The organism is Nocardioides sp. Z35_8 (assembly GCF_059621125.1).
In genome coordinates, this window is the sequence record NZ_JCAQIE010000003.1 from 226,392 (window position 1) to 284,062 (window position 57,671).

The 57,671-nt window shown below is 72.5% G+C and carries 44 protein-coding genes (2 of these 44 cut by a window edge); 17 read left to right on the top strand and 27 right to left on the bottom strand.

Features of this window, described 5'->3' with window-relative positions; all coding sequences use genetic code 11:
- Together AC54T2_RS15550 and AC54T2_RS15555 are read right to left on the bottom strand one after the other, a co-directional pair.
- Window positions 1-206: the 5' portion of a helix-turn-helix domain-containing protein gene (locus AC54T2_RS15550; protein ID WP_186341943.1), read on the bottom strand. It extends 91 nt beyond the left edge of the window; only the first 206 of its 297 coding nucleotides appear in the window; it begins with the start codon at window positions 204-206; its stop codon lies beyond the left edge, outside the window.
- A gap of 103 nt (window positions 207-309) precedes the next feature.
- Window positions 310-798, bottom strand: a complete 489-nt coding sequence (locus AC54T2_RS15555; RefSeq protein WP_186341942.1) for a CinA family protein — start codon at window positions 796-798, stop codon at window positions 310-312.
- Window positions 799-816: 18 nt separating this feature from the next.
- Between AC54T2_RS15555 and AC54T2_RS15560 the strand changes: the two genes are divergently transcribed.
- The gene (locus tag AC54T2_RS15560; RefSeq protein WP_496666619.1) at window positions 817-2,583 is read left to right on the top strand and encodes a glycoside hydrolase family 15 protein; all 1,767 of its coding nucleotides are present in this window, start codon (window positions 817-819) and stop codon (window positions 2,581-2,583) included.
- Between the two features lie 36 nt (window positions 2,584-2,619).
- On the opposite strand, the gene AC54T2_RS15565 is transcribed toward AC54T2_RS15560, so the two are convergent.
- The 4 genes from AC54T2_RS15565 to rimO form a co-directional block, all read right to left on the bottom strand.
- A complete protein-coding gene (locus tag AC54T2_RS15565) occupies window positions 2,620-4,950 on the bottom strand; it encodes a bifunctional metallophosphatase/5'-nucleotidase (RefSeq protein WP_496666620.1) in 2,331 nt (776 codons plus the stop codon).
- Window positions 4,951-5,117: 167 nt separating this feature from the next.
- Window positions 5,118-10,436 (bottom strand): ExeM/NucH family extracellular endonuclease, encoded by a 5,319-nt coding sequence (locus AC54T2_RS15570; protein WP_496666621.1) that lies wholly within the window; start codon window positions 10,434-10,436, stop codon window positions 5,118-5,120.
- 141 nt (window positions 10,437-10,577) lie between these two features.
- Window positions 10,578-11,201, bottom strand: coding sequence for a CDP-diacylglycerol--glycerol-3-phosphate 3-phosphatidyltransferase (gene pgsA / locus AC54T2_RS15575; protein ID WP_186341938.1), 624 nt, complete (start codon window positions 11,199-11,201; stop codon window positions 10,578-10,580).
- Entirely contained in the window at window positions 11,198-12,649 is a 1,452-nt protein-coding gene (rimO, locus tag AC54T2_RS15580) for a 30S ribosomal protein S12 methylthiotransferase RimO (RefSeq protein ID WP_496666713.1), read from the bottom strand. The genes pgsA and rimO overlap by 4 nt, the downstream gene beginning before the upstream one ends.
- 206 nt (window positions 12,650-12,855) lie before the next feature.
- Between rimO and AC54T2_RS15585 the strand changes: the two genes are divergently transcribed.
- On the top strand, window positions 12,856-13,107 hold the full coding sequence (locus AC54T2_RS15585; RefSeq protein ID WP_186341936.1) for a hypothetical protein: 252 nt from the start codon (window positions 12,856-12,858) through the stop codon (window positions 13,105-13,107).
- Window positions 13,108-13,112: 5 nt separating this feature from the next.
- Here AC54T2_RS15585 and AC54T2_RS15590 read toward each other — a convergent pair whose 3' ends face one another.
- Together AC54T2_RS15590 and AC54T2_RS15595 are read right to left on the bottom strand one after the other, a co-directional pair.
- A complete protein-coding gene (locus AC54T2_RS15590) occupies window positions 13,113-14,831 on the bottom strand; it encodes a helix-turn-helix domain-containing protein (protein ID WP_496666622.1) in 1,719 nt (572 codons plus the stop codon).
- Window positions 14,831-17,470, bottom strand: coding sequence for an FtsK/SpoIIIE family DNA translocase (locus AC54T2_RS15595; protein WP_496666623.1), 2,640 nt, complete (start codon window positions 17,468-17,470; stop codon window positions 14,831-14,833). Before AC54T2_RS15595 ends, AC54T2_RS15590 begins: the two co-directional genes overlap by 1 nt.
- 220 nt (window positions 17,471-17,690) lie before the next feature.
- Here AC54T2_RS15595 and AC54T2_RS15600 point away from each other — a divergent pair, with 220 nt between their 5' ends.
- Window positions 17,691-21,113: a M4 family metallopeptidase gene (locus tag AC54T2_RS15600; RefSeq protein WP_489976144.1), complete on the top strand. Its 3,423-nt coding sequence runs from the start codon at window positions 17,691-17,693 to the stop codon at window positions 21,111-21,113.
- A gap of 83 nt (window positions 21,114-21,196) precedes the next feature.
- Here AC54T2_RS15600 and AC54T2_RS15605 read toward each other — a convergent pair whose 3' ends face one another.
- Both AC54T2_RS15605 and AC54T2_RS15610 read right to left on the bottom strand, forming a co-directional pair.
- The gene (locus AC54T2_RS15605) at window positions 21,197-22,066 is read right to left on the bottom strand and encodes a M56 family metallopeptidase (protein ID WP_186341933.1); all 870 of its coding nucleotides are present in this window, start codon (window positions 22,064-22,066) and stop codon (window positions 21,197-21,199) included.
- A gap of 12 nt (window positions 22,067-22,078) precedes the next feature.
- Window positions 22,079-22,474 (bottom strand): BlaI/MecI/CopY family transcriptional regulator, encoded by a 396-nt coding sequence (locus tag AC54T2_RS15610; protein WP_496666624.1) that lies wholly within the window; start codon window positions 22,472-22,474, stop codon window positions 22,079-22,081.
- 90 nt (window positions 22,475-22,564) lie between these two features.
- Here AC54T2_RS15610 and AC54T2_RS15615 point away from each other — a divergent pair, with 90 nt between their 5' ends.
- From AC54T2_RS15615 to cydD, 3 genes are read left to right on the top strand one after another with little or no spacing between them, the layout of a single operon-like run.
- Window positions 22,565-24,013, top strand: a complete 1,449-nt coding sequence (locus tag AC54T2_RS15615; protein ID WP_186341931.1) for a cytochrome ubiquinol oxidase subunit I — start codon at window positions 22,565-22,567, stop codon at window positions 24,011-24,013.
- A gap of 33 nt (window positions 24,014-24,046) precedes the next feature.
- Complete coding sequence (gene cydB, locus AC54T2_RS15620; protein WP_496666625.1) at window positions 24,047-25,066, top strand: cytochrome d ubiquinol oxidase subunit II; 1,020 nt, start codon at window positions 24,047-24,049, stop codon at window positions 25,064-25,066.
- Window positions 25,063-28,446, top strand: coding sequence for a thiol reductant ABC exporter subunit CydD (gene cydD, locus AC54T2_RS15625; protein ID WP_496666626.1), 3,384 nt, complete (start codon window positions 25,063-25,065; stop codon window positions 28,444-28,446). The genes cydB and cydD overlap by 4 nt, the downstream gene beginning before the upstream one ends.
- Here the strand turns inward: cydD and AC54T2_RS15630 are convergent.
- The 3 genes from AC54T2_RS15630 to dapA all read right to left on the bottom strand — a co-directional run bounded on the left by AC54T2_RS15630 (window position 28,406) and on the right by dapA (window position 32,874).
- Entirely contained in the window at window positions 28,406-30,187 is a 1,782-nt protein-coding gene (locus AC54T2_RS15630) for an ATP-binding protein (protein WP_496666627.1), read from the bottom strand. The two genes, cydD and AC54T2_RS15630, sit on opposite strands and share 41 nt — an antisense overlap.
- Window positions 30,188-30,271: 84 nt before the next feature.
- Window positions 30,272-31,957, bottom strand: a complete 1,686-nt coding sequence (locus AC54T2_RS15635) for a ribonuclease J (RefSeq protein ID WP_496666628.1) — start codon at window positions 31,955-31,957, stop codon at window positions 30,272-30,274.
- Window positions 31,958-31,983: 26 nt separating this feature from the next.
- Window positions 31,984-32,874, bottom strand: coding sequence for a 4-hydroxy-tetrahydrodipicolinate synthase (gene dapA / locus AC54T2_RS15640; RefSeq protein ID WP_186341926.1), 891 nt, complete (start codon window positions 32,872-32,874; stop codon window positions 31,984-31,986).
- Between the two features lie 84 nt (window positions 32,875-32,958).
- Here dapA and AC54T2_RS15645 point away from each other — a divergent pair, with 84 nt between their 5' ends.
- Window positions 32,959-33,291, top strand: a complete 333-nt coding sequence (locus AC54T2_RS15645; RefSeq protein ID WP_496666629.1) for a TfoX/Sxy family protein — start codon at window positions 32,959-32,961, stop codon at window positions 33,289-33,291.
- Between the two features lie 13 nt (window positions 33,292-33,304).
- Here AC54T2_RS15645 and AC54T2_RS15650 read toward each other — a convergent pair whose 3' ends face one another.
- From AC54T2_RS15650 to gcvT, 9 genes are all read right to left on the bottom strand, one after another.
- Window positions 33,305-33,715: an NUDIX hydrolase gene (locus tag AC54T2_RS15650; protein WP_186341924.1), complete on the bottom strand. Its 411-nt coding sequence runs from the start codon at window positions 33,713-33,715 to the stop codon at window positions 33,305-33,307.
- Between the two features lie 261 nt (window positions 33,716-33,976).
- Window positions 33,977-34,339: a GntR family transcriptional regulator gene (locus AC54T2_RS15655; protein ID WP_496666630.1), complete on the bottom strand. Its 363-nt coding sequence runs from the start codon at window positions 34,337-34,339 to the stop codon at window positions 33,977-33,979.
- Window positions 34,336-34,851 (bottom strand): dihydrofolate reductase, encoded by a 516-nt coding sequence (locus AC54T2_RS15660; protein WP_496666631.1) that lies wholly within the window; start codon window positions 34,849-34,851, stop codon window positions 34,336-34,338. Before AC54T2_RS15660 ends, AC54T2_RS15655 begins: the two co-directional genes overlap by 4 nt.
- Window positions 34,848-35,657 carry a thymidylate synthase gene (locus AC54T2_RS15665; protein WP_489976147.1) on the bottom strand — a complete coding sequence of 270 codons (810 nt, stop codon included), beginning with the start codon at window positions 35,655-35,657 and terminating at the stop codon, window positions 34,848-34,850. Before AC54T2_RS15665 ends, AC54T2_RS15660 begins: the two co-directional genes overlap by 4 nt.
- A gap of 22 nt (window positions 35,658-35,679) precedes the next feature.
- On the bottom strand, window positions 35,680-36,657 hold the full coding sequence (locus tag AC54T2_RS15670; RefSeq protein WP_496666632.1) for a zinc-binding dehydrogenase: 978 nt from the start codon (window positions 36,655-36,657) through the stop codon (window positions 35,680-35,682).
- A 116-nt stretch (window positions 36,658-36,773) separates the two neighbouring features.
- Window positions 36,774-37,538 (bottom strand): class I SAM-dependent methyltransferase, encoded by a 765-nt coding sequence (locus AC54T2_RS15675; protein WP_496666633.1) that lies wholly within the window; start codon window positions 37,536-37,538, stop codon window positions 36,774-36,776.
- Window positions 37,539-37,562: 24 nt separating this feature from the next.
- Complete coding sequence (locus AC54T2_RS15680; protein ID WP_489976150.1) at window positions 37,563-38,426, bottom strand: hypothetical protein; 864 nt, start codon at window positions 38,424-38,426, stop codon at window positions 37,563-37,565.
- 91 nt (window positions 38,427-38,517) lie between these two features.
- Complete coding sequence (locus AC54T2_RS15685; protein ID WP_186341918.1) at window positions 38,518-38,769, bottom strand: hypothetical protein; 252 nt, start codon at window positions 38,767-38,769, stop codon at window positions 38,518-38,520.
- A gap of 1 nt (window position 38,770) precedes the next feature.
- A complete protein-coding gene (gene gcvT, locus AC54T2_RS15690) occupies window positions 38,771-39,880 on the bottom strand; it encodes a glycine cleavage system aminomethyltransferase GcvT (RefSeq protein WP_496666634.1) in 1,110 nt (369 codons plus the stop codon).
- 54 nt (window positions 39,881-39,934) lie between these two features.
- On the opposite strand from gcvT, the gene AC54T2_RS15695 reads away from it, so the two are divergent.
- Window positions 39,935-41,452, top strand: a complete 1,518-nt coding sequence (locus tag AC54T2_RS15695) for a leucyl aminopeptidase (protein ID WP_186341916.1) — start codon at window positions 39,935-39,937, stop codon at window positions 41,450-41,452.
- On the opposite strand, the gene AC54T2_RS15700 is transcribed toward AC54T2_RS15695, so the two are convergent.
- Window positions 41,449-41,808, bottom strand: a complete 360-nt coding sequence (locus AC54T2_RS15700; RefSeq protein ID WP_241005385.1) for a hypothetical protein — start codon at window positions 41,806-41,808, stop codon at window positions 41,449-41,451. The two genes, AC54T2_RS15695 and AC54T2_RS15700, sit on opposite strands and share 4 nt — an antisense overlap.
- Before the next feature lie 148 nt (window positions 41,809-41,956).
- On the opposite strand from AC54T2_RS15700, the gene lpdA reads away from it, so the two are divergent.
- From lpdA to AC54T2_RS15720, 4 genes are all read left to right on the top strand, one after another.
- Window positions 41,957-43,345, top strand: coding sequence for a dihydrolipoyl dehydrogenase (lpdA, locus tag AC54T2_RS15705; protein ID WP_496666635.1), 1,389 nt, complete (start codon window positions 41,957-41,959; stop codon window positions 43,343-43,345).
- 47 nt (window positions 43,346-43,392) lie between these two features.
- Window positions 43,393-45,390, top strand: a complete 1,998-nt coding sequence (gene sucB, locus AC54T2_RS15710) for a 2-oxoglutarate dehydrogenase, E2 component, dihydrolipoamide succinyltransferase (protein WP_496666636.1) — start codon at window positions 43,393-43,395, stop codon at window positions 45,388-45,390.
- A gap of 156 nt (window positions 45,391-45,546) precedes the next feature.
- On the top strand, window positions 45,547-49,056 hold the full coding sequence (locus tag AC54T2_RS15715) for an ATP-binding cassette domain-containing protein (RefSeq protein ID WP_496666637.1): 3,510 nt from the start codon (window positions 45,547-45,549) through the stop codon (window positions 49,054-49,056).
- A gap of 114 nt (window positions 49,057-49,170) precedes the next feature.
- The gene (locus tag AC54T2_RS15720) at window positions 49,171-50,061 is read left to right on the top strand and encodes a TIGR01777 family oxidoreductase (protein WP_496666638.1); all 891 of its coding nucleotides are present in this window, start codon (window positions 49,171-49,173) and stop codon (window positions 50,059-50,061) included.
- Here the strand turns inward: AC54T2_RS15720 and AC54T2_RS15725 are convergent.
- Entirely contained in the window at window positions 50,007-50,606 is a 600-nt protein-coding gene (locus AC54T2_RS15725; RefSeq protein ID WP_496666639.1) for a hypothetical protein, read from the bottom strand. The genes AC54T2_RS15720 and AC54T2_RS15725 overlap by 55 nt on opposite strands.
- Before the next feature lie 94 nt (window positions 50,607-50,700).
- Here AC54T2_RS15725 and lipB point away from each other — a divergent pair, with 94 nt between their 5' ends.
- The 4 genes from lipB (at window position 50,701) to AC54T2_RS15745 (ending at window position 54,093) form a co-directional block, all read left to right on the top strand.
- Window positions 50,701-51,450 carry a lipoyl(octanoyl) transferase LipB gene (gene lipB, locus AC54T2_RS15730; protein ID WP_186341911.1) on the top strand — a complete coding sequence of 250 codons (750 nt, stop codon included), beginning with the start codon at window positions 50,701-50,703 and terminating at the stop codon, window positions 51,448-51,450.
- A gap of 90 nt (window positions 51,451-51,540) precedes the next feature.
- Window positions 51,541-52,482, top strand: a complete 942-nt coding sequence (gene lipA, locus AC54T2_RS15735; protein WP_186341910.1) for a lipoyl synthase — start codon at window positions 51,541-51,543, stop codon at window positions 52,480-52,482.
- A 73-nt stretch (window positions 52,483-52,555) separates the two neighbouring features.
- The gene (locus AC54T2_RS15740; RefSeq protein WP_496666640.1) at window positions 52,556-53,263 is read left to right on the top strand and encodes a DUF4191 domain-containing protein; all 708 of its coding nucleotides are present in this window, start codon (window positions 52,556-52,558) and stop codon (window positions 53,261-53,263) included.
- Between the two features lie 11 nt (window positions 53,264-53,274).
- Entirely contained in the window at window positions 53,275-54,093 is an 819-nt protein-coding gene (locus tag AC54T2_RS15745; RefSeq protein WP_496666641.1) for an inositol monophosphatase family protein, read from the top strand.
- Window positions 54,094-54,124: 31 nt separating this feature from the next.
- On the opposite strand, the gene AC54T2_RS15750 is transcribed toward AC54T2_RS15745, so the two are convergent.
- Window positions 54,125-54,508: an RDD family protein gene (locus AC54T2_RS15750; RefSeq protein ID WP_186341907.1), complete on the bottom strand. Its 384-nt coding sequence runs from the start codon at window positions 54,506-54,508 to the stop codon at window positions 54,125-54,127.
- Window positions 54,509-54,685: 177 nt separating this feature from the next.
- On the opposite strand from AC54T2_RS15750, the gene glnA reads away from it, so the two are divergent.
- The gene (gene glnA / locus AC54T2_RS15755) at window positions 54,686-56,116 is read left to right on the top strand and encodes a type I glutamate--ammonia ligase (protein ID WP_186341906.1); all 1,431 of its coding nucleotides are present in this window, start codon (window positions 54,686-54,688) and stop codon (window positions 56,114-56,116) included.
- Window positions 56,117-56,353: 237 nt separating this feature from the next.
- Here the strand turns inward: glnA and AC54T2_RS15760 are convergent, their stop codons facing one another.
- Both AC54T2_RS15760 and AC54T2_RS15765 read right to left on the bottom strand, forming a co-directional pair.
- Window positions 56,354-56,542 carry a hypothetical protein gene (locus AC54T2_RS15760; protein ID WP_496666642.1) on the bottom strand — a complete coding sequence of 63 codons (189 nt, stop codon included), beginning with the start codon at window positions 56,540-56,542 and terminating at the stop codon, window positions 56,354-56,356.
- A gap of 107 nt (window positions 56,543-56,649) precedes the next feature.
- On the bottom strand, window positions 56,650-57,671 hold the 3' portion of the coding sequence (locus AC54T2_RS15765) for an ATP-dependent nuclease (RefSeq protein ID WP_496666643.1). 478 nt of this gene lie beyond the right edge of the window; only the last 1,022 of its 1,500 coding nucleotides appear in the window; the start codon falls outside the window, past its right edge; it ends in the stop codon at window positions 56,650-56,652.

Sequence of the window (57,671 nt, forward strand, 5' to 3'; positions counted from 1 at the left end):
TCGCGCAGCACGTCCGACAGCGGCAGGTCCATCGCCTGGCACAGCGACGCCAGGAGCTCGGACGACGCCTCCTTCTGGCCCCGCTCGATCTCGGAGATGTAGCCCAGGCTGACGCGAGCCTCGGCCGACAGCTCCCGCAGGGTCATCCCGCGCTGCATCCGCGCACGCCGGAGCACGTCGCCGAGCAGTCGTCGGAAGAGCACCATGCGTGAGTCCTTGCTCTCGGAGTTGCGTGGGTGAGGAAGTCTCTGCCCCAACGCTACCCGAGGGCCCCTTCTTCCCGACCGGTTACCCGCACTTCGACGCCGATCAGGACCTCAGCTGGTCCGCCAGGAGCGCCAGGACCGCGTCGCACGTGGCCTCGCGGATCGCCGCCCGGTCGCCGTCGAGGCCCAGCAGGCGCGCCGTCGACCCGTCCGGACCGGCCACCGCCACCCAGACCGTCCCGACCGGCCGGCCCTCCTGCTCGTCGGGCCCGGCGACCCCGGTGGTGGCCAGGCCCCACGTGGTCGCGAGGCGGTCGCGCACGCCGCTCGCCATCGCGAGCGCGCACTCCTGGGACACCACGCCGTGCTCCTCGACCACCGCGGCGGGGATGCCGAGCGTCGCGACCTTGACCCTCGTGGCGTACGACACCACTCCCCCGACGAAGCCGCGTGACGCGCCCGGCACGTCCGTCAGCCGCGCCGCCAGCAGCCCGCCGGTCAGCGACTCGGCCGTCGCGAGGGTCTCGTCGCGCCGCGCCAGGGACGCCAGGACGCGCGCGGCGGTGTCGCCTGCCCGATCCCCTGACCACATGTCGGCGAGACTAGCCGCATGGCACTTCCCATCGAGGACTACGCACTCATCGGCGACCGCGGCACGGCCGCTCTGGTGGGCAAGGACGGCTCGATCGACTGGCTCTGCCTGCCGCGCTTCGACTCCCCCGCGTGCTTCGCGGCGCTGCTGGGCACCGAGGACAACGGCCGGTGGCTGCTGGCTCCGGCCGACGAGGTCGTCGCCACCAGCAGGCGCTACGTCGACGGCACCGCGGTGCTCGAGACGACGTTCACCACCGCGGACGGCGAGGTGGTGCTGCTCGACGCGATGCCGGCCCGCGACGGCCGCGCGGACGTCGTACGCCGCCTGACGTGCACCCGCGGCACGGTGCGGATCCGCCACGACTGGGTGGTGCGCACCGATTACGGCCAGGTGCGGCCGTGGGTGAGCCGCGAGAGCGCGCACGGCAGTGAGCTGGTGGTGGCGGTCGCGGGTCCCGACAAGCTCGTCCTCCGGGGGCCCCACCTGCCCCGGGGCCACGACGGCCACCACAGCGACGAGTTCGACCTCTCGGCCGGCGACGAGGTGACGTTCTCCACCACCTGGGTGCACTCGTGGAACGACGTGCCCGAGCCCCTGGACTTCGATCGGCGCATCGCCGCCACGATCGCCGACCAGCGTGCCTGGTCCGACCACGCGCCCGGCGACGTCGCGCACGCCGACCTGGTGCAGCGCAGCCTGCTCACGCTGCTGCTCATGACGCACGACGAGACGGGCGGGATCGTCGCCGCCCCGACCACCTCGCTCCCCGAGCACTTCGGCGGCGAGCGCAACTGGGACTACCGCTTCTGCTGGTTGCGCGACGCGGCCCTCACCCTGGAGTCGCTGCTCGGGGCCGGATACCCCGACGAGGCGCTCCAGTGGCGTGACTGGCTGCTGCGGGCAGTGGCCGGCGACCCGGCCGACCTGCAGATCATGTATGCCGTCGACGGCGGCCGCCAGCTGCCCGAGCGCGAGGTGCCGCACCTGCCGGGGTATGCCGACAGCAGGCCCGTGCGGATCGGCAACGGCGCCGTCTCGCAGCGGCAGAACGACGTGCTGGGCGAGGTGATGATCGCGCTCGAGCTGGCCCGCGAGGCCGGCCTGCACGAGACGCCCAACTCGTGGGCGCTGCAGCGCGCCCTCGTCGACGAGCTCGCCGAGCACTGGGACGAGCCCGACAACGGCCTGTGGGAGATCCGCGGGCCGCAGCGCCACTTCACCCACTCGCGCGTCATGGTCTGGGTCGCGTTCGACCGCGCGGTGCGGGCGATCGAGCGGCACGGCCTCGACGGCCCGCTGGAGCGGTGGCGCGAGCTGCGCGACCGGGTGCGCGAGGAGGTGCTCGACAAGGGCTTCGACCACCAGCGCGGCACCTTCACCCAGCACTACGACACCACCGAGGTGGACGCGTCGCTGCTCACGATCCCGCTCGTCGGCTTCCTGCCCGGTGACGACCCCCGCGTGCTGGGCACGATCGGCGCGGTGCGCGCCGACCTGTCGGTCGACGGCCTCCTCCTGCGCTACCGCACCGAGACGGGGGTCGACGGGATCCCCGGCGACGAGAACCCGTTCCTCGCCTGCTCGTTCTGGCTGGTCTCCGCGCTCGCGGCCGCCGGGCGCCGCGACGAGGCGCACGCGCTGATGGATCGCCTCTGCGCACTGGCCAACGACGTGGGCCTGCTCTCGGAGGAGTACGACGTCGGCCACCGCCGGATGGCGGGCAACTTCCCGCAGGCCTTCAGCCACCTGACCCTCGTGCAAGCGGCCCTCGCCCTGCGCTGAGCAGGACGAGGGCCGCGAGCCGGGACAGGTGGACCGTCAGCTGCGACGGACCTTGACCGTGACGACCTCCCGGGCGCCGCGGACCTTGCGGCTCCCGGCGTACTTCACCACGATCTTCTTCGTGCCGGCCTTGGCGAACCGGTCGAGGCGGACGAACGCCTTGCCCTTCTTGAGCTTGACCGTGTACTTCTTGCCGCCGGCCTTGACCACGACCTTGCCGGTGACGCCGGCGATGCCGAGCGAGGAGGCCTTGATCTTGAGCCGGGTGCGGGTCTCGCCGCGGACGACGCGTCCGGGCTTGGTGCGGACCTTGAGCGCGCCCTTGGCCTTGCGGACGTCGATCGGCAGCGAGAACGACGTGCCGGTGGTCGGCCCGGTGAAGGTGATCAGCTGCTTGCCGGTCTTGACCTTGCCCTTGAGCTTCACCGAGACCGCGGCGGTGCCGTAGTCGTCGTAGACGGCGGTGCCGAGGGTGTTGTTGACGGCCTGCGCGTCGAGCGCCTTGTCGCCGACCTTGACGTCGAGCTTGGCGTCCTTGGGGTCGGTGGGACCGGTCATCGCCAGCGACGACAGCGCGAGCTCCACCTTCTGGCCGAGCCGGTAGAAGCGCGGGGCGCCTGCCGGCCAGGTGACGTTGACGTGCTGCTGGTTGGTGTTCACGGCCAGCGGGGCCTTGGCGGCGAACTGGGCCATGTAGTCGACCATGGCCTGCAGGTCGACCTTGCCGGTGTCGCGCTTGGCCGTGGCCTGGTTGAAGGCGCGGAAGTTGTCGCCACCGCCCGCGAGGAACGAGTTGGCCGTCACCGAGTACTGCGTGGCGGGCTCGATCAGCTTGCCGTCGAGCCACATGCCGGTGACGCGGTCACCCTCGGCACGGGTGGGGTCGTAGGTGGCGAAGAAGCCCTTCGACACGCCCAGGCGCAGGAACGGCCGGGTCGGGACCGGGCCACCCGGGTTGGTCTGCCACTGCTGCTCGAGCAGCGTCTTGATCTGCGCGCCCGTCATCTTCATGTTGACCAGCGTGTTGGCGAACGACTGGACGTTGGCCGCCTGCTTGTAGGTCAGCTTGGCGGGGAAGCCGCCGGCCACGCCGCGCATGTCGTCGCGCAGGCCGCCGGGGTTCATGAACGCGATCTGCGCCGCTCCCGCCTCGGGCGTGGACGTGGCCCAGCGCTGGACCTCGGCGACCAGGTTGCTGAGGGTGGACTCGCCGCCCCGGTTCTCGGTGCCGCTCGCCAGGCGTGCCCGGTCGAACGCCCCCGCGACGGAGCCGAGCTCGGCGGCGCCGAGCACGTTGCCACGGGCGACGGCGGCGTCGACGGTCTGCTTGACCTCGGCCTTCAGGTCGATCGCGGCCTGCGCGGTGAGCGCGAGCGTGCCGGCTGCGACGACCTCCTGGCTCACGACGCTGACCGCGTCGGTGTCGGGGTCGACGCTGAAGACCAGCTTGTTGAGGTTGGTGCCGTACTGACCGGCCGAGACGACCGGGCGACCGTTGATCGTGTGGTTGTAGGCCAGGTGCGTGTGACCGGAGATGATCGCGCTGACGTCGTTGTCGACCCCGTTGACGATCCGGCCGAACGCGTTGTCGTTGCTCTGGGCGTCGGCCAGCTTGGTCGTCGGAGCGCCCTCGTGGACGAGCAGGATGACGAGGTCGGCGCCGTCCGCCTTGAGCGCGTCGGCCGCGGCGTTGGTCTCGGCGATGATGCTGCTCACCTTGACGTCGGCGATGCCGGTGGGGCTCACGAGCGAGGACAGCTCCTCGGTGACGCCGCCGATGAAGCCGACCTTCACGCCGCCGACGGTCGTGGTCCAGGTGCCGCCGTCGGAGGCGTCGGCCGGGTCGGGCGTACGCGCGGTGATGTCGGGCAGCGCGTAGGAGCTGTCGGACTTCTTGCGGACGTTGGCGGCGATGTACTGCCACGTCGCCCCGCCGTAGGGGTTGCCGGTGGCGTCGAAGGGCGCCATCACGCGGTTGACGAGGTCGGCGTAGCCGCCGTCGAACTCGTGGTTGCCCGCCGCGGACACGTCGAGGCCGGCCGCGTTGAGGGCGTCGAGGGTGGGCTTGTCCTTCTGGATGAAGGAGTCGAAGGTCGAGGCGCCGATGAGGTCTCCGCCGGCGGCGAAGACGGTCGGGCCCGAGTGGTCGGCCTCGAGCTGGGCGACGGCGCCGGCGAACTGGGCGGCACCCGCCTCGGCGCCGTTGGCGAGCAGTCGACCGTGGAAGTCGTTGGTGGCGAGGATCTGGACGTCCGTCGGCACGGCGTTGGCCGGGGCGGCGGTGGCGACGACCGCGAGCGGTGCTGCGAGCAGCGCCGTCAGGGATGTCGCGAGGGCGAATCTGCGACCGGTTCGTGATGCTGGCACGAGTGGGTGGCCTTTCATCAGGGTGGGTGGGGGCACACCCTAACCCGCTCGCACGGCGGCTGACCGGCGAAGAACGAACCCGCTGTGGACATCTCCCGGCCCGGGCACGACAGCGGCCCCCGGCCTGCCGTAGCAGGGCGGGGGCCGCCGGTGGCCGAGGTGTCAGGTCAGCGCCTGATCCTCACCTTGACCACCGTCTTGTCGCGCTTGACCGTGTCGTCACCGAGGTAACGCACGACCACCTTCTTGGTGCCGGGACGGTTGAAGGCGGGGAGCTTGACCATGGCCTTGCCGTCCTTGACCTTGAACCGGAACACCTTCTTCGAGCCCTTGACGTTGACCTTGATCCAGCCGGTGGCCCTCTCGTCGCCGGCCTTGACCCGCACGGTGAACCGCACCTTCTTGCCGACCGTGCCCTTGGCGTCGCGCACCTTGAGGGTCGGGTCCACCTTCGTCGGCTCCGTGGTCGTCGGGACCGGTGCGTCCTTGGCGGTCACCGTGACGGTCACGGTGCCCTTCGAGGACGCGTGACGGTCGTCGCCGGTGTAGCCGATCGGCAGCCGGTGCACGCCGACCGGCAGGGCGCCGGCGGCGATCGCGATCGAGGCCTTCCCACCGACCAGCGTGGCGTCCAGCGTCATCTGCCCGAGGCCGAGGACGACCTGGCCGGTGGCGCTGCTGGGCGTGACCGCGACAGGGATCGATCCCGCGGAGCCGTCCTTGATGGTCACGTCGGTGGCCACCACGGTCGTCTCGATGCAGTCGACCTCGATCGGAACGAGCACAGTCGTGCCGGTCTTGTCACCGGTCAACGTCAACGTCTCGCCACTCGCGCAGTCGGGCAGCACGACGTCGACCGAGGCAGTGCCGGTCTCGTCGAAGCCCGGCAGCGCCGCCTGGACGGCCGTGGTCACCGGCGTCGTGCCGAGGACCTGGTCGCCGAGCGCGATCTCGAGCTCGGTGTCGGTCAGGTCGCCCGGACCGCTCATCGAGAGCGAGGACACGCTGAACTCGACGTCGTCGCCCGGAGCGTACGACGCCGGCGCCTGCGCCGGGAACGTGACGTTGACAGCGCGCTGCGAGTAGTCCACCGGCAAGGGCTGGTCGCCCGCGTCGGTGTCGGCGAACTCGGCCATGTACTCGACCATCGCGGCCAGGTCCACCTTGCCGGTGTCCTGCTTGCCCGTCGCCTGGTTGAACGCGCCGAAGTTGTCGCCGCCTCCTGCCAGGAACGAGTTGGCCGTCACCGAGTACGACGTGGTCGCATCGACCGGCTCACCGTCGAGCCACATGGCCGTGATGCGGGATCCCGCGGGCTTCGTGGCGTCGTAGGTGTAGGTGAAGCCCTCGGAGACGCCGAGTCGCAGGAACGGCCGGCTCGCGCCGGTCGGCTGCCACTGCTGCTCGAGGACGTCCTTGATCTGGGCACCGGTCATGTCCATGTTCACCAGGGTGTTGGCGAACGACTGGACGTTGGCCGCCTGGCGATAGGTCAGCGTGCGCGGGAATTCGCCCGACACGCCGACCATGTCGTCACGCATGCCGCCAGGGTTCATGAACGCGATCTGTGCGCCTCCCACTGTGGCGGGCGTCGCCCAGCGCTGCACCTCGGCCACCAGGTTGCCCAGGGTGGACTCGTTGCCGCGGTTCTCGGTCGTGCCGTTGGCCAGCTTGGACCGGTAGAACGGGCCGTTGATCTTGCCCAGCTCCTCCGCGCCGAGGGTGTCGGCCGCGTCGACGGCCGCGTCGACGATCGCCTTGGTCGGGGCATCGACGGGGTAGAGAGCCGCACCCGTGCCGTTCTCCAGGTCGAGCAGGGTCTGCGTCACGGCCTCCACCTCGCCGGTGGCGGGGTCGACCTCGAACAGCAGCTGGTTGAGGCGCGTGCCGTACTGACCGGCGGAGACCACCGGCCGCTCGGTCACCTCGCGGTCCGCCCAGCCCGCAACCGGGAAGGAGCAGTTGTAGGCGAGGTGGGTGTGGCCCGAGACGATGGCGTCGACGTTGTCGTTGACGCTGGTGATGATCGAGCCGAAGTCCGAGGCCGGGTCGTCGTCCATGGTGGCGCACGCGGTGCTCGGAGCACCCTCGTGGACCAGCAGGACGATCACGTCGACGCCGTCGGCCCGCAGGGCGTCGGCCTCGCGGTTGGTGGCGGTGACGATGTCCTCGATCTCGACGCCCTCGATGCCGGCCGGGGAGACCAGCTCGTCGAGGTGCTCGGTGACCGCGCCGATGAAGCCGACCTGGACGCCGTCCATCTCCTTGACGAACGTCGGCTCGAGCAGGTCCTCGGCGGCAGCGCCGGGCTTGTCGACGTTGGCGCCGATGTACTCCCAGTCGGCGAGCGGGATCACCCGGTCGACGAGGTCGGCGTAGCCGGCGTCGAACTCGTGGTTGCCGACCGCGGAGACCTCGAGGCCCGCCTCGTTGAGCGCGTCGATCGTCGGGACGTCCTTCTGGATGAAGGACTCGAACGTCGAGGCGCCGATGAGGTCACCGGCCGCGGCGAACACCGTGTTGGGCCGCTGCCCCCGCAGCTGCTTCACGGCACCGGACAGCACCGCTGCGCCGGCGTCGTTGGGGAACGGGGCGCCGGTGCTGTTGAGCAGGCGACCGTGGAAGTCGTTGGTGCCGAGCACCTGGATCTCCACCGGCCCGTCCGCGGCGGGCGCCGTGTCGATGCCCACGATCTCCGGGTTGTGGTCGGAGGAGCGGTACGGGTTGGCCACGTAGAGGTTGGTGACGTTGGTGTTGAAGCGCGCGTACTCGTAGTAGACCGACTCGTAGGCGTTGATGTCCCACACGTCGACGCCCTCGACGGTCGCGAGCGCCGCCTCGTTGGCGAGCACGTGGTCGAGCGAGCCGACCATGCCGTCGAAGTTGTAGCTCTCCTCGCCCTCAGTGTCGGAGTCGAGGTTGGTGTAGCCGGCCGCCTCGAGGACCTGGATCGGGTCCTCCTCGGAGTAGGCGTTGAAGTCGCCCGCCAGGAAGACGCGCGAGATGCCCCGAGCGGTCTTGAACTCGTTGGTGAACGTCACGAGCGCGTTGGCCTGCAGGATCCGACGGTCGTTGGCGTTGCCCTGACCGTTGGGATCTGCCGTGCCGGAGCCCTTGGACTTGAAGTGGTTGACGATGACGGCGAAGGCGTCGGCGTCAGCCGTTCCGACCTTCTTGAACGCCTGGGCGACCGGCTCACGGGCGTCGGCGAAGGCCTCGGTGCCCGTGGAGAGGTCGGCCAGGACGTCGGACGCCCCGACCAGCGCGACGTTGGCCGGCTGGTAGATGAATCCGTTGCGGATCACGTCCTGCTCGCTGAGCGGGGGCAGCTCGCTCGCCGCGGGCGACGGCACCGCGGCCCAGGTGCCCGCGCCGGCGGCCGCGTTGAGGGCGTCGACGAGCTTGTTGATCGCGAAGTCACGGTCCTTGCCGAACTGGACCGAGTTCTCGAGCTCCTCGAGCGAGACGATGTCGGCGTCGGCGGTGTTGATCGCCGCGACGATCTTGTCCCGCTGCCTGACGAGGTTCGCCTCGTTGGCCGCCCCGCGAGGTCCGTTGGGGTTGCACTGGTTGTTGCTGATGGGAGCGCCGCTGCGGTCGTTGTAGTAGGTGCACGTGCCCAGGCCCGAGCTCACGAACTCCGCGCCCGTGGTCGGGAAGAAGTTGAGCACGTTGAACGTGGCGAGCTTCAGGTCGCCGCCCACCTCCTCGGGAGCCGAGGGACGCGTCTGGCTGAAGTTGATCGTTCCGGTCGGGTCGCCGACGACCTGCGACTGGGGCAGGACGCGCCAGGCGTTGAAGCCGTAGGTGAACACGACGGGCTTGGGGAACGTGATCGCCGATCCCACGCGGACGCTGTGGGTGTCGGTGAACCACGGGAAGGGCTTGTCGTTGTTCTGCGTCGTGGAGAAGGTCCACGACGAGCCGTCGTCGAGGATGATCCGGTGCGCGTCGTTGTAGCGCTTGCGCTCGGCGACCTGAGCGGTGGCCTGCGCGTCGATGATCTCGGTCGGGGCGACGAGCGGCTCGGCGCTGTTGGCCACGACGCCGAGCTCGCCGCGGAAGGCGGTGGAGTTCGAGCCGTCGTTGTAGTAGGGGCCACCGTCGTAGACGTCGGTCGCGGTCCACGGGGCGGTCGGCTGGAAGAGCTCACCCTCGGCGAGCTCGCGGGCCTGGTCGAGCGCGGTGCCGGTGAGGCAGCTCGTGCCCGGCAGCGCGCAGTCGGTGCCGGGGATCACGGTCTTCGGCGTCACCGTGCCGAGCGAGGCGATCGAGGTCACGCCCGAGTCGGTGGCGACGATCTGGGTGGCCCCGGAGAACTCGGCGGCCTGGCCGGTCACCTTGACCGAGTCGCCCACGGCCGGGTAGCTCGCGAAGCCGGACGTGCCGCCATAGACGAACACGGCGTCGGACGCGTCAGGGGTGTCGGCACCCGGGGTCTGGATGTAGAAGCCGTTGAGGCCGCCCGCCGGGTACGACGCCGTGACGACGCCCTGGGTGGTGACGGTCTGGCCGTCGAGCGGGGTCGCCGCCCCGGTGCCCTGGATCTGGGCGATCGGGGTGACCGCGCCGGCTGCGGGCGTCACGGAGATGGTGAACGTCGTGGAGCCGGAGTCCTCATCGGCGTCGGTCGCCGTGACAGTCACCGAGGAGTTGCCGGTCGTCGCCGGCGTGCCGGAGACCTCGCCCGACGTGGAGCTGATCGAGAGCCCGGCGGGCAGGCCCGTCGCGGACCACGTGTACGGCGTCGCGCCGCCCGTCGCGGTGACGGTGAACGGCGTGATCGGCTCGCCGACCACGAAGGACTTGTTGGTCACGGTGGCGACAGCCGGGCCGGTGACCGGGCCGGCCGCGGACGCGGTCGGCGACGGTCCGGCGGTGGTGAAGTCCGCGCTGTTGTTGTCGGTGTCCTGGTTCCGGTTGAGCGACACGGTGGCCGACGCAGGTGCGCTGGTGGCGGCCGTCTCGAAGCTCGTCGCACCCGTCGTACCGACCATGTCGAGGATGCCCGGGGCGCCCGCGAGGTTGCCGGCAGTCGTGTTGGGGATGACCGAGGGGATGGTCGCGAGGATGACCTGACCACCCGCGCCAGCCATGCCGATGACCGGGCTGGCGGTCTGGTCAGGGGCCGGTAGCGCATCTCCCACCGCACCCACCCCAGACATCTGGACGAGCCACGTGCCACCCGCGGGGACGCTGCCACTCAGGGCGACCGGGTTGCCCCCGGAGTTGCCGGTGGCAGCGCGGTAGTGCAGGTACTTGCCCGCCAAGCTGATCGGGGCGGCCGTCGGGTTTCGCAGCTCGACGAAGTCTGCGTTGTAGACGGCGCCGGTGTTGCCGCCGGCGCCATAGACCTCGCTGATGACGAGGTCGGTGCCGGCAGGGTTGGCGGTTGCTGCTGCGATCGGGGTGAGTCCGGCGGCCAGGACGGCCAGACCCGCTCCCACCGCGATACGACGCGGTGAGGGGAGCGCGGGTGTGCGCATAGGTGCTCCGAATGTTCGGCTGGATGTGTCCGACGCATCTTCGCCTACGGCGGCCCGGAATCCGTTCCGCCCCTCGGGGCAATTCGTGCGAGTGTTGCCAAAACTTCACCGGCGGGTTGGTGATCGCGCGCAACCGCCGTCTCAGGCGCCTCGCGAGCCCCTCTGGCGCCTCACGTCACGGAAGAACTCGTACCCCGACCACATCGTCATGACGACCGCGGCGGCCAGCGTCGCCTGGGCGAGGTAGAAGACCACCTCGCCGAGCGGGCCGGGCCAGAAGTCGAAGGCCCCGCCGTGCGCGTCACCGTGCGGCAGCGGCATGATCAGGCCGGACAGGGCGACGGCCTGCAGCACCGTCTTGATCTTGCCGCTCTGCGCGGCGGGGATGACGACGTCCTTGAGGACCGACAGGCGCAGCAGCGTCACGCTCCACTCGCGCAGCAGCACCAGGATCGTGACCCACCACCAGACGTCGCCCACGACCGACAGCCCGATGAGGGCCATGCCGGTGATCGCCTTGTCGGCGATGGGGTCGGCGATCTTGCCGAAGTCGGTGATGAGGTTGTGCTTGCGCGCGAGGTCGCCGTCGATCTTGTCGGTGATCATGGCGACGGCGAACAGGCCGAACGCGACCCAGCGCCAGAGCGGGTCGTTGCCGCCGTCGTGCAGCAGCGCCCACCCGAAGAAGGGCACCATCACGATGCGCAGCGTCGTGAGCACGTTGGCGATGTTGAAGTTGGACGCCTGCTGGTGCTGGGTCGTCATGCGGCTGCCCCGTCCACCCGTGCGACGAGGTCGACGCCGTCGGTGCCGGTGACGGTGGCGCTCACCAGGTCGCCGACCCGGGCGTTGCCGGCGCCGGTCAGCAGGGTCGTGCCGTCCACCTCGGGGCCCTGGTGCGCGGCGCGTCCCTCGATCACGCCGTCCTCGACGGACTCGACGAGGACCACGACCCGCTCGCCGACGCGCTCCTCGGCCCGCTGGGAGTTGAGCTCCTCCACGAGCGCGGTGACGTGCTCGGTGCGGGCCCGGATCTCGTCCTCGTCGAGCTTGAGGTCGTCGGCGAACCCGGCCGCCTCGGTGCCGTCCTCGTCGGAGTAGCCGAAGACGCCGGTGACGTCCATGCGCGCGGCCTCGAGGAAGTCGCACAGGGCCTGCAGGTCGTCCTCGGTCTCCCCCGGGAAGCCCACGATGACGTTGGACCGAACGCCCGCCTCCGGGGCCAGCGAGCGGATCCGCTCGAGCAGGCCGAGGAAGCTCTCGGGGTCGCCGAAGCGGCGCATCCGTCGCAGCACCGCGGCGCTGGCGTGCTGGAACGACAGGTCGAAGTAGGGCACCACTCCGGGGGTGGAGGCGATCGCCTCGATGAGGCCCGGCCGGGTCTCCGCGGGCTGCAGGTAGGACACCCGGACGCGCTCGATGCCGTCGATGGCGCTCAGCTCGGGCAGCAGGGTCTCCAGCAGCCGGAGGTCACCGAGGTCCTTGCCGTAGGACGTGGAGTTCTCGCTGACGAGGAACAGCTCCTTGACGCCCTGGGTGGCCAGCCACTGGCCCTCCTGCAGGACGTCGCTGGGACGACGGCTCAGGAAGGACCCGCGGAAGCTGGGGATCGCGCAGAACGAGCAGCGCCGGTCGCAGCCGCTGGCCAGCTTGAGCGGCGCCATCGGGCCGGCGTCGAGGCGACGGCGTACGGCGCGCGGGCCGGTGGCGGGCGCACCGGCACCGATCTCACCCACCTCCGCGACCACGTCGTGGCCGGGCACCGACACCGCTGCGGCGTCGCGCTCGACCGGCGAGATGGGCAGGAGCCGGCGCCGGTCGGAGGGGGTGTGCGGGTGGTGGGTCTCCCCCGCCACGATCGCGCGCAGCCGCGCGGCGATGTCGGGGTAGTCGTCGAAGCCGAGCACCGCGTCGGCCTCGGGCAGCGACTCGGCGAGGTCCTTGCCGTACCTCTCGGCCAGGCAGCCGACGGCCACCACGGCCTGCGCCCGGCCGCCGTGCCCGGCCGACGCCTTGAGGTCAGCGGCCTCGAGCAGCGTGTCGACCGAGTCCTTCTTGGCCGCCTCGACGAAGCCGCACGTGTTGACCACGACGGTGTCGGCCTCCTCGGCGTCGTCGACGAGCACGAAGCCGCCCGCCTCGAGCCGTCCGGCGAGCTCCTCGGAGTCGACCTCGTTGCGGGCGCAGCCCAGCGTGACGACGGCGACCTGCAGCGGGGCCGGCAGGGCGTCGGTCAGGATCTCGGTTTCAGTGGTGGTCATCGCACCCGTGAGTATGACGGGTCCAGGCCCGCGACCCCGCACCGCCGAGGCGTGAGGGCCGCCACGCGCGCCCCTGAGACGCACCCCTCACCGTTCATCCGTTGGGGCGTCACGCACCCCCCGGGATCAACCGTCGTCACCGGGGGTACTGCACCGGCATGGAGTTCACCACCATCAGAGGAGACCTCGGGGCGCCCCTCGAGGACGTCGCGCAGGAGGCCGTGGACGCCACGGCCGCGACGTACGCCCGCACGCCGGGAGTCGACGTGGCGGCGACGCTGCGCGAGCACCTGCGCGGGCGAGGCATCGACACCACCGACGCGACCGTCGAGCAGCTCGCCGAGGCGATCCGCGCCGGCCGCGAGGTGCGGCTCGGCCGGCACGACGGCTCGGTCGACCCGCACCCCTGACCGGGTCAGTCGGCGACGAACGTCCCCTGGCCGGCGACACCCGGCTCGCCCACCGGGCGGGGGTCGCCGCCGGCGAGCGACACGGTCACGGCGCCGTCGGTCGAGTCGACCCGCACCGGCGGGGAGGCCTTGAGCTCGCGGCTCCCGCCGACGGCGAGGTTGCCCTTGAAGACCTGCTCCCCCGCGCCGTCGCGCACCACGACGCGCGCACCACCCGACGCGGCGGTGATGACGACAGCGACCGGCTCGGCCACGGGCGCGTTGCCCGCGCCCTGCGGGCCGCCCGAGCCGTTGAGCACCGGTGTCGTGCTGCGCAGCTCCGGCGGGGTGTCCATGACCAGGCGCGCGATCGACCAGGCCAGCACGAGGGCCATCACCACGGCGACGAGCACCGACCAGTTGGGTCCGCCGCGGGTGCCGCGGATCGAGCCGTGCGCGCCCGTGGCCAGCTCGGCCTCGAACACCCGGCGCGGGTTGATGGGCGCGTGGGCATAGCGCTCGTCGTAGGACGCCAGCAGGGGCGCGACGTCGATGCCCAGCACGCGGGCGAGGGTGCGCAGGTGGCCGCGGGCGTAGAAGTCGCCGCCGCACGGCTCGAAGTCGTCGACCTCGACCGCCTCGATGACGTGGGGGCGGATCCGGGTGCGCTCGGCCAGCTGGTCGACCGTGAGCCCCAGCCGGGTGCGCGCCGCCGCCAGCTCCGGGCCGATGACCGGGTCCTCGGCGGGCTCCACCTCGAAGTCGTCGAGCACCAACGGCTCGACCGGCTCACCGGGCCGCGCGATGGCCCGGACGCGGTCGCCCCACGACTGGGTCTCCTCCACCAGGCTCACCCGTCCCGGCCGGCGCAGCTCGCGTCCCTCGAGCTCGTCGTCCTCGGCCGTGACGATGTCGCGCCGCACCTCCGAGCGCCGGGCGGCACCGGTCTCGCGCAACGCCACCGGGGTGGGGCTCGCCACGACCGGCGACGCGACGTGCTCGGCAGGCTCGACCGGCTGGACGACCTCGGCGGGCTCGACGGCCTCGGCGGGCTCGACCACCTCGCCCTCCACGACCTCGTGCTCGGCGTGCTCGGCGGCGTCCGCCGACCCGGGGAGCTCCGCGTGCTCGGGCGCCTCGGGCTCGAGGACGACGATCTGGCTGCTGTCGCGGGCGACCCGGCCGAGCGCATCGGCGAGGTCACCCGCGGTGCCCGTGACGTGGGTGGAGAGCCCGAGCGGCACGGCGAACGGCGCCCCGTGGAGCAGCCGCGACAGGCTGGTGTGGCGCCGGCCGGCGCGGGTCAGCTCGGCCTCGACCAGCTCGGGGTTGTGGGGCACGACGACGAGCCGGCCGTCGCGGAGCAGGCCGCGGCGCGGCGTGTGCTCGACGTGGTGCACCGCCGACCAGGGCAGGCCCCGCCAGGTGCGGCCCAGGCGGATCCGGATGCCCTGGGTGTCGGCGACGAGGAGCGGCGTGCGGGCGTCGACGAGGCCGGCGAGCCAGTAGGCGCCCAGCAGGCCCATCGCGACCACGAACGCCCAGTCGAGCGCCGAGCCGCTCTGCGTGGCGCGCGCCAGGTAGGCGATGGCGACCGCGGACGCGGTCAGTCCGACGCCCGCGGCGACGGCCGCGCTGCGGCGTACCTCCACCGCGTCCGGTGCGACCGCGAGCCCTCCGGGCTCACCGGTCGCGGCATGGTTGTCGTCCTCGTGCACTGCTGCCTGCATCGACGTGGCGCCCATCAGGCTCCCCCCTCCAACGTGGCGATCACGGAATCGATCTCGTCCGGCTTGACCAGGACGTCACGCGCCTTCGAGCCCTCGCTCGGCCCGACGACCCCGCGGCTCTCCAGGATGTCCATCAGCCGGCCGGCCTTGGCGAACCCGACGCGCAGCTTGCGCTGGAGCATCGAGGTGGAGCCGAACTGCGTGGAGACGACCAGCTCGATGGCCTGCACCACGAGCTCCATGTCGTCGCCGATGTCGTCGTCGAGCTCGCGCTTGGACTCCTTCGGCGCCGTCACGTCCTCGACGTAGGTCGGCTCGAGCTGGTCCTTGCAGTGCTTGACGACCTGGTGGATCTCGGCCTCGGTGACCCACGAGCCCTGGACGCGCACCGGCTTGGACGCGCCCATCGGCAGGAAGAGGCCGTCACCCTGACCGACGAGCTTCTCCGCACCCGGCTGGTCGAGGATGACCCGGCTGTCGCCGAGCGAGCTCGTCGCGAACGCGAGTCGCGAGGGGACGTTGGCCTTGATCAGGCCGGTCACCACGTCGACCGACGGGCGCTGCGTCGCGAGCACCAGGTGGATGCCGGCGGCGCGGGCGAGCTGGGTGATGCGCACGACCGAGTCCTCGACGTCGCGTGGCGAGACCATCATCAGGTCGGCGAGCTCGTCGACGATCACGAGCAGGTAGGGGTAGGGGGTGAGCGTGCGCTCGCTGCCCGCCGGCACCTCGACCTTGCCGGCGCGCACCGCCTTGTTGAAGTCGTCGATGTGGCGGAACCCGAAGTTGGCCAGGTCGTCGTAGCGCATGTCCATCTCGCGCACGACCCACGCCAGCGCCTCGGCGGCCTTCTTGGGGTTGGTGATGATCGGCGTGATCAGGTGCGGCACGCCCTCGTAGGCGTTGAGCTCCACCCGCTTGGGGTCGACCATGATCATCCGCACCTCGTCGGGCGTGGCCCGCATCAGGATCGAGGTGATCAGCGAGTTGATGAACGACGACTTTCCCGAGCCGGTCGCGCCGGCGACCAGCAGGTGCGGCATCTTCGCCATGTTGGCCACGACGAAGCCGCCCTCGACGTCCTTGCCGAGCCCGGCCACCATCGGGTGGTGGTCGGCCCGGGCCGTGCCGGAGCGCAGCACGTCGCCCAGGGACACGATCTCCTTGTCGACGTTGGGGATCTCGATGCCGATGGCCGACTTGCCGGGGATCGGGCTGAGGATGCGGACATCGGCCGAGGCGACGGCGTAGGCGATGTTCTTCGACAGCGCGGTGACCTTCTCCACCTTCACCGCCGGGCCGAGCTCGACCTCGTAGCGGGTGACCGTCGGGCCACGGGTGTAGCCGGTGACGGTGGCGTCGATGCCGAACTCGTCCATCACCTGCATCAGCCGCTCGACGACCGCGTCGCTGGCCTTGGAGCGCGCCTTGTGCGGCGAGCCCGGCTTGAGCGCCGAGTTGTCGGGCAGCGAGTAGGTGATGTCGCCCGAGAGCGCGAGCTGCTCCACGCGGGCCGGGAGGGGCGTGTGGGGTGGCGGCTCGAGGGTGCCGGTGTCGTCCCTGCCAGCCCCCGCGACGGCCGGGGTGACCTCGGTGGGCGCGTCGCCCGAGAGGTCGGGGTCGGCGAACAGGTCGATGCCGTAGTCCTCCATCGGCTCGGCGTCCTTCTTGCGCCGACGCTTGGAGAGCTCGCGGTCGGCGAGCACCGGGCTGTCGTAGGCGGGATCGCCCATGTCGGGGTCGACCCCGTCGTCGAGCGCGGAGCGCCGGCGCGCGCGCACCGGCTTGGTCGGCTCCTCCGACCCCGGCTCGGGGGCCGGGGTGCGGCCCAGGGCCCGGTCGCGCAGCGCGGCGAGCCTCGCCGGCACCTGGTAGACGGGGGTCGCGGTGATGATGAGGACCCCGAAGACGGCGAGCAGCGTCAGCAGCGGCACCACGACGTACGTCGTCTGCATGAGGTCGAGCAGCAGGCTCGAGGTGACGTAGCCGATCGCGCCCCCGGCCTCCTGGAGGTTGGTCGCGTCGCCGAGGACGGGCTGCGGGTTGCCGTTGGCGATGTGGACGATGCCCAGCAGGCCGAGCCCGAACGCGGTCCAGCCGATCACCTGGCGGCCCGCGGGGCCGTTGCGCTCGGGGTCGCGCAGGGTGCGCCAGCCGGCGTAGACCAGGAACAGCGGCACCAGCCAGCCGACCTTGCCGACCGCGCCGGCGGTCATCGAGCGGGCGACGTCCATGACGCCGCCGGGCAGCTGCCACCACACGGCGGCGGCCGCGACCATCGCGAGGCCGAAGAGGAAGAGCCCGACCCCGTCACGGCGGTGCTCGGGGTCGAGGTCGCGGGCCGACTGCCCGATCGAGCGCGCGACCGCACCGACCGCGTGGGCGGCACCGAGCCACACGGCGGCGACCAGGCGGCCGAGGGCGCCGAACGCCCTCGCCACCGGCCCCGACCCGTTGCGCACCGCGCGGGGCGCGGGCCGCGAGCCGGAGCCTCGTGCGGACGCGCTCGAGCGGCTCCGACCCTTCGCCGAGGAGCGAGGGGCGGGAGGCTTGCTGGTACTCCGTGATCGGGTGCTCGAACCCTTGGTGGTGCGCTTGGATCCAGACGTGCTCGAGCTCCGCGACCCCGGCGGGGAAGACGTACGGGTCGCCATGGTCCGACCCTACGGCCACGTCACACCAGTCACAGGGACCACAGAGGTGCGTGTCGTCCGCCCGGGCCGGGCGGAGCGGAGGACGGGCGGCCCCGGCGCAGACGGGCGGGAATTGCTCACCAAGGGGTCTTCCTGACCGACCGGACGGGCGCTTATGGTGACCCCGATCACCCGGCCGACCGGTGCCGGGGGACGTCTCGTCTCAGGGAAGAAGAACTACGTGAAGCTCCTCAACAGGGGGCTTGCACTCGCCGTCGTGGGCGCCGGCCTGGCCGCCGTCCCCACGCTCGGAGTGCAGGCAACAGCGGCACCGAGTGCCGAACCTTCGCTGCTCTCGCAGCTGCGCGACCAGGCCGAGGGCTCGGTCGCCATCAGCAAGGAAGCCGCCACCGGCAAGGCCGGTTTCGTCCGCACCAACGGTGACCTGCTTCCCGGCAGGGCCGCCCGCGATGCGGCCGGTGCCAGCGCCAAGGCCGACGCCTACCTCGACGAGTTCGCCGGTGTGCTCGGCGCGCGCAGCAGCGAGCTCGAGCAGGTGCGGGTGGACGCCGGCCCGCTCGGCTGGACCGTCACCTACACCCAGGCCTACCAAGGCGTCCCGGTCTTCGGATCGACCCTCAAGGCCAACGTGGACAAGCAGGGCGACCTCACCTCGGTCACCGGCTATGCCGCGCCCGACCTGTCGCTGAGCACCACGCCGGCGACCACCGCCGGCGAGGCCGGCGAGGCCGCGGTCGCGATCGTCAAGGAGTTCCCGCCCACCTCCGCCGACTCCTCTGCCGCCGACACCACCGGCCTGCGCGCGGGCGACGCCGAGCTCGTCGTCTACCGCAAGGGCTCGGTCAAGGGCGAGGACGGCGACGCCGTGCTCGCCTGGCAGGTGGACGTGTCCAACGTGACCGCGAAGGGCGGGAGCGTCCACGACGTCCTGTTCCTCGACGCCACCAGCCTCAAGCCGGTCAACCGCTACTCGCGCATCCACGAGGCGCTCGACCGCGAGCTGCTGACCGTCACCGACGACGGCGGCACCCCTGACGAGGTCAGCGACGACGTGCGCGAGCGGGTGTGGCAGGAGGGCGACCCGTTCCCGGGCGCCCTCGACCAGGACCAGCAGAACCTGCTGATCTCGAGCGAGGAGACCTACAACCTCTACGCGAACATGTTCGGCCGCGACTCCTGGGACGGCGCCGGTGCTCGGATGATCACCGTGCACAACCGCTCGGACCGCTGCCCCAACGCCTCGTGGAACGGCACCTTCGCCAGCTACTGCCCCGGTGTCTACGACGACGACACCGTGGCGCACGAGTGGAGCCACGCCTACACCCAGGAGACCTCCGGGCTGATCTACCAGTGGCAGGCCGGTGCGCTCAACGAGTCGATGTCGGACGTGTTCGGCGAGGTCGTGGACCTGGTCAACAACCGTGAGGACGAGGGTGAGGGCGACCTCTCCGCCAAGCGTCCCGACGGACTGTGCTCCACGCACTCCCCCGCGCTCCCGCAGCTCACGATCAACTCGCCCTCGTCGATCGCGAAGGACTGCCTCACCGGCGGTGCGTCGTTCGGCAGGCCGCTGACGGGCGCGGGCATCAGCGGCGACGTCGCGGCCCCCACCGACGCGGTCGAGGCCGGCGGCGGCACCAACCTCGACGGCTGCTCGCCCTACGACCAGGACGTGACCGGCAAGGTCGTCCTCGTCAACCGCGGCCTGTGCTCCTTCGAGGAGAAGGCCGCGGTCGCCACCGCCGAGGGCGCAGCCGCGCTCATCATCGGCAACCGCGAGGAGGCGCCGCTGGGCATGTCGGGTGCCGACCAGACCCTCGTCAGCACCGTCTCGATCGGTCTCTCCGACCGCGAGTCCATCCGCACCGCCATCGCCTCCGGCTCGACGGTCAACGTCACCATGCGCGACGTGGGCGGCGACCGCTTCGACTCCTACCGCTGGCTGCTGAGCGAGAAGTCGTCGGCGTTCGGCGGTGCCATCCGCGACATGTGGAACCCGACCTGCCACGGCGACCCGGGCAAGGTGTCGGACGCCGAGTACAAGTGCGGCACCGACGACGCCGGCGGCGTGCACAGCAACTCCGGCGTCCCCAACCACGCGTTCGCCCTCGCGGTGGACGGTGGCGCCTACAACGGCCAGACCTCGACCGGTCTCGGTCTCGACAAGGCCGTCAACCTCTGGTGGCGTGCGCAGTCGGCCTACCTGACGCCGACGTCGGACTTCACCGACCTGGCCGACGGCCTCGAGGCGTCCTGCGCCGACCTGACCGGCAAGCCGATCAACAAGATCACCCTGGGTGCCGGCGACGTCCAGCCGGCGGCGCCGATCACGGCCGCCGACTGCGGCGAGCTCGCCAAGGTCATCTCGGCCACGGAGCTCCGCAAGGAGCCGGTGCAGTGCGACTTCCAGCCGCTGCTCGACCCGAGCGCGCCGTCGCTGTGCGGTGACGGCTTCGTCACCGACGTCGCCTGGAGCGAGGACTTCGAGGACGGCCTGGCCGGCTGGACCGCCGGCAAGGAGGTCGTCTACCCGGGCGGCCTCAACGAGCCGTGGGTCTCCACGTCGGTCGAGGGACACCCGGGCAAGGTCGCCTTCGGCCCCGCCCCGGACAAGGGCGAGTGCTCCGGCACGGCCGGCGACTTCTCCAGCCGCGACTCGATCTCCAGCCCGGTGGTCGAGGTCGGTGAGATGCTCCACCCCAAGCTGACCTTCGACCACTCGGTCTCGACCGAGCTCGGCTACGACGGCGGCAACCTCAAGGTGAGCATCAACGGCGGCGCGTTCGAGACGGTCCCGGCGGACGCGTACCTCTACAACGCACCGATCGAGCTCGCCGAGGCGGGCAACACCAACCCGCTGGCCGGGGAGCCGGGCTTCACCGGCACCGACGGTGGCACCCTCAAGTCGGGCTGGGGCACGTCCGTGGTCGACATGGACGCGCTCGGCCTGGTCTCCGGCGACACGATGCAGCTGCGCTTCGACATCGGTCGCGACGGCTGCGGCGGCGTCATCGGCTGGTCGGTCGACAACGTCAAGCTGGTCGACTGCAAGCTGCCGACCAAGGTCGCCGTGGTGCGCAAGCCCGAGCCGAGCACGTTCGGCGAGGCCTCCACGGTGGACGTGACCGTGTCCCGCGACGGCAGCGTCGGCTCGGCCCCCACCGGCACCGTCAAGGTGACCGACGCCGCGGGCAAGGAGCTCGGCACCGCCGAGCTCGGCGCCAACGGCAAGGCCACCGTGGCCCTGCCGGCCGACCTCCCGATCGGCGCCAACGCGCTGACCGCGAGCTACCTCGGCAACCGTACGCAGGCGCCGTCGAAGGCGGCGTTCACCGCGACGGTCGTCGGCGCCTCCTCCACCAAGGCCCGGTCGAAGACCAAGGTCACGGTCAAGCCGAGCAGGCCGAAGGCCGGCACGAAGGTGACCTTCGTCGTCAAGGTCAAGGCCGACGTCAAGGTCACCGGCAAGGTCACGGTCAAGATCGGCGGCAAGAAGTACAAGGCCACGGTCAAGAAGGGCAAGGCCACGGTGTCGATCGCCAAGGGCCTGAAGGCCGGAAAGTACAAGGCGAAGGCGACCTACCTCGGGTCCGACACCGTCAAGCGCAGCACCGACACGGTGAAGTTCACCGTCAGGCGCTGACCGGCATCCAGCAGCACCCAGCAGCACCCAGCACCATCACCGGAGGCCCCGGCGGAGCAGTCCGTCGGGGCCTTCGGCCTGCCTCAGGTCGCGTCGAGGCCGCTCAGCCAGGGCAGGACCACCTGCAGCGTGGGCGCGGCCAGGATCAGCACGGCGAGCAGCGAGACGGCTGCGGCCTGCACCCGGCGCGGACGCGGGTCGCGCAGCACCTCGACCCGGGCCGCGATCGAGCCGCCCGACCCGAGGGCGCCGGCAGGGGCGGGCGTGCCGGCCAGCGTCAGCAGGGCCGAGAGCAGGGCCCGTCGGTGGCCGTCCTGGCACGCTGCCCGGTCGGCGAGCACCTCGACCAGCACCTCCACCTCGTCGCGGGCGGCCGCACTGGCGACCCAGCGCGGGAACGCGCGGTGCAGCACCGTGAACGCCTCGAGCGCCAGGTCGTGGCGTGAGCGCAGGTGGGAGCGCTCGTGCTCGAGGACGGCGGCGAGCTCGGCGGGGGCGAGCCGGGTCAGGGTGGAGTGCGACACCACGATGCGCGAGCCACTCATGCCGGGCACGCAGTAGGCCACCGGCAGGGGGTGCTCGAGCACCGACAGCTCACCGTCACGACGGGCGACCAGGTCGACCCGGTCGCGGTGCTCGCGCCGGATCCGCCGCAAGGAGGTGCCGGTGCGGTGGCCGCTCAGCAGCAGCCTCGCCAGCACCACGAGGGTCATGCCGAGCGCGAGCGCCGCCACGGCGACGTCGCTCCTCGAGGCTCCGGGCCCCCACAGGCAGGCGGTCACCAGGGACAACCCGACACCGAGGGCAGCCAGGACGGCGGCCAGCGCCGTGCTCTGCCACAGCAGCATCGCCGCGGCCGGCGTCCGCCGCAGACGGGTCCAGCGCGACAGGGCCCACGGCAGCGGCCCGGCCAGCAGCACGGCGAGCACGCCGAGGACGAGGGGGGTCGGCATCGACAGGCCCGGTCAGCCGATCTCGTGGAGGGCGCGACGCAGCGCGGCGAGGTCCTCGGGGCTGGCCTCGCCGACGAACGAGACGAGGGCCTGCTCGCGGTCGCGGCTGGTCTCGGGGAGCGCCTCGTGCATCAGCTCGGCCGTCATCGCGGCGCGGGTGAGCCGCGGGGAGTAGCGGAACGCACGACCGTCGCGACGGCGTACGACGACGTCCTTGCGCGCGAGCCGGTCGAGGACGGTCATCACGGTCGTGTAGGCGAGCTCGCGGTCGCGGTGGCTGGTGAGGCGCTCGTGCACCTCGCGCCCGCTCGCGCCCGGAGCGTCCCGGCCGGAGGTGGCGTCGAGGTCCCAGAGCACCTCGAGGACCGCCTGCTCGAGCTCTCCCATCCGGGGGGACCTTGGACTCATGGACAGGAGTCTAGGGGCCCTGTCGGCCCACCTACGACTGACCGTAGTATCTACTACGCTCTGTAGTAATCTTGCGCCGAAAGGGTGCCCATGGACGTCCTCGACATCGCCCGGTGGCAGTTCGGGATCATCACCGTCTACCACTTCCTCTTCGTCCCGTTGACGATCGGGCTCACCGCCGTCATCGCCGGCCTGGAGACCGCCTGGGTGCGCACCGGCAAGGAGGAGTACCTCCGCCTGACCAAGTTCTTCGGCAAGCTCTTCCTGATCAACTTCGCGATCGGCGTCGTCACCGGCATCGTGCAGGAGTTCCAGTTCGGGATGAACTGGTCGGACTACTCACGCTTCGTCGGAGACATCTTCGGCGCCCCGCTGGCCGTGGAGGGCCTGCTGGCCTTCTTCCTCGAGTCGACGTTCCTGGGCCTGTGGATCTTCGGGTGGGACAAGCTCCCCCGCGGCCTGCACGCCGCGTGCATGTGGCTGGTGCACCTCGGCACGCTCGCGTCGGCGTGGTTCATCCTCGCCGCCAACTCGTGGATGCAGCACCCGGTCGGCTACCGGTTCAACCCCGACTCCGGGCGGGCCGAGCTCATCGACTTCTGGGCCGTGATGTTCAACAAGGTCCAGGTCATCACGTTCCCGCACGTGATCCTCGCGGCCTACATGACCGCCGGCACCTTCGTGCTCGGCGTGGCGGCCTACCTCTACATGAAGAAGCGCCACGAGGCCGACCGGCCGATGTACTACGGGGCGATCCGGCTCGGTGCGGCCATCACCCTGCTCGCCGGGCTCGGCGTCGCGATCACCGGCGACGTGCAGGGCAAGGTGATGACCGAGGTCCAGCCGATGAAGATGGCGGCGGCCGAGGGCCTCTACGAGACGAGCGACCGCTGCGCGCCGTTCTCCATCTTCACCGTCGGCACCCCCGACGGGAAGGAGGAGAAGTTCGCCATCACGGTCCCGTGCGTGCTCTCCTTCCTCGCCACCGGCTCCATCGACGGCAAGGTCCAGGGCATCGACCCGCTGAGCGAGGAGTACGTCGAGAAGTACGGCTCCGACCCGACGTCCAAGGCCTACACCGACGGCGACTACACCCCGGTCATCCCGGTGACCTACTGGTCGTTCCGGTTCATGATGGGCCTCGGCGTCTTCGCGGCGGCCGGTGCCGCGCTGATCCTGTGGATGACCCGCAAGGGCCGCCAGCCCCAGGTCCGATGGCTCGGCGCGCTCGGCATCAGCCTGCCCATCGCGACGACGCTGGCCTCGTCCTGGGGGTGGATCTTCACCGAGATGGGTCGCCAGCCCTGGGTCGTGTTCGGGCTGATGACCACCGAGTCCGGGGTGTCGCCGGGAGTCTCGGTCTTCGAGGCGGCGACGTCGCTCATCGTGCTGACGGCGATCTACGCCGTGCTCGCGGTGATCGAGGTCAAGCTGCTCATCACCTACGTGAACAAGGGCGCCGACCCCTACGAGGAGCCGCCCCGCGTCCCGGTCGGCGGCGGCTCCGACGAGGACGCCCCGCTCACCTTCGCCTACTGACCTGCCGACCCTGTTGCCCCGGAGAGAGACACCATGGAACTGACCACCGTCTGGTTCGCCCTGATCGCCGTGTTGTGGGTCGGCTACTTCTGCCTGGAGGGCTTCGACTTCGGCGTCGGCATGCTCCTGCCGGTGCTGGCCCGCGACGAGACCGAGCGCCGCGTCATGATCAACACCATCGGCCCGGTGTGGGACGGCAACGAGGTGTGGGTGCTGGTCGCAGGCGGCGCCACCTTCGCGGCCTTCCCCGAGTGGTACGCGACGCTGTTCAGCGGGTTCTACCTCCCGCTGCTGCTGATCCTCGTCGCGCTGATCGTGCGCGGCGTCTCCTTCGAGTACCGCCACAAGCGGGAGGAGATCGCGTGGAAGGGGCGCTGGGACCAGGCGATCATCTGGGGGTCGTTCGTGCCCGCCGTGCTCTGGGGCGTCGCGTTCGCCAACATCGTCGCGGGCGTGCCGATCGACGCCGACAAGGAGTTCACCGGCAGCATGCTCACGCTGCTCAACCCCTACGGGCTGCTCGGCGGCCTGGTCACGCTGACGCTCTTCGCCACGCACGGCGCCCTGTTCGTCGCCCTCAAGACCGACGGCGACATCCGCCACCGCGCCCGCGCCCTCGCCCTGCGGATCGGCGTGCTCGCCGCTGTGCTCGCCGTGGTGTTCCTGGTCTGGACCCAGCTCAAGACCGGCGACACCCTGAGCGCGATCGCCTTCGCGGGCGCCGCCCTCGCCCTCATCGGCGGGCTCGTCTCGGCCGCCGCGGGCCGGGAGGGCTGGGCCTTCACCGGCACCTTCGTCACCATCGCGCTGGCGGTCGGCGGGCTGTTCCTGGCGCTGTTCCCCGACGTGATGCCCTCGACGACCGACCCCGCCTTCTCGCTCACCACCACCAACGCGGCCGCGACGGCCTACACGCTGAAGGTGATGACGTGGGTCGCGGTGATCTTCACCCCGATCGTCCTGGGCTACCAGGCCTGGACCTACTGGGTGTTCCGCCGGCGGATCTCCACGCACCACATCCCCACCGCGGTCCTCGCGGAATCCCCCCAGTGAAGCCGCTCGACCCGGCCGTCCTCACCCACCTCCGACCCGCTCGCGGCGCGCTGGCCGTCGTCGTCGCCGGCGGGATCGTGGGCGGCGTCGCCACGGTGGCGCAGGCGTTCGCCCTCGGGGCGCTCGTCGTCGCGGCCGTCTCGCCGCCCGACGGTGGGTGGCAGACCGCCGCCTGGGCGTTCGGTGCGGCCGTGCTGGTGCGCACGCTCGCGGCCTACGCCGGCCAGCGGGCGGCGGCGCGCGCCGGGGGCGAGGTGTCGGGCGCGCTGCGCCAGCGGCTGCTGGACGCCGCCCGCCGCACCGACGGCGTCGCCCCGGCCCGGCTCGTCGTCCTCGCCACGCGCGGGGTGGCGGGCGTCGAGCCCTACGTGACCCGCTACCTGCCGTCCCTGGTGCCGGCCGCCGTGCTGCCGGTCCTCACCCTCGCGGCGATCACCTGGCTCGACCCGCTGTCGGGCCTCGTCGTCGCCCTCACCCTCCCCCTCATCCCGGTCTTCGCGGTCCTCGTCGGGCTCACCACCCGCGACCGCGCCCGGACGCAGTGGCGCGCCCTCGAGGCGCTCTCGGGCCACTTCCTCGACGTGGTGCGCGGCCTGCCGACGCTCGTCGCGCACAACCGCGCGGAGGCGCAGGTCGCGACGATCCGCTCGGTCACCCACCGCTACCGCCGCGCCACGGTCGACACCCTCCGCCTCGCGTTCGCCTCCTCGTCGGTGCTCGAGCTCGTCGCGACGCTGTCCGTGGCGCTGGTGGCCGTGACCGTGGGCCTGCGGCTCGCCTCCGGGTCCGTCGGCTTCGAGGTCGCCCTCACCGTCCTGCTCCTCGCCCCCGAGGCCTACTGGCCGCTGCGCCGGGTCGGTGCCGAGTTCCACGCCGCCGCCGAGGGCACCGCCGCCCTGGCCGACGCCGACGCGCTCCTCGCCGAGGCCGCGGGCGACTCCCCCGCCGCCGCCGCGCGGCCCGACTCCCCGGCGCTGGCGACGAGGGGCCTCGAGATCGGCTACGCCGGCCCCCTCGCGGCACCCCTCACCGCGCCGCTCGACCTCGACCTCCCCCTCCGCGGGCTGGTCGCCGTCGCCGGTCCGTCCGGGTGCGGCAAGTCCACCCTCCTGGCCACCCTCCGCGGCGAGCTCGCCCCGCTCGCGGGCGACGTGCTCGTGGGCGGCACCGCGCTCGACCAGGTCGACCCGGCGTGGTGGCACGCGCAGGTCGCCTGGGCGCCGCAGCGGCCGTTCCTGCTCGCCGACACGATCACCGCCAACGTCCGGCTCGGCCGTCCCGGGGCGAGCGACGCGGAGGTCCGCGAGGCGCTGCGCAGCGTCGGGATGGACGACGTCGTGCGCGCCCTGCCCGACGGGCCGGCCACCGTGCTCGGCGAGGACGGAGCCGGGCTGTCCGCGGGCCAGCGGGCCCGCATCGGGCTCGCCCGCGTCGTGCTCGCCGATCGCCCGGTCGTGCTCCTCGACGAGCCCAGCGCCCACCTGGACGAGGAGACCGAGCAGGTGCTGCTCGACACCCTGGCCGTCCTCGCCCGCCGAAGCCTGGTCGTCGTGGTCGCCCACCGCCCGGCCGTGCTCGCCGCCGCCGACCGCGTCGTACGCCTGACCCCCTCCCCCGCCGCCGGGAGCGCCGAGCCCACCGGGGCCGTCGGGCCCCCCGAGGCTGCCGAGGCCGCCGCAGGCGCGCCCGCCGATCGCCCCGCGACCGCGCCCGTCGTGGTGGCCGCCGAGGACGACGACGCCCGACCCCGCTGGGGACTCCGGACCGCCACGGTGCTCGGCGCGCTGTCCACCGCCTCCGGCGTCGCGCTCACCGCCACCGCCGGCTGGCTGATCACCCGCGCCAGCGAGCAGCCGCCCGTGCTCTACCTCATGGTCGCGATCGTCGGCGTGCGCCTCTTCGGCCTCGCCCGGCCCGTGCTGCGGCACGCCGAGCGCGTGCTGAGCCACGACGTGGTGCTGCGCGAGCTGGCCGAGCGGCGGGCCGCCGTCTTCGCCGACCTGGTGCCCCTCGTTCCCGGTCGCCTCGGGCCACGCCGTGGCGACCTGCTCACCCAGGTCGTCGACGACGTCGACGCCCTGCTCGACGACCGCCTGCGGGTCCGCCAGCCGGTCGTGACCGCCGTGCTGGTCGGCGTGGCGGCGGCCTGCCTCGCGGCACTCGTGTCCCCCGTCGCCGGCGCCGTCGTGCTGGCGGTCGCGGCCACGGGCGGCCTCGCCTTCGTGCTCGCGCGGCGCGGCACCGCGGCGGCCGAGCCGCAGGTGGTGGCCCACCGGGCGCTGCTGGGCACCCGGGTCGAGGAGCTCGTCCACGGCGTGCGCGAGCTCGAGCAGTGGGGCGCGACCCAGCGTGCGCTGGACTCCGTGCGGGCGGAGTCGGACGCGCTCTCGCGCGCCCTGCGACGCTCGGCGCGCGCCGTCGCGGCCGGCACCGCCCTGACCACCGTGGCGGCGGGTGCCGGCGTCGTCGCGGTCGCGGCGCTCGTCGACCCGTCGAGCACCACCCCGGCCCGCCTGGCCCTGCTGCTCCTGGTGCCGCTGGCCCTGGCCGACGCCACCGCGACCCTCGCCGACGCCGGCGCGCTGGCGGTCCGCGCCCGCGCCGCGCGCGAGCGCCTCGACCGGCTCGCCCAGACTCCCCCCGCGGTCACCGACCCCGACGTGCCCGCCGCGATGCCCGAGGCGTACGACGTCGCGATGCACCACGCCGAGCTCGGCTGGACCGAGCGGCCGGCGCTGGCGCTGGAGCACCTCGCGCTGCGTCCCGGTGAGCACCTCGGCGTCACGGGGCCGTCCGGCTCGGGCAAGTCGACGCTCGCCGCCACGCTGGTCCGCTTCATCGACCCCCTCGCGGGAGAGGTCATGCTCGGCGGCACCGACCTGCGGCGGCTCGCGCTCCACGACGTACGCCGGCGCGTGGGGCTCGTCGACGACGACCCGCACGTCTTCGCCTCCACCGTCGCCGAGAACGTCCGGCTCGCGCGCCCCGGGGCCGACGACGACGCGGTCCGCGCCGCGCTCGACCGCGCGTCGCTCGGCCCCTGGGTCGACGCGCTCCCGGCCGGCATCCACACCCACGTCGGCGACGGCCGGCGCGAGGTGTCCGGCGGCGAGAGGGCGCGACTGGCGCTGGCCCGCTCCCTGCTGGCGGACCCGCCCGTCCTGGTCCTCGACGAGCCGACCGCCCACCTCGACGGCCCGACCGCTCGCGCCGTCGCCGACGAGATGCTCGGCTCCGCCGCGCGCGCGGGCCGCTCGATCGTGTGGATCACCCACGGCACCGTGGGCCTCGACGCGATGGACCGGGTGGTCCACCTGGAGCCGGGGGCGGCGCCCTCGGTCAGTGGGCGTGCTCTCGCGAGGAGCGCAACGGCAGGGTGAAGCGGAAGGTGCTCCCCCGGTCGAGCTCGGAGGACACCGACAGCGTGCCGCCGTGCGACTCCGCGATGCGCTGCGCGATCGGCAGCCCCAGCCCGGTGCCCGGCACCGACAGCGCGTTGGGGTTGGTGGAGCGGTGGAACGCTGAGAACACGCTCTGCTGATCGGCCGGGGAGATGCCGATGCCGGTGTCGGTGACCTCGACGCTCACCTCGTCGTCGCCCACCGACATGGCCACGGTCACCGCGCCGTCCTCGGGGGTGTACTTCACGGCGTTGTCGACCATGTTGTCGATGACCCGGGCGAGCTCCTCGGGATCGCCGAACACCACCACGGACCCCAGGGCGGGGCGGTCGAAGCGCAGCCTCACCCCGGCCTGGTTGGCCCGGATGCTCAGCAGGTCGACGCTGGCCTCGCACAGCTCGGCGAGGTCGACCGCACGCCGCACGGTCTCGCGCCGGCCCTGGATGCGGGAGTAGTGGAGCAGGTTGGCGACGAGGTTGTTGAGCCGGCCGGCGTTGCGGATGATCGCGTCGATCGACGCCAGCTCGGGATGCCGGTCGGCGATCAGCTCGGCGTGGCCGAGGATCGCGGTCAGCGGCGTCTTGAGCTCGTGGGAGATGGTCGCGATCAGCTCGCTGCGGTAGCGGGCCAGCTCGCGGAGCTCCTGCACGAGGCGCTGCTCGGTCTCCAGGACGCGGGACGCGCGCACGGTCTGCGCGACGAGCCTCCCCACCTCGAGCACCGCGTCGGCCTCGGCCGGGGTGACCGGGCGCGCCCGTCCACCGAAGCCGAGCACGAGGTAGCCGACGAGGTCGTCCTGGGAGACCAGCGGGCACACCAGCACCCGGTCGACCCGCAGGCCTCGCATCAGTCGTTGCAGGCCGGCCGCGCTCCGCGGCAGCTCCTCCGGCGTCTCGTCGTCGACCCCGAGCTCGAGGAGCACGAGCCGGTCCGCGAGGCGGGTGAGGTCCTCGCGGAGCCCCGGCACGTCATGCTCGGGAGTGAAGGCGTGCGGGGCGCCGACGCCGAGCTCGCTGCCCTGGGCATCGCTGGGGAAGGTGCGCACCACCGTCTGCACGGTGCCGAGCGACTCGGCGACGGCCACCACGGCCGCCCCGAGCGCCTGGGCGAGGTGCTGCGCGGTGGCGGCGCCCGCGACCGTGGTGAGCATGCGGTCGAGGCGTACGCGGTCGGTGAGCCGCTCCCGCTCCCGGGCGTTGGAGAGCGCCACGCCGGCCTGCACCGCGAACATCTCCAGCAGCTCGCGGTCGGCCTCGTCGGGCACCCGTTCGTCGGCCGGCAGGTCGACGGCCATGTTGCCCAGCAGCTCCCCGCCCGCCGAGTAGAGCGGGGCGTAGAGCGCGTGCTCGGGGTGCCACGCCTGCGGGTCGGGGACGGGGTCGAGCTCGGGGATCCACGCCGCCTGCAGGCGCTCGGGCGACATCCGTCCGGCCGGGACGAAGCGGAGGATGCCCCACTTGTCGGCCTCGCGGAACTCGTCGAGGATCTGCTCGGCCGGGGTGCGGCGGTGCAGGATCTGCGCGACCACCTCGGGCGGTCCGGCGACGTGGGTCATCACGAGCGCGTCTCCCTCGAGCCGGGCGATCGCCGCGACGCCGTAGCCCAGCACGTCGACGACGCCGTGCGCGATCTCCTCGAGGATCACCTCGGTGTCGGTGGAGGAGTTGACCCGCCGCATCAGCTCGGCCAGCCGGCTGAGCGCGCCCTGGTTGCGCGGCATCCCCACCTCCCCTCGACGCCGACCGGCGCCCTGGTCCCTGTGCTGCCGGTCCCGCCCGGGGTCCTGCGTCGATGCTAGGGCCCGTCAGGCCTCGATCACCACAGGGATGATCATCGGACGACGCCGGTGCGCGCGGTTGACCCACCGGCCGACCACGCGGCGCACGGTCTGCTGGAGCTGGTAGCTGTCGTTGGTCCCCTCGGCGACGGCGGCGTCGATGGCGTCGATGATCGGCTGGCGGATGTCCTGGAGCGTCGCCTCGTCCTCGGCGAAGCCGCGGGCGTGGATCTCGGGCCCGGAGACGACCTTGCCCGTCACCGAGTCGACGACGACGATGACCGACAAGAAGCCCTCCTCGCCGAGGATCCGGCGGTCCTTCATCGAGGCCTCGGACACGTCGCCGATCGTGGTGCCGTCGACGAACACGTAGCCGACGTCGACCTTGCCGACGATCCGTGCCACCCCGTCGATGAGGTCGACGACGACCCCGTCCTCGGCCAGCACGACGTTCTCGACGCCGGTGGCGCGCGCGAGCTCGGCGTTGGCCCGCATGTGGCGGAACTCGCCGTGCACCGGCAGCACGTTGCGCGGCTTGACGATGTTGTAGCAGTAGAGGAGCTCGCCGGCGCTCGCGTGACCCGACACGTGCACCAGCGCGTTGCCCTTGTGCACGACGTTGGCGCCCAGGCGCGAGAGCCCGTTGATCACCCGGTAGACGGCGTTCTCGTTGCCGGGGATCAGGGAGCTGGCCAGGATGACGGTGTCGCCCTCCTCGAGGTGGACGAAGCTGTGGCTGCGCTGGGCGATCCGGCTCAGGGCCGACAGCGGCTCGCCCTGCGAGCCGGTGGAGACCAGCACCTGCTTCTCCGGCGGCAGGTCGGCGAGCTCCTTGGCGTCGACCATCACGCCGGGCGGGACGTTGAGGTAGCCGAGCTCCTGGGCGATGGCCATGTTGCGCACCATCGAGCGGCCGACGTAGCCGACCTTGCGACCGTGCGCCACGGCGGCGTCCAGCACCTGCTGGACGCGGTGCACGTGGGAGGCGAAGCAGGCGACGATGATCCGCTGGTCGCTCTTGGCGAAGACCCGCTCCAGGACCGGCGAGATGTCCTTCTCCGAGGTGGTGAAGCCCGGCACCTCGGCGTTGGTGGAGTCGGTGAGGAAGAGGTCGACGCCCTCGTCGCCGAGGCGGGCGAACTCGTTGAGGTCGGTGATCCGGCCGTCGAGCGGGAGCTGGTCCATCTTGAAGTCGCCGGTGTGCAGCACGACGCCGGCACCGGTGCGGATGACGACCGCGAGCGCGTCGGGGATCGAGTGGTTGACTGCGACGAACTCGAGCACGAACGGGCCGAACGTGATCGTCTGGCCCTCGGCCACCTCGTAGTGCACCGTCTCCTTGAGCCGGTGCTCGCGCAGCTTGGAGCCGAGCAGCGCCAGGGTCAGCTTGGAGCCGACGAGCGGGATGTCGCCCCGCTCGCGCAGCAGGTAGGGGGTCGCGCCGATGTGGTCCTCGTGACCGTGGGTGAGCACCAGCGCCTCGACGGCGTCGAGGCGGTCGCGGATGGGCGCGAAGTCGGGGAGGATCAGGTCGACGCCGGGGTGGTGGTCCTCGGGGAACAGCACGCCGCAGTCGACCAGCAGCAGCCGGCCGTCGTACTCGAACGCGGTCATGTTGCGGCCCACCTCGCCCAGTCCGCCGAGAGGGATGACCCGGAGGCCTCCTGCCGGCAGTGGGGCGGGCGCGCTCAGGTCGGGGTGGGGATGGCTCAAGGGATTCCTCGTGTTGGTGTGGTCGATCAGATCAGGCCGGCGGCTGCCAGGCCGGTGCGCAGCGCAGCGACCTCGTCCTCGTCGAGTGCGACGAGCGGGCCGCGGACGCGGCGGTTGTCCAGCACCCCGAGCAGCTCGAGGGCTGCCTTCGCGGTGGTGGCTCCGTAGTTGGGGACGCCCATGACGGCCGCGAAGGCCGGCACGAGCGCCGTGTGGATGCGCAGGGCCTCGGCGTGGTCGCCGCGGACCCAGGCGTCGATCATCGACGCCAGCTGGTCGCCCGCCGCGTGGCCGACGACCGAGACCAGGCCGACGCCGCCGTAGGCGAGGTAGCCCAGCGTGGCGACGTCGTCGCCGGAGTAGACGGAGTAGCCCATCTCGGTCAGCTGCGCGGCGCGGGGCAGCAGGCCGGAGGCGTCCTTGACCGAGGCGACGTGGTCGTAGCGCCGCATCGCCTCGTAGGTGTCGAGCTCGATGAGGCTCGCGGTGCGACCGGGCACGTCGTAGAGCATGACGGGCAGGTCGGTCGCCTCGGCCACGGCGGAGAAGTGGTGGCGCAGGCCGACCTGGCCGGGCTTGTTGTAGTAGGGGCTGACCAGCAGCACCCCGTCGACGCCGATCTTCTCGGCCTGGCGCGCCAGCTCGACCGAGTGGGCGGTGGAGTTGGTGCCCACGCCGGCCACCACCGTCGCGCGGTCGCCGACCGCGTCCTGGACGGCTCGCAGGATCTCGCCGTCCTCGGCCACCGACGTCGTCGGGCTCTCGCCCGTCGTGCCACTGACGACCACACCGTCGTTGCCGTGGGCGACGAGGTGGGCGGCGATGCGCCCGGTGCCCTCGAGATCGACGCTGCCGTCCTCGTGGAACGCGGTGGCCATCGCGGTGAGGAGGCGACCGAACGGGGCGTTGGAGCTCATGGTCGAAGGTTATCGCCCCACCTCCGCGCGAGTCGCGGCGCCGAGCCGCACACGGGTGTCGGCGGGTCGCCCCATACTGGGCCGATGGCGTACGACGAGGTGCTGGCGCAGCGGATCGACGAGCTCCTGACGGGCGAGCAGGGCCTGACGTCGAGGAGGATGTTCGGCGGCCTGGGCTACCTGGTCGACGGCCACATGGCGGTGGCCGCCGGCAGCCAGGGCTCCCTCATGGTGCGAGCCGACCCCGCCGACGCCGAGGCGTGGGTCGACGGCGCCGCGGTGAGCCCGATGGTGATGCGCGGGCGACCGATGGCCGGCTGGCTCCTGGTGGCCGCCGAGGCGCTCGCCACCGACGACCAGCTGCAGCTCTGGCTCGACCGCGGCGTGGGCTACGTCCGCACCCTCCCGCACACGTAGGGGCCGGCCTCCGTCAGCGCGCGGCGACCCGGGCCCGGAGCACCGGCAGCACGTGGTGCTCGAGCATCGGGGCCAGGTCGTCGGGGTGGTCGTCGAGCGGGGTCCAGCGCACCTCCGCGATCTCGCCCGCCGCGACCGGGTCGGCGTCCGACTCCACCCAGAAGACCGTGGAGTGCAGCGAGTGGCCGGGCTCGTTGGCCGCCTCGGAGAGGAACTCGCCCAGGAGGGTCGCCGACCCGATCTCGAGGCCGACCTCCTCGCGGGTCTCGCGCAGCGCGGCGTCGCGGGCCGACTCCCCCGGCTCGAGCTTGCCACCGACCAGCATGAAGCGTGCCGTCCCGCGCTTGCGGACCGTCAGCACGCAGCCGTCGCGCACCAGCGCGACCGCGGCGACGACGATGTGCCTGTCGTCCGTCTCGTCCATGGCTCGAGCATCCCATCCCACCGCAGCCCATCCCACCGCAGCCCATCCCGCCCGGACGGCACGCAGCCACCCTGACGGGGCTTACCCGCGGGTGGCTGCGTGGTGCTGCTCGCTGGTCCGTCAGCCGCCTCTCGGCGAAGGGCCGCTCGCAGCGGCGAAGGGTGAGGCCCGGGGGCATGATGCGGAGCCAGCTGTCCATACCAACGACCACCCGAGCACGGTCATTCCCGCGCATCGGCGCGCATCCACGGGGACGACCCCCTACGACCCCAGCGCGCGGCGCACCGCCGCGAGTGCGTCGGCCTCGGACGCGCCGAGCGAGCGGACCGTGTCGGCGTACGACGCCGCGGCCTCGCGCAGCGTCCGCTCCACGCCCGCGCCGCTCACGTACGTCCCGGCGCGCCCGCGGGTCTCGACGACCCCGAGGGCCTCGAGCTCCTTGTAGGCCCGCGCGACGGTGTTGGGGGCGAGGTCGAGGGAGGTGGCCAGGCTGCGGACCGGCGGGAGCCGGACGCCGGCAGCGAGCGCGCCGGAGTCGACCTGCGCCCGGATGGCCTCGCGCACCTGCTCGAAGGGCGGCACGCCCGACGCGGGGTCGACGGCGATCCGCACGGCGGGGCTCACGCCGCGGGCTCCATGCGCTCGAGCCACACGCGGTCGTAGCCGTCGAAGCGCTCGCGCCGCGTCTCGACCCACTCGTCGGCCGGGAACTGCGGGTAGTGCACGTCGCCCTCCGGCTCGAGGTCGACCTCGGTCAGCACCTGGTGCGTCGCCCAGGGCAGCAGCGCGGCGTAGACCTCACCGCCACCCGCGACCATCAGGTCGCCGGGCTGGGCGCCGGCGAGTGCGAGCGCCTCCTCGACCGTGTGGGCGACGAGCACGCCCTCGTGCGACCACCCGAGGTGCCGGGTCAGGACGATCGTCGTGCGCCCGGGCAGGGGGCGGCCGATCGACTCGAAGGTCGTGCGACCCATCAGCAACGTGTGGCCCCAGGTGAGCTCCTTGAACTGCGCCTGCTCGCCGGGCAGCCGCCACGGGATGTCGGGACCGTTGCCGATCACCCGGTTGCGGGCGTGGGCCGCCACCAGCACCACGCGCTGCTCGGGCCGGAGCGATCCGGTCGCACCGCCGGTCATACGGCGATGGGGGCCTTGATGCCCGGGTGGGGGTCGTAGCCCTCGACGGCGATGTGCTCGAGGTCGAAGCCGTCGATCTCCGTCACGGACGGGTCGAGCACCAGGCGCGGCAGCGCGCGTGGCTCGCGGTTGAGCTGGAGGCGGGCCTGGTCGACGTGGTTGAGGTAGAGGTGGGCGTCGCCCATGGTGTGCACGAAGTCGCCGACCTCGAGCCCGGTCACCTGCGCGACCATGTGGGTCAGCAGGGCGTAGGACGCGATGTTGAACGGCACGCCGAGGAACGTGTCGGCCGAGCGCTGGTAGAGCTGGCACGACAGCCTGCCGGGGCCGGCCGGGGTGGGCTCGACGTAGAACTGGAACAGCGTGTGGCACGGCGGCAGCGCCATGTCGTCGACGTCGGCGACGTTCCACGCCGAGACGATGTGGCGGCGCGAGTCGGGGTTGGTGCGGATGCCGTCGACGAGCCGGGCGATCTGGTCGACGTGCCGCCCGTCGGGCGTGGGCCAGGAGCGCCACTGGTAGCCGTAGACCGGGCCGAGGTCGCCCTGCTCGTCGGCCCACTCGTCCCAGATCGTGATGCCGCGGTCCTGCAGCCACTTGACGTTGGTGTCACCGCGCAGGAACCACAGCAGCTCGCCGAAGACCGAGCGCGTGTGCACCTTCTTGGTGGTCACCAGCGGGAAGCCCTCCGCCAGGTCGAAGCGCATCTGGTGGCCGAAGACGCTGAGCGTGCCGGTGCCGGTGCGGTCGGTCTTCTCCACGCCCTCGTCGAGGATCCGCTGGAGCAGGTCGAGGTAGGCGCGCACGGGGCGACTCTACGACGCAGGCTCAGGTCAGCAGCACAACCTTGCCGGTGGTTCGTCGCTCGGACAGCGCCCGGTGCGCCTCGGCTGCCTCGGCGAGGGGGAACCGGGTGGTCGCGGGCCGCCACTCGTCGGCGGCGAGTCGATCCACCGCCTCGCGTGCCAGCCCCTGGATCCCGTCCGGCCGGGCGAACATGCGGGCTCCGATGGCGGCGGTCACCGCGACCCCGCGCTCGAACACGTCCTGCGCCGACAGGGCGATCGCCTCGCCGGCCGTCCAGCCGAACATGACCAGCCGGCCGCCCGGAGCGACCAGGTCGAACGCGGCCCGGCCCACCGTGCCGCCCACCCCGTCGAGGGCGACGGTCACCGGGCGCTCAGCGCCGAGGAGGGCAGCCACCTCGGCGGGCCACCCGGGCTCGAGGTAGTCGACCGGGTGCGCGCCGTACGACGCCACGAGCGCCGACTTGGCCGCACCGCCGGCCACCCCGACGACGCGGGCGCCGGCCTGCACGCCGGCCTGGACCAGCAGCGTCCCCAGCCCACCGGCCGCGCTGGTGACCAGCACCGTGTCGTCCGGCCCGATCGCCGCCTCCTCGAGGATGCCCAGCGCGGTGCGGCCGGTCCCGACCATCGCGACCGCCTCTGCCTCGTCCACGTGCTCGGCCAGGGGGATCAGCGCCGCGGCAGGCGCCAGAGCGCGCGCGGCGTAGCCGCCACTGAGCACACCGAGGTGGGCGACCACCCGTCGACCGAGCCAAGACCCCTCGACGTCCGGCCCGACCGCGTCCACCACCCCGGCGACCTCGCGGCCGGGCGTCATGGGCAGCGCCGCTCGTCCGAAGGGACCGGCGACGCCCTCACGCAGGGTGGCGTCCAACAGGTGCACGCCGGCTGCGGACACGGCGATCCGCACCTGTCCCGCCGCCGGGTCCGGCTCGAGGACGTCCTCGAGCACGAGCACCTCCGGACCGCCGTAGGCCCTCTGCACGATCGCCTGCATCACGTCGGTCCTCGCTCGGTCGTCCTCGGCTCCTCCATGCCCAGGACGCTAGGAGCTCACGTGGACGTGAGGTCAAGCAGTCGCCGCACGAGGCGTGCCACCGGGGCACACCCCGTTCAGGACCGCGGCAGCCGGGCCTCCACCAGCACGCACTCGACGTCGAAGGCGTGGTGCGGGCCGAGGGCGTCGTACGCCGACCGCAGGCGGGCCCGCACGGCCTCGGGCTGGGCGCGCCACGCAACGCCGAAGTTGCCCACCGTGGTCAGACCGCACCAGAGGTCGTCGGCAGCGACGCGCCACGTCCACGAGCGGGCGCCGGCGGCGGTGACCGTGAGCCCGGCTTCGGCGAGGATGCCGGCGAGGCCGTCGGCGGAGCGCTCGAAGTCGCGCTCCGGCGCGAGCCGCGGTGACGCCACCCGCCGGGCGCCGGCGGCGTCGAGGAGCCCGCCCCACATCACCGCCTGCGGCGGCGGGGTCGCTCCCCAGATCGTCGCGCGCACCACCGCCCCGGGCGCCGCCACGCGCGCCAGCTCCCGCGCACCCGCGCGGGGGTCCTCGACGTGGTTGAGCACGAAGGCGGCCGTCACCACCTCGTAGCCGTCGTCGGCCATCGGCAGCTCGGGCAGGCCTCCCACGAGGACGTGCTCCCGGCCGAGGGCGGCAGCGGCCAGCCCGGCCATCTCGGGGTCGGGCTCGACCCCGACGGCGTCGTGCCCGGCCTGTCGTGCGGCTCCGACCAGCGCGCCGGTGCCGCAGCCCACGTCGAGCAGTCGCGCGCCGCGCGGCAGCCCGTCGAGGAGAGCCGGGATCGTGCCGGCACAGAGGCCGGCGAAGCTGCGCGCGTACGCCTGCGCCACGCCCGTCCAGAGTGCCTCCGCCACGAGGCGTGACCCTAGCGGTGGGGCTCAGCGCAGCAGGATGGTGCCGCCGGCGACGACGGTCACCGGCTCCCCGCACGCCGTCGGCGTACGGCACACGACGAGCGCCCGCCGGCCGGACTCCGACTGCCGGACGGCGTCCTGCGCGCCGTCGCGGCGGGAGGAGTCGATGAGGTGTGCCCAGCCCCCGTCGGCCATCGGCACGCTCTGCACCAGCACGTCGTAGGGGCCGAGCGCGACGACGGGTGGCGGCACCGGCACGTCGTCGAGCGCCGCGGGAGCCTCCTCCACCGGCTCGACGCCGCCCTCGGCGTCCACGCGGAGCACCTCACCGGACCGGAGCCGGGCGACCACGGCGGAGCCGTCGGCGACGAACGCCTCCACCCCGCGCAGCCCGACGACCACGTCCGCCAGGTGCAGCTCGCCCTCGGCGTACCACGCGACGGGCAGCGGGTTGGCCTCCTCGCGCACCGGGGGCGGCGCCGGCCGGGCGGCCCACCACGCCCACCCGGCGGCGAGCACCGCCGCGACCGCGACGCCCGCGAGCGCGCGGCGCGCCGCCAGCCGGCGACGTGCGGCCCGCACCCGCTCGGCCCGCTCGAGCCACCGTTCGGGACCGTCGCCGGGGTCGCGCGGGCCGAGTCCGTGGGGCGCCGGCTCCCCGGGCCGGGGCGCCAGCGCGGCCCGCTCGCGGGCCTCGGCCCACAGGGTGACGTCGACCTGCTCCTCGCGCACGCGGCGCCGCCACGAGCGCCGCGCGGCCACCAGGGTCTGGGCGACCGCGAGCCGCGCGTCGTCGGGCGCGACGCCGTCCTCCTCCAGGCCGGCGACGAGGTCGGGCCAGCGCGCGTCGACGTAGGTCTCGAAGTCCGACCCGTCCGCCGTGCCCACCTCGGTCCCCTCCCGTGCGTTCCTCGACCTCGCGTGCGGTCTCCCGGCTCGGCCTCGGGAGGCGTTCGGGGCCGGGGCCGGGGCGGATGGGTCAGGCGCTCAGCGACATCGGCCCGTAGACCTGGCGGTCGTGCTCGAACAACGTCACCGCGGCGACGCCGTGGTCGGCGAGGTCGGCCCAGATCTCGCCCACCCACGACTCAGCGTCGCCCTGCGTGGCGAACCGCTGGTCGGAGTGGCCGGCGACCTCGACCTCGGCGCCGGCCGCGTCCTCGAGGCGCCACCACCAGGGCCGGTCGGCGGCCGAGGGCTGGCGGAAGGTCGGGGGCTGTCCGGGGAGCACGTCAGGACTCCTTCACGGACGGGTCGACGAAGGGCGGCTTGACCAGCTGGAAGACCTCGCGCCGCCCACGGATGTCGACGCCCACCTCGGCGTCCTCGGCGACCATGGTCGGGATCAGCGCCAGGCCGATGCCCTTCCTCAGCGTCGGGGAGAACGTGCCGGACGTGATCTCGGCCAGTGGCACGTCGGGGGTCAGCGAGACGCTCATCCCGGGTCGGGGGATGCCTCGGCCGACGGCGAGCAGCCCGCGCAGCCGGCGCATCGGCCCCTCCTCCTTCACCTTCCGCACCGCGTCGCGGCCCCAGAAGGCGTCCTTCCTCCACCCGACCGCCCACGAGAGGCCGGCCTCGAGGGGGTTGGTGTCGAGACCGACGTCCTGGCCGTGGAGGGGGTAGCCCATCTCGGTGCGCAGCGTGTCGCGCGCACCGAGCCCGCACGCGACGATGCCCCACTCCTCGCCGGCGGCCATCAGGTCGTCCCACAGCCGTCCGGCGACGGAGTTGTCGACGATCAGCTCGTAGCCGCGCTCGCCGGTGTAGCCCGTGCGGCACACCACGACACCGACGCCGGTGTCGTGCAGCTCGGACTCGACGAAGGACATGTACTCGTGCCCGACCGGCAGCCCGACCTTCTCGAGCACCTCGTCGGACCGGGCGCCCTGCACCGCCAGCACCGCGTAGTCGTCGTGGTGGCTGACGACCTTCACGCCCTCCGGGGCCGCGGCCTGCAGCCGCGCCACGACCTCGGCCGTGTTGGCCGCGTTGGGGACGAGCAGGACGTGCTCGTCGTCGTGCCAGTAGGCGATGAGGTCGTCGACGATGCCGCCGGACTCGTCGAGGCACAGCGTGTACTGGGCCTTGCCCGGCCGGATCTTGGCCAGGTCGTTGGACAGGGTGGCGTTGACGAAGTCGGCCGCACCCGGGCCCGACACCATCGCCTTGCCGAGGTGGCTCACGTCGAAAACGCCGACCGACTCCCGCACCGCCGTGTGCTCCTTCACCACGCCCGTCCGGTACTCCAGGGGCATCGACCACCCGCCGAACTCGGCGAACTTCGCGCCGAGGCCCTCGTGACGGTCGTGGAGCGGCGACTGCTTGAGCGATGCGGCCATGGCGCCGAACCTACCGCAGCGTGCCGCCCGTCCCCCCTCGCCTAACATGCCCGGGTGACCACCTACTCGTTGCGCAGCGCCAGCCCCGCCAAGACCCGAGCCGACGCCGTCGTGGTGGGAGTGGTCACCGGCGCCAAGGGTCCACGGCTGTGCGACGCCGCCGCCGACATCAGCGAGGCCTACGGTCGCCGGCTGCGCCCCTTCCTCAGCACGATGGGCGTCACCGGCAAGGCCGGCGAGTCGGTCAAGGCCCCGACCCGCGACGGCGTCAACGCACCCCTGCTGGTGTTCGTCGGGCTCGGTGCCGACCAGGCCGACCCCGTCGCCGTACGCCGGGCCGCGGGCGTCGCCGCCCGCAGCGTGCCCAACGCCGCCTCGGTCGCCCTCGCCCTGCCGAGCGACACGCCCGAGCTGGTCGAGGCCGTGGTCGAGGGACACCGCCTCGGCGGCTACACCTTCACCGGCTACAAGTCCCGCCAGCCCGACACGTCCGCGCCCAACGACGTCGTGGTGCTCACCGGGATCGCCCGCCGCGCCGAGGCCGTCGCCGCCCTGGAGCGCGCCGAGGTGCTCGCCGACGCGGTCGCGCTGACCCGCGACTGGGTCAACACCCCGCCCCGCGACTGCACTCCCCCGCTCCTCGCCGAGCTCGTGCGCGCCGCGCACAAGGACGTCACCTCCGGCCGCGGCGCCCCCAAGGTCACGCTCGAGGTCTTCGACCACGAGCAGCTCGCGGAGATGGGCTGCGGCGGCATCCTCAGCGTCGGCGACTCCTCCGCCGCGCCCTCCCGCCTGGTCAAGCTCACCTGGGCACCGCGGGGCGCGACCGTGCACCTCGCGCTGGTCGGCAAGGGTGTCACCTTCGACTCCGGCGGCCTGACGATCAAGCCGTCGTCGAGCATGGTCAACATGAAGGGCGACATGGCCGGCGCGGCCAGCGTCGTGGCCGCCACCCTCGCGATCGCGCGGCTGGGCCTGCCGGTCAAGGTCACGGCGTTCGCCCCGATGGCCGAGAACATGGTCTCCGGCACCGCGACCCGCCCCGGCGACGTGATCACCATGCACAACGGCTCGACGGTCGAGATCGCCAACACCGACGCCGAGGGCCGCATGCTGCTCGGCGACGCGTTGTCGATGGCGGTGCAGGACGAGCCCGACGTCGTGGTCGACATCGCCACCCTCACTGGGCACATGCAGCTCGCCCTCGGCGACAAGGTCGGCGCCGTCATGGGCACCGACCCGGAGGTGCAGTCGGTCCTGGCGGCGGGCGCGGCGGCGGGCGAGCAGCACTGGCCGATGCCGATCCCCGAGGAGATGCACGAGCGCGTCACCAGCTCCAAGGTCGCCGACCTGCTCCAGCACGACTGGGTGCGCTGGGGCGGCGGGCTCTACGCCTCGGCGTTCCTGCGCGAGTTCACCGGCGGCCTGCCGTGGGCCCACCTCGACATCGCCGGCAAGGAGATGAACACCGGCGGCCCCTACGGCCACGTCCCGTCCGGCGCGACCGGCTTCGGCGTCACCACGCTCGTCGAGCTCGCCCGGTCGCTGGCCGAGGCCCGGTCGAAGGGCTAGATCCCCTCGGCCTTCTTGCGCCGGTTGTAGTCGCGCATCCGCTGCGGCACGCCGACCACCGCGGCGTCGTACGACGGCACGCGGTGGCGGTTGGCGAAGTCGTGGGCCCACCGGACGCTCGGCACCCGGCGCCGGGTCCACTCCCCGTCGTGGGCGACCAGCAGCAGCGTCACGTCGCTGACCGCCGTGCGCGGCTCGACGAACCCCTCGACCCCCTGACGGGTGGTGACGAACCGCTCGAGGTGTCGCACGTCCTCCCCGTCGGAGGCCCGCACCCGGGTGGACCCGGTGCGGGTGGCGTCCTGCGCGGGGGCGCTGGTGCGGCCCTTGCGGCGGAGTCGGTCGAACAGGCCCATGGCGCACATTGTGCAGGGAGGGGCCGCATCGCGCTCGCGATCGCCGCTTCGACCCACCCGACCCGGTGTGGACAGCGTCACGAAGAGTGCAAAGATGGACGCGCCCCGAGATGGTCGGTGCGAGTCGAGCACGTGTGGAGGGAATGCAGTGGCGGACGCTGAGTTCGACGTACTCGTGCTCGGGGCCGGATCAGGCGGCTACGCCTGCGCCCTGCGAGCGGCCCAGCTGGGCCTGAGCGTCGGACTCGTCGAGAAGGGCAACCTCGGCGGCACCTGCCTCCACGTGGGCTGCATCCCGACCAAGGCCCTCCTCCACGCCGCGGAGGTCGCCGACTCCGCGCGCGACGCCGCCCGGTTCGGCGTGACCGCGTCGCTCGAGGGCATCGACATGGCCGGGGTCAACGCCTACAAGGACAAGGTCGTCGACCGGCTCTTCAAGGGCCTCACCGGCCTGATAGCGTCGCGCGGCATCACGGTCATCCAGGGCACCGGCACGCTGAGCGGCCCGCGCGAGGTCACCGTCGACGGCACCGCCTACACCGGCCGGTCGGTCGTGCTGGCGTCCGGCTCCTACAGCAGGTCGCTGCCGGGCCTCGAGGTCGACGGCGACAAGGTCATCACCTCCGAGCAGGCGCTGCGTCTCGACCGCGTCCCCGCCTCGGTCATCGTGCTCGGCGGCGGCGTCATCGGCTGCGAGTTCGCAAGCGTGTGGAGGTCGTTCGGCTCCGAGGTCACCATCGTCGAGGCCCTGCCGCGGCTCGTGGCCGCCGAGGACGAGGCCTCCTCGAAGGCGCTCGAGCGCGCCTTCCGCAAGCGCAGGATCGACTTCCGCACGGCGACCTCCTACAAGAGCGTCAAGGTCACCGACACCGGCGTCGCCGTCACCGTCGAGGGCGCCACGGACGGGGAGAGCGTGATCGAGGCCGAGGTGCTGCTCGTCGCCGTCGGGCGCGGACCCGTCACCGACGGCCTCGGCTACGCCGAGCAGGGCATCGAGATGGACCGCGGGTTCGTGCTCACCGACGAGCGGTGCCGCACCAACGTCGAGGGCGTCTACGCCGTCGGCGACATCGTCCCCGGCCTCCAGCTCGCCCACCGTGGCTTCCAGCAGGGCATCTTCGTCGCTGAGGACATCGCCGGGCTCGACCCGCGCCCCATCGACGAGACCGGCATCCCGCGGGTCACCTACTCCCACCCCGAGATCGCGTCGGTCGGCCTCGACGAGGCGGCGGCACGCGAGCTCCACGGCGACGCCGTCACCACCCTGACCTACGACCTCGGCGGCAACGGCAAGAGCCAGATCCTGCAGACCCAGGGCTTCGTCAAGCTCGTCGGCCTCGTCGACGGGCCGGTGCTCGGCGTCCACATGGTGGGAGATCGCGTCGGTGAGCTCATCGGCGAGGCGCAGCTGATCTACAACTGGGAGGCGCACGCCGACGACGTCGCGCCCCTGGTGCACGCCCACCCCACGCAGAACGAGGCCCTCGGCGAGGCGCACCTCGCGCTCGCCGGCAAGCCGCTCCACGCCCACTCCTGATCCACCCGCGACATACCTCCCCAACCACACGCGAGCGAAGGAACCACATGGCCTCCGAAGTCACCCTCCCCGCACTCGGCGAGTCCGTCACCGAGGGCACCGTCACCCGCTGGCTGAAGCAGGTCGGTGACACGGTCGCCGTCGACGAGCCGCTGCTCGAGGTCTCCACCGACAAGGTCGACACCGAGATCCCCTCACCGGTCGCCGGCACGCTGCTGGAGATCAAGGCCAACGAGGACGACACCGTCGAGGTCGGCACGGTCCTGGCCGTGGTCGGCGAGGAGGGCGAGTCGGCCGGTGACGCCTCCGGGACGGCCCAGCCCGAGGCGCAGCCCCAGGACGACGCCGAGTCGGAGAAGAAGGCCGAGCAGGAGGAGCAGGTCGCCGAGGAGACCGGCGAGCTCCCCGACGGCGACCAGACCCCCGAGTCGGAGAAGGACGACGCGCCCGCCCAGGAGGAGCCCGCAGCCGAGCAGGCCGCGTCCGGCGACTCCGGCTCCGGCGACTCGTCCGGCGGTGGTGGCGGCGGCGGTACGCCCGTGACGCTGCCCGCGCTCGGCGAGTCGGTCACCGAGGGCACGGTCACCCGCTGGCTCAAGCAGGTCGGCGACGAGGTCGCCGTGGACGAGCCGCTGCTCGAGGTCTCCACCGACAAGGTCGACACCGAGATCCCCTCCCCGATCGCCGGCACGCTGCTGGAGATCAAGGCCGCCGAGGACGAGACCGTCGAGGTCGGCGCCGAGCTCGCGATCATCGGCTCCGGCGACGCCGGGTCGGGCGCGACGTCGCAGCCGCAGTCGGACCAGGCGCAGTCGGACCAGGCGCAGTCGGACCAGGCGCAGTCGGACCAGGCGCAGTCGGACCAGGCGCAGTCGGACCCGGCGCAGGCCGAGGACGACGCCCCGACGGAGGCCGAGCAGGAGCGGTGGACCGCCGAGGAGCAGGGCGAGCAGCCCCAGCAGGTCGAGCCCGAGGCCAAGGGCGAGGCGCCCTATGCGCCGGCCCCGCAGGGCGAGCCCGAGCCGCAGCGCACCGACGCGGCCGCGCAGGCCCCGTCGGGTGGCTCCTCCTCGTCGGCGTCCTCCTCCGACGGCGGTCGCGACCAGTCCGCGTACGTGACCCCGCTGGTCCGCAAGATGGCCGAGCAGCACGGTGTCGACCTCGCCTCGGTGCAGGGCACCGGCGTCGGCGGCCGCATCCGCAAGCAGGACGTCCTCGACGCTGCCGCCGCCGCCCAGCAGGCCAAGGCCCCGGCCGAGGCACCCGCCGCCGCGCCTGCTGCCGCCAGCGCTCCCCCGGCCGCCGCGGCTCCGTCGTCGACGTCGCCGTCGCCGCTGCGCGGCACCACCGAGCCGCTGTCGCGGCTGCGCAAGGTGATCGCCTCGCGCATGGTCGAGTCGCTGCACGAGGCCGCCCAGCTCACGCAGGTGATGGAGGTCGACGTCACCGTGATCGCCCGCCTGCGGGAGTCGGTGAAGGCCGACTTCCTGGCGCGCGAGGGCGTGAAGCTGACCTACCTGCCCTTCTTCGCCAAGGCCGCGATCGACGCGCTCAAGCTGCACCCCAAGCTCAACGCGGCGATCGACGCCGAGAAGGGCGAGGTGACCTACTACGACCGCGAGAACATCGCGTTCGCCGTGGACACCGAGAAGGGCCTGCTGACGCCGGTCGTCAAGGAGGCGGGCGACCTGTCGATCGCCGGGCTGGCGAAGAAGATCGCCGACGTCGCCGAGCGCACGCGCACCAACAAGATCACCCCCGACGAGCTGTCGGGCGGCACGTTCACCATCACCAACCTCGGCAGCTTCGGGGCGCTCTTCGACACCCCGATCATCAACAAGCCGCAGGTCGCCATCCTCGGCCCCGGTGCCGTGGTGAAGCGGCCCGTCGTGATCGACGACCCCAACCTGGGCGAGACGATCGCGGTGCGGCACATGGTCCACCTCTCGCTGACCTACGACCACCGCCTGGTCGACGGAGCCGACGCCGGCCGGTTCCTCCAGGAGGTCAAGAAGCGCCTCGAGGCAGGACAGTTCGAGGTCTGATCCGGCTCGCACGACGCCCCGCCCACGCCACGTGGGCGGGGCGTCGTCGTCCCGGGCCCGCCGGTGGCCGTGTCGACATCGTCACAGCGGCGTGAGTCACACGAAAACGAGGCGCGCGATGTCGGTGCGGCCACGTAGCGTCTGGTGCTTGTGACGGTGACCGAGATCCAGACCCACGCGGCACCGGCGGCGACGTCTGCGACCGATGGGCTGCCGCCGGGCCGGGTGCCCGTCGACTGGCGCCGCGTGCGGCGTCCGCTGACCTATCTCTGCTTCTCGATGTCCCTGCTGGGCGCGGTCGCCGCGTCCCTCGGCTCCATGGTCGCGGGCCGGCTCGCCGACAGCCCCACCGAGCGCCTCCTGGTGCTCCTGGCGCTGTGCGTGGTGGGCGGCGCGGTCATCGACACCGTCGCCAAGACCGTCTGGGCCACGATCTGCGACCGCGCCGAGGGCCAGCTGCGCGCCGACCTGCTCGACGCGGCGATGGCGCAGCCGCTGTCCGAGCTGTCCGAGCAGGCCGTGGGCGAGGTGCTCGACCGCATCGACGACGACACCTGGGAGGTCGGCCAGCTGATGCGCTGGGGCGTGTGGCAGGCCGCGCGCACCCTCCTCGCGTCCGGCCCGCTGTGGGTGGTCGCCTCGCTCACCTGGTGGCCGGCCGTCTTCCTCTTCCCGCTGACCGCCGTCGTCACGTTCACGGTGATCCGCCGGCTGCTGCCGCTCGTCGCGCAGCGCAAGGTCATCGAGGAGGCCGCCTGGACCGACCACGCGGCGTCCACCGAGGAGGGCGTCGCCGCCCGCGACGACCTGCGCACCTCGCTCGGCCAGGCCCACGTCCTGCGTCGCAACGCCCACCTGGCGTCCGTCGTCCACCGCACCCTCGACGCCGTCCTGGCCGTCGAGGTGCGCATCACCCGCCGCAGCGGCGGCATGCTCCACGGCGCCCTGGCCGCGGTCGGAGTGGTCGGGGTGGCGCTGGTGCTCTCCGGCGACCTGAGCACGGCCCGCCTGGTCACCCTCTTCCTCGTCACCACGATGTTCGTCGGCGGCGTCGACATGCTCGCGCGCCACCTGCCCGACCTCCAGGAGGGGTTCGGCGCGGTGCTGCGGCTGCGCGGGATGCTCGCCTCGCCGGCCGAGCCCACGGGCGGCCTGCCCGTGCCCGACGGGCCCCTCGACGTCGAGTTCCGCCACCTCGAGTTCAGCTACGGCACCGGCACGTTCGCCCTTCGCGACGTCGACCTGCGGCTCAGCGCCGGCCACACCTGCGCGCTCGTCGGTCGCACCGGCTCGGGCAAGTCGACGCTGGCCTCCCTGCTCTCCCGCGCGGTCGAGCCCCCGCGCGGCACGATCTTCCTCGGCGGGGTCGACGTCCTCGACCTCGACCTCCAGCAGCTGCGCTCCGCCGTCGGCGTGGTCACCCAGCGCACCGAGGTGCTCGCCGGCACGCTCGCCGACAACATCACCCTCTTCACCGACGTCCCGTCCGCCGTGGTGGAGGCGGCCGTGGCCGAGCTCGGCCTGACCGACTGGGTGGCCGGCCTGCCCGAGGGCCTCGACACCGTCCTCGGCCCCGGCGGCACCAGCCTGTCGGCCGGCGAGGAGCAGCTCGTCGCGTTCGCGCGGCTGCTCGTGCGCGACGTCAGCGTCGTGGTCCTCGACGAGGCCACCGCCCGCATGGACCCCGTCACCGAGGCCCGCGTGGTGCGGGCCGCCGACCGGCTGATCTCCGGGCGCACCGGCATCCTGGTCGCGCATCGGCTCTCCACCACCGAGCGGGCCGAGCAGGTGGCTGTGCTCGAGTCCGGGCGCGTCGTCCAGCAGGGCCCCCGCGGCCGCCTGGCCGCCGAGGACGGGCCCTTCCGCGACCTCCTCGAGGCAGCGGCCCACGAGCCGGTCGTCGAGGAGCACCACCACGACGAGTCGACGATCGGGTCCGTGCGCCGCAGCACCACTCCCCCGGCACCGCCCCGGCTCGCCCCGACGCCGAGCCTGGCCCGCCAGGTGGTCCACACGATCAGCATCCAGCCGCAGTGGGGCATGCTCGGCGCGTTCCTCTTCCTCGCCTCGTCGCTGACCGGCGCGTTCGGCGCGGTCACGGGGTGGGTGTGGGGTCACATCGTCACCGACCTGCAGGCGGGCGAGCGGCCCACCCTGCTGGTGGTGGCCCTGGTCGCCTCGCTCCTCATCGGCCCGCTCCTGCTCGCCCAGGCCTTCCGCTCCTACCCCCACTGGTGGGTGGAGGTACGGCTGCGGGTGCGCGCCGCGGTGCTGCACGGGCAGACCGCGCAGCGCCGGCTGCTCCGCACGCCGCCCGGCGAGGTCGTCGCTCGCACCATGGACGCCGACCGGCTGGCCCGCTACACCGACCGCTGGGTCGACTTCGTCAACGGTCTCGTCGTCGCTCTGGTGACCGCGCTCATCGCCCAGACCTGGCTCGCCGGCGCGGTCCTGCTGACGGTCATGGTCGCCTCGGCGCTGGCCTCCACCCTCGGGCGCCGGGTCGCCGGCCGCTCGGCCGCGGCCGCGTCGACGGCCCGCGCGCGGTTCGGCCAGTCGCTCGTCTCCGCGCTCGAGTCTGCCCGCACGGTCAAGCTGGCCGCCGCCACGCCGCAGGTCCACCAGCACCTGCGCGCCGTCGACGGCGGGCGCGTCGACGCCGCCGTGCGCGAGCACCGCGTCCAGGCCCTCCTCGACGGCGTTCCCGTCGTGATGGTGCAGTGTGGCGTCGTGGCCGCCTGGGCAGGTCTGCTCACCGGCCGCTGGGAGCTCGCGACCGCACTCCTCGTGGCCAACGCCGTCAGCGGCTTCGACTGGTTCGGCCGCGTGGCGGGGTCCGTCGTCACCGAGGCCCCCGGCACCCGCGCGTGGATGAACGCCACCAGCGAGCTCGCCGGCGGCGGCGACCTGATGGACCTCCCGCCGGGCGTCGACCTGGTGCGCGGCACCGGCCCGGTGCCCGCGACGGCGCACCGCGAGCCGCTGCGCACGCTGACGCTCCGCGACGTCTCCGCGGTGCACGACGACGGCACGCTGGGCGTCGAGGGCGTCGATCTCGACGTGCAGGCCGGCGAGCTCGTGCTCCTGCTCGGCCAGGTCGGCTCCGGCAAGTCGAGCCTGCTCGGCGCGCTCGCCGGGCTCGTCGGCAGCACGGGCGAGATCCGCTGGAACGACCGGCTCGTCGACGACCCCCAGATCGCGCTGCGCCCCGGCCGCGTGGCCCACGTCGCGCAGGTGCCGCGGGTGCTGTCCGGCACGTTCACCGACAACGTCGCCCTCGACCACCCCGACCGGGCGGTGATGCCCGCCCTCGAGGCGGCCCGCATGGGGCGCGACGTCGCCGAGGCCGGCGGTCCCGACGCGCTCGTCGGCCACCGCGGCGTACGCCTGTCCGGTGGGCAGGTGCAGCGCCTCGCGCTGGCGCGGGCGCTGGCCACCGAGTCCGACGTGCTCCTCGCCGACGACGTGTCGTCCGCGCTCGACGCCGCCACCGAGATCGAGCTGTGGCAGGCGCTGCGCGCCCGGGGCACCGCCGTCGTGGGCGCCACCAGCAAGACGGCCGCGCTCGCGCAGGCCGACCGGGTCGTGGTGCTCGACGCCGGCCGGGTGGTCGACCAGGGGCCCTGGCGCGAGCTCGCCGGGCGCTGGGCCCACCTGGCCGGCTGAGACGGGGCGTACGGCCGTCCCGGCGCACCGGCCGCCTGGCAGGCCCGTCGCCGCGCCCCTCATGCGGTCACGGCGGCGTCAGGGCGGCTTGTGGCCCCATGGTTGGGTGGGGACATGCGCGTCGTCATCGCCGGTGCCTCGGGATTCCTCGGCACCCACCTGTCCGACCACCTCCGGGTGCACGGGCACGAGGTGACCGCCCTCGTCCGCAGCGAGCCGGCCTCCGCGCACGAGTCGCGCTGGGACCCGGCCGAGGGCGTGATCGACAAGGAGGTCGTCGGGCGCGCCCACGCCGTGGTCAACCTCGCCGGAGCCCCCATCGCCGGCAACCCGCACTCGAAGCGGTGGGCGCGCGAGGTGCTCGACTCGCGGGTCTCCACCACCCGGCTGCTGGCCGAGACCGTCGCGGCCGCCGACCGTCCGGCGGCGTTCATCGCCGGCAACGGCATCGCCTGGTACGGCGACCACGGCACGTCGGCCGTCACCGAGGACACCGCCAGCTCGGGCGACGCGTTCCTCACCCGGGTCTCGCACGCCTGGTCGGCCGCCGCCGACGCGGCCCGCGACGCCGGGGCGCGGGTGTGCGAGCTGCGCACGGCCCCCGTCATGGACCGCACCTCCCCACCGCTGAAGCAGCTGCGCCTGCTCTTCCAGGCCGGCGGCGGCGCCCGGCTCGGGTCCGGCGAGCAGTTCATGCCGATGATCTCGCTGCGCGACTGGATCGGCGCGGTGAGCTACCTCATCGAGTCACGTGACGTGTCCGGGGCGTTCAACCTCTGCTGCCCCCGCACGCCCACCAACGCCGAGTTCACCCGCGCGCTGGCCGCGGCGCTGCACCGCAAGGCGTTCCTCGCCGTGCCCGGGCCGCTCATGCGCCGCGCCGCCGGTGACCTCGCGCCCGAGCTCCTGGGCTCCGTCAACGCCCGGCCCGCCGCGCTCGAGCGGGCGGGCTACGACTTCGAGGACGAGGACGTGCGCGAGGTGCTGGCGGCCGCGCTGTCCTGAGCGCGGCCGACGTGGCGCACCTCCGCCACCAGCCACCTCCCGTCCGCACGGACCAGCACCACCCGTCGCGTCGACGGACGGCCGGCGGGCAGCGCGACCGGCGTCCCGGCCCCCACGGCCGTGCCGCCGACCACGCGGTCGGTCACGACGAGCTCCCGTCGACCGGGCGCCCGGGCGACCACCCGCAGCGCCAGCACCTGGGTGGTCAGCCCCTCCACGCGCAGGCCACGGCGTCGGTAGTCGCGCAGCAGGCCCACGTCGGCCGCGCCGGCCGCGGAGCCGTCGGCGTAGAGCCGCGCCAGCGCCTCGGCGTCCCCCGCCGCCCACGCCGCGGCCCGCTCGGCGTCCCAGGCGGCCAGCACCGCCGCGGGGCCGGTGCGCCGGGTCGCACTGGCGGCGGCGTCGCGCGACCCGCGCTCCGAGCCGGACTCCGGACGGGCCGCGGGGCCGCCCCGGTCAGGACGCGCCAGGGCCACCACGAGGGTCGCGACGACCAGGGCGCAGGCGAGCGCGGTGAGCGCGGGCAGCAGGCGGCGCGGATCCATCCCGCCAGCGTGCCGGATCCCCCACCCGCCCGCAGGCGTCATCCACAGCCTCCGCGGTGCATACGCCCTCCGGCAGCCGCGTAGGCTCGGGCACATGCCGCTCGAGCACGACGCCACCACCGCGCTGGACTTCGAGGTCGCCGGGCTGGGCGACGACGCCGTCGACTACCTGGCCGCGTGGGACCTCCAGCGCCGGGTGCACGAGGAGGTCGTCGCCGGCGAGCGGCCCGGCACCGTGCTGCTGCTCGAGCACCCGCCGGTCTTCACCGCCGGCAAGCGCACCGACCCGCACGAGCGGCCGCTCGACCCCGGGGGCGCCGACGTCATCGACGTCGACCGCGGCGGCAAGATCACCTTCCACGGCCCCGGCCAGCTCGTCGGCTACCCGATCGTGGCCCTGCCCGACCACGTGAAGGTCGTCGACTACGTGCGCCGCGTCGAGGAGGCGCTCATCGCCGTGTGCACCGACCTCGGCGTCACCACGGCCCGCATCCCCGGCCGCAGCGGCGTGTGGCTGCGCGAGGACGAGCGCGGACCGGAGCGCAAGATCGCCGCCATCGGGATCCGCGTGAGCCGCGGGGTGACGATGCACGGTTTCGCGATCAACTGCGACGTCGACCTCGGCTGGTACGACCGGTTCGTCCCCTGCGGGATCGCCGACGCCGGCGTGACCTCGCTGTCGCACGAGCTCGGCCGTGACGTCACCGTCGCCGACGTGCTGCCCGCCGTGCGCCGCCACCTGGCGACGTACCTGGCGTGGCAGCCCTACGACGCCACCCCCGACTACGACCCGCGCCCCGAGCCGGGCCGCGCTCGCATCGAGCTGGTGCGCCCGGGCGGCTGAGCCCCGACCCGGCACGTCGCCTCGCAGCAGGCGAGCCCGCGTGCGGATGCTGGTTGGGGGCGCTCGGAGCCCCGTCGTAGAGTGGCAGGTGTGACGACTGCTCCCGCACCCGAAGGACGCAAGCTCCTCCGACTGGAGATCCGCAACGCGGAGACCCCGATCGAGCGCAAGCCGGAGTGGATCAAGACCCGCGCCAAGATGGGCCCGGAGTACACCTCCCTGCAGAACCTGGTGAAGTCCGAAGGGCTCCACACGGTGTGCCAGGAGGCCGGCTGCCCCAACATCTTCGAGTGCTGGGAGGACCGCGAGGCCACCTTCCTCATCGGCGGCGACCAGTGCACGCGTCGGTGCGACTTCTGCCAGATCGACACGGGCAAGCCGCAGCCGCTCGACCGCGACGAGCCGCGCCGGGTGGCGGAGTCGGTGCAGAAGATGCAGCTGCGCTACGCCACCATCACCGGCGTCGCGCGCGACGACCTGCCCGACGGCGGCGCCTGGCTCTACGCCGAGACCGTGCGCGCGATCCACGAGCTCAACCCCGACACGGGCGTGGAGAACCTGATCCCCGACTTCAACGGCAAGCCCGACCTGCTGCGGGAGGTCTTCGAGTCGCGGCCCGAGGTGCTCGCCCACAACGTCGAGACCGTGCCGCGGATCTTCAAGCGGATCCGCCCGGCGTTCCGCTACGACCGCTCCCTCGACGTCATCACCCAGGCCCGCGACTTCGGCCTGGTCACCAAGTCCAACCTGATCCTCGGCATGGGCGAGACCCGCGAGGAGGTCAGCCAGGCGCTGCGCGACCTCCACGAGGCGGGCTGCGAGCTGATCACCATCACCCAATACCTGCGCCCCTCCCCCCGCCACCACCCCGTCGAGCGGTGGGTCAAGCCGGAGGAGTTCGTCGAGCTCAAGGCCGAGGCCGACGAGATCGGCTTCGCCGGCGCCCTCTCCGGCCCGCTGGTCCGCTCGTCCTACCGCGCCGGACGCCTGTACGGTCAGGCGATGGACGCGCGCGCCGCCGCCACCGCCTGACAGCACCACCGCTCCACCTCCCGAAGCACCTGTCGAAGCACCTGTTGAACACCTGACCGGACAAGGCCACCTCATGTCGACCCCCGCCACCACGCCCACCTCGCGCCGTGGGCAGATCCTGCAGACCTACCAGATGGCCAAGCGGAGCGACCCGCGCCTGGGCCTGATCGTGATGGGCGTGTTCGTGCTCGGCGCGGCCCTCGGCTTCGCCGTGATGTGGGTGCTGCCGGGCGAGGGCCTGCTCGGCTGGATCATGTCCGTCGTCGGCGCGGTGCTCTTCGGCGCGCTCTTCGCGCTGCTCGTCTTCGGCCGCCGCGCCCAGAAGGCGGCGTACACGCAGATGGAGGGCCAGCCGGCCGCGGCCGCGGGCGCCCTGCAGATGCTGCGTCGCGGCTGGAAGGTCGACCCCGTCGTCGGGTTCACCAAGCAGCAGGACGTCGTGCACCGCGTCGTCGGTCCCCCCGGCATCGTCCTCGTCGGAGAGGGCTCCAGCCCCGCCCGCGTCCGCCAGCTGCTCACCACCGAGCACCGCAAGCACGAGCGCGTGGCCTACGGCGTGCCGATCCACGAGGTCGTGTGCGGTCGCGGCGAGGGCGAGGTGCCGCTGCCCAAGCTGGTGCGCCACGTCCAGAAGCTCGGCCGCAACGTCAAGCCGGCCGAGATGACCGACATCCTCCAGCGGCTCCGGGCCCTCGACGCCCAGCGCGGCAAGCTGCCGCTGCCCAAGGGGCCGATGCCGACCTCGATGAAGGGCATGCGCTCGCAGCAGCGCGGCCGCTGACCGCAGCCGGGATGCCTGCGCTCGACGGACTGACCGACGCCGAGGTGGCGATCGCGGCGGCTCGAGCAGGCGCCGACGTGGTGGCCCGCGCCTACGGATCCGCGCACGTGCGCTTCGCGAAGACCCCCACCGACTTCGCCACCGAGACCGACCTCCGCGCCGAAGAGGCGATCGTCCGGGTCCTGCAGGAGCACCGCCCGGCCGACGCGCGCACGGGCGAGGAGTCGGGAGCCGGCGGCCCGGCCGCGGCGTCGCGGCGGTGGCTCATCGATCCGCTCTGCGGCACGCTCAACTTCGCGGCCACCACGCCCCTCATGGCGGTCAACGTCGCCCTCACCCACGACGACGCCACCATCGCGGCCGCCGTCGTCGACCCGATCGCCGACGAGCTGTTCTGGACCGACGGGTCCCGCGCGCTCGTCCGCCCGGGTGGCGGCACGGATCGGGCGCTCGAGCCGACCCCGGCATCCGGCCTGCTCGAGGTCAACTGCGACGGGCCGTCGGACCGGCCGTTCGTCGGCGGGCAGCTCGTCCACGATCCCGGGGTCCGAGCCGCCTACGGTCCCCGGGTCATCTCCTCGACGCTGGGCGTCGTCTGGGTCGCCGTGGGTCGCCGTGGGTCCTACGTCTCCGACGGCTCGTTCCGGGGCAACCTCCACTTCGCCGCCGGGATCGCGGTGGCCGAGGCCGCCGGCTGCGTCGTCACGGACCTCGCGGGAGACCCGCTCCACACCGGCCGCGGCCTCGTCGTCTCGGCGGATCCCACGACGCACCAGGAGGTGCTCGCGCTGGTGCGGCCGCACCTGTCGGCCGTCGCCACCGTCGGCTGACGGGCGTACGCACCCTGGGTGCGGGCGCGGGTCAGATCCGGACGGTGCGCGTGCCGGCGGCGACGTCGTGCAGCCCGCGTCCGTCGTACGTCAGCAGCGGCGGCACGAGCAGCGCGACGAGCACCGAGCGGACGAGCGCCCGCAGCAGCGACACCGGTCGGCCGGAGCCGTCCGACCTGACCACCCGGAGCCGGGTCGCGAGCTTGCCGAACGACCCGCCGGCCAGGGCGGTGAACACCGCCGACTCGAGGACGAAGAGCGCCAGCGTGCCGAGGCCGTTGGGGTTGCCACCGAGCACGCCGGCCGCCACGAGGCCCTCGACCACGGCGAGGCACGCGATCCAGTCGACGACGAGCGCGAGGACCCGCCTGCGGAAGCTGGCTGACTCGAGCTCCGGTGTTACAGCGCTGGTCACGTGACCAGCCTAGGAGGCGCGAGCAGCGGCCCATCGGCCGGTCACCTGTTACACGCGCGAAACAATCGGGATACGGTCAGGAAACTGCTCCCGCCTAGCGTGGCGGCACGGTGCAACGAGGCTCCGCTCCCGAACGCTGCAATCGACGTGCGCGCGCCGCCGTCAAGGAGGAACCGAATGTTCAACAACTCCGATGAGCTCCTGAAGTTCATCAAGGACGAGCGCGTCGAGATGGTCGACGTGCGCTTCTGCGACCTTCCCGGCGTGATGCAGCACTTCACGGTGCCCGCCGGCGCGTTCGGTCCGGAGGTGTTCGAGGACGGCCTCGCCTTCGACGGCTCGTCGATCCGTGGCTTCCAGGCGATCCACGAGTCGGACATGTCGCTGCTGCCCGACCCGACCACGGCCTACATCGACCCGTTCCGCACCGCGAAGACGCTGGTCATCAACTTCTTCATCCACGACCCGATCACCGGCGAGGCCTACAGCCGCGACCCGCGCAACATCGCCAAGAAGGCGATGGCCTACCTCGCCTCGACCGGCATCGGCGACACCGCCTACTTCGCCCCCGAGGCAGAGTTCTACGTCTTCGACGAGGTCCGCTTCGCCACCTCCGCCAACGAGGGCTTCTACCGCGTCGACTCCGAGGCGGGCGCGTGGAACTCCGGCGCCGCCGGCACCGCCGACCGCCCCAACCGCGGCTACAAGGTCAAGTACAAGGGCGGCTACTTCCCGGTCGCGCCCTACGACCACTTCGGCGAGCTGCGCGACGAGATGGTCAAGGAGCTCGAGGCCTCCGGCCTCTCCGTGGAGCGTGCCCACCACGAGGTCGGCACCGCCGGCCAGGCCGAGATCAACTACCGCTTCGACGAGCTGCTCAAGGCCGCCGACGACGTGATGAAGTTCAAGTACATCGTCAAGAACGTCGCCTGGCGCAACGGCAAGACGGCCACCTTCATGCCGAAGCCCATCTTCGGCGACAACGGCTCGGGCATGCACGCCCACCAGTCGATCTGGAAGGACGGCGAGCCGTTGTTCTACGACGAGACCGGCTACGCCGGCCTGTCGGACATGGCCCGCTACTACATCGGCGGCATCCTCAAGCACGCCCCGTCGCTGCTGGCGTTCACCAACCCGACGGTGAACTCGTACCACCGCCTGGTGCCGGGCTTCGAGGCCCCGGTCTCGCTGGTCTACTCCCAGCGCAACCGCTCGGCCTGCGTGCGCATCCCGATCACGGGCGCCAACCCCAAGGCCAAGCGCATCGAGTTCCGCTGCCCCGACCCGTCGGCCAACCCCTACCTCGCGTTCTCCGCGCTGTTGCTCGCCGGCATCGACGGCATCCAGAACAAGATCGAGCCGCCGGCCCCGATCGACAAGGACATCTACGAGCTGCCGCCGGACGAGATGGCCGACATCGCCCAGGTCCCCACCTCGCTCGGCGCGGTGATGGAGAACCTCGAGCGGGACCACGAGTTCCTCACGGCCGGCAACGTCTTCACGCCCGACCTGATCGAGACCTGGATCGACTACAAGCGCACCAACGAGATCCTCCCGATCCAGCTGCGCCCCCACCCGCACGAGTTCGAGCTCTACTACGACATCTGAGCCACCCTCAGCGCTGACCTGCGGAGTCACCCGCTGATCCGCGTCTGACCTGCGAGAACGTCCCTGGACAGCTTCGGTTGTCCAGGGACGTTTTCAGTTGGCTGATGGGATGGGTGTCGCACGGACGCGACGGCGTCCGTTGGTCGCGGCCCGTAGCCCAACCCGCCCAGAATGACGCGCTGCCCGACCTTGATTGTGCCGCCAGAAGAACTGTCCGCAGGCAAGGCGTGCGATCGATCAGGCGGCACCTTCGTCATCTGCAGGGGGCGAGGGGTCGAGGTCTTCCAGCCTGTCAAAGAAGGTGCGCAAGTCGTCGCACACCTCCGAGACCTCAAGGCTCAGCGCCACATCAGCCGCACTCTGGCCCGTATCCGCGAGTAGTCCGTCGTCAGGCAGGCGCAGCACGTCCTTGCCGTTGGCCTGCATGAGGGCATCAGTGCAGTCACTGACAGTGAAGTTCGCGCCAATGGCGAGAGAAAAGTTGTTGGCAAGTTTCGCACGAACGTCGCCGGAATCTTGCCCGGTGCAACGAGCTACGGCGTCGGGAACAAGGAGGTAACTCTCCAATGCCGCCGCCGCCACTTCAACGCATAGAAGTTGTCGCGGCTCGGGAAATTCTGGTCATTGAGTTGCGCGTCGACCGTAGCAATGGCTTCGTCGTCGCGGTCGCGAAGGCTGACTGCGACCAGGTTCGGAATGTCCTCGGAAAGGGCAGTAAACAGCTGCAGTCGTTCTTTGTGGGACACGGACGTGTGCCATATAGGCCATCTCGCCAGTACGTCCCTGCCCAGACGTTGTCCGATGGCGTGCAGCATCGTTTCGTCGCTCGTTCCTTCGAGGAACAGGACTCGTCCAGCGCGGCGAATGGGATCTATGCGCGGCGCGTAGTCCGACCCCAAGCCCGCGAGGAGTCCGACCTTCTGATGGTCTTGTGACAAATACTTGAACTTCCCCCTCCCGCGGGCCTTCACCTGCAAGATGTGACATACGGGCCAGTGCCGGAGAAGTTCGGAAGAGTGTGTAGCCACGAGCACCTGCTTGCTTGCAACACCCGACATCTCAGCCAAGGACTTCATCATCTGGGCCTGCAGTGTTGGGTGGAGGTGTGCGTCCGGCTCGTCCAGCAGGAGCACGTCTACCTCGGGAGACGTTGCCAGTGCGTACACGCTCAGCCATTGCAAGAACCCACTGCCCTCGACCATCAGGTCACGCTTGTTGTAACCGGGGTGGCGAGACAGTTTGTGCCCCACGACCGAACCCTTGACCACGTCGATTCGAATATAGGAGTGGTACTCGTCGCTGAAGGGGTCGATAACAAGCTCGGCTCCGAAGGTGGTTCGGAGCGTCTGCTGCAAGAGCTCCCAGGGATCTGAGGCACGGAGTTCTCGCAAGTCAGCCTCGCTGATCTTCGACCTTCCTTCGCGGAGCTGTGCCCGCCTTTCCTCGTTCCGCTGCTCGAGGTCCAGCAAGAGGTTACGAAGAACTGCTCCGGCTAAGCCCTCGCCAGTGCGCCGTCGTCGGATGGCAGGCGAGACCTTCATCTCCCGATCGGTGA

Coding starts and splice junctions, on each gene's coding strand:
- AC54T2_RS15555 (WP_186341942.1), bottom strand. CDS start 798: ATGTGGTCAGGGGATCGGGCAGGCGACACCGCCGCGCGCGTCCTGGCG.
- AC54T2_RS15560 (WP_496666619.1), top strand. CDS start 817: ATGGCACTTCCCATCGAGGACTACGCACTCATCGGCGACCGCGGCACG.
- AC54T2_RS15570 (WP_496666621.1), bottom strand. CDS start 10,436: ATGCGCACACCCGCGCTCCCCTCACCGCGTCGTATCGCGGTGGGAGCG.
- pgsA (WP_186341938.1), bottom strand. CDS start 11,201: ATGACGACCCAGCACCAGCAGGCGTCCAACTTCAACATCGCCAACGTG.
- AC54T2_RS15585 (WP_186341936.1), top strand. CDS start 12,856: ATGGAGTTCACCACCATCAGAGGAGACCTCGGGGCGCCCCTCGAGGAC.
- AC54T2_RS15590 (WP_496666622.1), bottom strand. CDS start 14,831: ATGGGCGCCACGTCGATGCAGGCAGCAGTGCACGAGGACGACAACCAT.
- AC54T2_RS15595 (WP_496666623.1), bottom strand. CDS start 17,470: ATGGCGACCCGTACGTCTTCCCCGCCGGGGTCGCGGAGCTCGAGCACG.
- AC54T2_RS15605 (WP_186341933.1), bottom strand. CDS start 22,066: ATGCCGACCCCCCTCGTCCTCGGCGTGCTCGCCGTGCTGCTGGCCGGG.
- AC54T2_RS15610 (WP_496666624.1), bottom strand. CDS start 22,474: ATGAGTCCAAGGTCCCCCCGGATGGGAGAGCTCGAGCAGGCGGTCCTC.
- AC54T2_RS15615 (WP_186341931.1), top strand. CDS start 22,565: ATGGACGTCCTCGACATCGCCCGGTGGCAGTTCGGGATCATCACCGTC.
- cydB (WP_496666625.1), top strand. CDS start 24,047: ATGGAACTGACCACCGTCTGGTTCGCCCTGATCGCCGTGTTGTGGGTC.
- AC54T2_RS15630 (WP_496666627.1), bottom strand. CDS start 30,187: ATGCCGCGCAACCAGGGCGCGCTCAGCCGGCTGGCCGAGCTGATGCGG.
- dapA (WP_186341926.1), bottom strand. CDS start 32,874: ATGAGCTCCAACGCCCCGTTCGGTCGCCTCCTCACCGCGATGGCCACC.
- AC54T2_RS15645 (WP_496666629.1), top strand. CDS start 32,959: ATGGCGTACGACGAGGTGCTGGCGCAGCGGATCGACGAGCTCCTGACG.
- AC54T2_RS15650 (WP_186341924.1), bottom strand. CDS start 33,715: ATGGACGAGACGGACGACAGGCACATCGTCGTCGCCGCGGTCGCGCTG.
- AC54T2_RS15660 (WP_496666631.1), bottom strand. CDS start 34,851: ATGACCGGCGGTGCGACCGGATCGCTCCGGCCCGAGCAGCGCGTGGTG.
- AC54T2_RS15670 (WP_496666632.1), bottom strand. CDS start 36,657: ATGCAGGCGATCGTGCAGAGGGCCTACGGCGGTCCGGAGGTGCTCGTG.
- gcvT (WP_496666634.1), bottom strand. CDS start 39,880: ATGGCCGCATCGCTCAAGCAGTCGCCGCTCCACGACCGTCACGAGGGC.
- AC54T2_RS15700 (WP_241005385.1), bottom strand. CDS start 41,808: ATGGGCCTGTTCGACCGACTCCGCCGCAAGGGCCGCACCAGCGCCCCC.
- sucB (WP_496666636.1), top strand. CDS start 43,393: ATGGCCTCCGAAGTCACCCTCCCCGCACTCGGCGAGTCCGTCACCGAG.
- AC54T2_RS15720 (WP_496666638.1), top strand. CDS start 49,171: ATGCGCGTCGTCATCGCCGGTGCCTCGGGATTCCTCGGCACCCACCTG.
- AC54T2_RS15725 (WP_496666639.1), bottom strand. CDS start 50,606: ATGGATCCGCGCCGCCTGCTGCCCGCGCTCACCGCGCTCGCCTGCGCC.
- lipB (WP_186341911.1), top strand. CDS start 50,701: ATGCCGCTCGAGCACGACGCCACCACCGCGCTGGACTTCGAGGTCGCC.
- AC54T2_RS15740 (WP_496666640.1), top strand. CDS start 52,556: ATGTCGACCCCCGCCACCACGCCCACCTCGCGCCGTGGGCAGATCCTG.
- AC54T2_RS15745 (WP_496666641.1), top strand. CDS start 53,275: ATGCCTGCGCTCGACGGACTGACCGACGCCGAGGTGGCGATCGCGGCG.
- glnA (WP_186341906.1), top strand. CDS start 54,686: ATGTTCAACAACTCCGATGAGCTCCTGAAGTTCATCAAGGACGAGCGC.
- AC54T2_RS15760 (WP_496666642.1), bottom strand. CDS start 56,542: ATGCAGGCCAACGGCAAGGACGTGCTGCGCCTGCCTGACGACGGACTA.